Source organism: Pantoea rodasii (assembly GCF_002095465.1).
Classification (GTDB): Bacteria; Pseudomonadota; Gammaproteobacteria; order Enterobacterales; family Enterobacteriaceae; genus Pantoea; species Pantoea rodasii.
This window is the reverse complement of the sequence record NZ_MLFP01000016.1, coordinates 1-57,671: the sequence shown is the minus strand read 5'-3', so window position 1 is coordinate 57,671 and position 57,671 is coordinate 1. Positions and strand designations below refer to the sequence as shown.

General features: G+C 55.1%; 42 protein-coding genes, 4 tRNA genes and 9 pseudogenes (1 of these 55 running past the window's edge). 41 read left to right on the top strand and 14 right to left on the bottom strand.

Annotation, left to right across the window (positions count from 1 at the left end; genetic code table 11):
* The 8 genes and pseudogenes from wzxE to HA45_RS17925 all read left to right on the top strand — a co-directional run.
* Window positions 1-1,222, top strand: the 3' portion of a protein-coding gene (gene wzxE / locus HA45_RS17960; protein ID WP_100701475.1) for a lipid III flippase WzxE. It extends 32 nt beyond the left edge of the window; the window shows 1,222 of its 1,254 coding nt (coding positions 33-1,254); its start codon lies off the left edge, out of view; it ends in the stop codon at window positions 1,220-1,222.
* Window positions 1,219-2,288 (top strand): annotated as a pseudogene (wecF, locus tag HA45_RS17955) (TDP-N-acetylfucosamine:lipid II N-acetylfucosaminyltransferase). The gene wzxE and the pseudogene wecF overlap by 4 nt, the downstream one beginning before the upstream one ends.
* On the top strand, window positions 2,285-3,628 hold the full coding sequence (wzyE, locus tag HA45_RS17950; RefSeq protein ID WP_100701473.1) for an ECA oligosaccharide polymerase: 1,344 nt from the start codon (window positions 2,285-2,287) through the stop codon (window positions 3,626-3,628). The pseudogene wecF and the gene wzyE overlap by 4 nt, the downstream one beginning before the upstream one ends.
* Before the next feature lie 18 nt (window positions 3,629-3,646).
* The gene (wecG, locus tag HA45_RS17945; RefSeq protein ID WP_100701472.1) at window positions 3,647-4,381 is read left to right on the top strand and encodes a lipopolysaccharide N-acetylmannosaminouronosyltransferase; all 735 of its coding nucleotides are present in this window, start codon (window positions 3,647-3,649) and stop codon (window positions 4,379-4,381) included.
* A gap of 158 nt (window positions 4,382-4,539) precedes the next feature.
* Window positions 4,540-4,616, top strand: a tRNA-Arg gene (locus tag HA45_RS17940).
* A 90-nt stretch (window positions 4,617-4,706) separates the two neighbouring features.
* Window positions 4,707-4,782, top strand: a tRNA-His gene (locus tag HA45_RS17935).
* 15 nt (window positions 4,783-4,797) lie between these two features.
* Window positions 4,798-4,884 (top strand) — tRNA-Leu (locus HA45_RS17930).
* Window positions 4,885-4,929: 45 nt separating this feature from the next.
* Window positions 4,930-5,006, top strand: a tRNA-Pro gene (locus tag HA45_RS17925).
* Window positions 5,007-5,721: 715 nt separating this feature from the next.
* On the opposite strand, the gene hemY is transcribed toward HA45_RS17925, so the two are convergent.
* From hemY to hemC, 4 genes are read right to left on the bottom strand one after another with little or no spacing between them, the layout of a single operon-like run.
* Window positions 5,722-6,918 carry a protoheme IX biogenesis protein HemY gene (gene hemY / locus HA45_RS17920; protein WP_100701471.1) on the bottom strand — a complete coding sequence of 399 codons (1,197 nt, stop codon included), beginning with the start codon at window positions 6,916-6,918 and terminating at the stop codon, window positions 5,722-5,724.
* Between the two features lie 2 nt (window positions 6,919-6,920).
* Entirely contained in the window at window positions 6,921-8,051 is a 1,131-nt protein-coding gene (gene hemX, locus HA45_RS17915; RefSeq protein ID WP_100701470.1) for a uroporphyrinogen-III C-methyltransferase, read from the bottom strand.
* Between the two features lie 23 nt (window positions 8,052-8,074).
* Window positions 8,075-8,815 carry a uroporphyrinogen-III synthase gene (hemD, locus tag HA45_RS17910; protein WP_100701469.1) on the bottom strand — a complete coding sequence of 247 codons (741 nt, stop codon included), beginning with the start codon at window positions 8,813-8,815 and terminating at the stop codon, window positions 8,075-8,077.
* Window positions 8,812-9,753 (bottom strand): hydroxymethylbilane synthase, encoded by a 942-nt coding sequence (gene hemC, locus HA45_RS17905; RefSeq protein ID WP_100701651.1) that lies wholly within the window; start codon window positions 9,751-9,753, stop codon window positions 8,812-8,814. Before hemC ends, hemD begins: the two co-directional genes overlap by 4 nt.
* A gap of 301 nt (window positions 9,754-10,054) precedes the next feature.
* Here hemC and HA45_RS17900 point away from each other — a divergent pair, with 301 nt between their 5' ends.
* The 9 genes and pseudogenes from HA45_RS17900 (at window position 10,055) to HA45_RS17860 (ending at window position 20,886) form a co-directional block, all read left to right on the top strand.
* Window positions 10,055-12,616 carry a class I adenylate cyclase gene (locus HA45_RS17900; RefSeq protein WP_100701468.1) on the top strand — a complete coding sequence of 854 codons (2,562 nt, stop codon included), beginning with the start codon at window positions 10,055-10,057 and terminating at the stop codon, window positions 12,614-12,616.
* Between the two features lie 135 nt (window positions 12,617-12,751).
* The gene (lptM, locus tag HA45_RS17895) at window positions 12,752-12,955 is read left to right on the top strand and encodes an LPS translocon maturation chaperone LptM (protein WP_100701467.1); all 204 of its coding nucleotides are present in this window, start codon (window positions 12,752-12,754) and stop codon (window positions 12,953-12,955) included.
* Window positions 12,956-12,984: 29 nt separating this feature from the next.
* Window positions 12,985-13,809 carry a diaminopimelate epimerase gene (dapF, locus tag HA45_RS17890; RefSeq protein WP_100701650.1) on the top strand — a complete coding sequence of 275 codons (825 nt, stop codon included), beginning with the start codon at window positions 12,985-12,987 and terminating at the stop codon, window positions 13,807-13,809.
* Entirely contained in the window at window positions 13,806-14,510 is a 705-nt protein-coding gene (locus HA45_RS17885; protein WP_100701466.1) for a DUF484 domain-containing protein, read from the top strand. The genes dapF and HA45_RS17885 overlap by 4 nt, the downstream gene beginning before the upstream one ends.
* Window positions 14,507-15,417: pseudogene (gene xerC, locus HA45_RS17880) on the top strand (tyrosine recombinase XerC). Before HA45_RS17885 ends, xerC begins: the two are co-directional and overlap by 4 nt.
* Entirely contained in the window at window positions 15,414-16,130 is a 717-nt protein-coding gene (yigB, locus tag HA45_RS17875) for a 5-amino-6-(5-phospho-D-ribitylamino)uracil phosphatase YigB (RefSeq protein WP_100701464.1), read from the top strand. The pseudogene xerC and the gene yigB overlap by 4 nt, the downstream one beginning before the upstream one ends.
* Window positions 16,131-16,305: 175 nt before the next feature.
* Window positions 16,306-18,467 (top strand): annotated as a pseudogene (gene uvrD / locus HA45_RS17870) (DNA helicase II).
* A gap of 319 nt (window positions 18,468-18,786) precedes the next feature.
* A complete protein-coding gene (gene corA / locus HA45_RS17865; RefSeq protein WP_100701463.1) occupies window positions 18,787-19,740 on the top strand; it encodes a magnesium/cobalt transporter CorA in 954 nt (317 codons plus the stop codon).
* A gap of 94 nt (window positions 19,741-19,834) precedes the next feature.
* Window positions 19,835-20,886: pseudogene (locus HA45_RS17860) on the top strand (AbrB family transcriptional regulator).
* Here the strand turns inward: HA45_RS17860 and rarD are convergent.
* Together rarD and HA45_RS17850 are read right to left on the bottom strand one after the other, a co-directional pair.
* On the bottom strand, window positions 20,857-21,756 hold the full coding sequence (gene rarD, locus HA45_RS17855; protein ID WP_100701461.1) for an EamA family transporter RarD: 900 nt from the start codon (window positions 21,754-21,756) through the stop codon (window positions 20,857-20,859). The pseudogene HA45_RS17860 and the gene rarD overlap by 30 nt on opposite strands.
* Before the next feature lie 21 nt (window positions 21,757-21,777).
* The gene (locus HA45_RS17850) at window positions 21,778-22,248 is read right to left on the bottom strand and encodes a thioesterase family protein (RefSeq protein WP_100701460.1); all 471 of its coding nucleotides are present in this window, start codon (window positions 22,246-22,248) and stop codon (window positions 21,778-21,780) included.
* 165 nt (window positions 22,249-22,413) lie between these two features.
* On the opposite strand from HA45_RS17850, the gene pldA reads away from it, so the two are divergent.
* Genes pldA through rhtC form a run of 3 tightly spaced genes read left to right on the top strand, consistent with a single transcriptional unit; the run spans window position 22,414 to window position 25,775 of the window.
* Window positions 22,414-23,292, top strand: a complete 879-nt coding sequence (pldA, locus tag HA45_RS17845; protein ID WP_100701459.1) for a phospholipase A — start codon at window positions 22,414-22,416, stop codon at window positions 23,290-23,292.
* Between the two features lie 23 nt (window positions 23,293-23,315).
* Window positions 23,316-25,139, top strand: coding sequence for an ATP-dependent DNA helicase RecQ (gene recQ / locus HA45_RS17840; RefSeq protein ID WP_100701458.1), 1,824 nt, complete (start codon window positions 23,316-23,318; stop codon window positions 25,137-25,139).
* Between the two features lie 12 nt (window positions 25,140-25,151).
* Window positions 25,152-25,775, top strand: coding sequence for a threonine export protein RhtC (gene rhtC / locus HA45_RS17835; RefSeq protein ID WP_100701457.1), 624 nt, complete (start codon window positions 25,152-25,154; stop codon window positions 25,773-25,775).
* Between the two features lie 144 nt (window positions 25,776-25,919).
* On the opposite strand, the gene rhtB is transcribed toward rhtC, so the two are convergent.
* A complete protein-coding gene (gene rhtB, locus HA45_RS17830; protein ID WP_100701456.1) occupies window positions 25,920-26,543 on the bottom strand; it encodes a homoserine/homoserine lactone efflux protein in 624 nt (207 codons plus the stop codon).
* 104 nt (window positions 26,544-26,647) lie between these two features.
* Here rhtB and pldB point away from each other — a divergent pair.
* Window positions 26,648-27,639, top strand: a pseudogene (gene pldB, locus HA45_RS17825) (lysophospholipase L2).
* Between the two features lie 32 nt (window positions 27,640-27,671).
* Window positions 27,672-28,472, top strand: a complete 801-nt coding sequence (gene yigL, locus HA45_RS17820; RefSeq protein ID WP_100701454.1) for a sugar/pyridoxal phosphate phosphatase YigL — start codon at window positions 27,672-27,674, stop codon at window positions 28,470-28,472.
* A 32-nt stretch (window positions 28,473-28,504) separates the two neighbouring features.
* Here yigL and glpT read toward each other — a convergent pair whose 3' ends face one another.
* Entirely contained in the window at window positions 28,505-29,845 is a 1,341-nt protein-coding gene (gene glpT, locus HA45_RS17815) for a glycerol-3-phosphate transporter (protein ID WP_100701453.1), read from the bottom strand.
* A gap of 434 nt (window positions 29,846-30,279) precedes the next feature.
* Here glpT and HA45_RS17810 point away from each other — a divergent pair, with 434 nt between their 5' ends.
* Entirely contained in the window at window positions 30,280-31,152 is an 873-nt protein-coding gene (locus tag HA45_RS17810) for a carboxylate/amino acid/amine transporter (RefSeq protein ID WP_100701452.1), read from the top strand.
* Between the two features lie 329 nt (window positions 31,153-31,481).
* Here the strand turns inward: HA45_RS17810 and HA45_RS17805 are convergent, their stop codons facing one another.
* Together HA45_RS17805 and metR are read right to left on the bottom strand one after the other, a co-directional pair.
* Window positions 31,482-31,961 carry a YehS family protein gene (locus tag HA45_RS17805; protein ID WP_100701451.1) on the bottom strand — a complete coding sequence of 160 codons (480 nt, stop codon included), beginning with the start codon at window positions 31,959-31,961 and terminating at the stop codon, window positions 31,482-31,484.
* Between the two features lie 95 nt (window positions 31,962-32,056).
* Window positions 32,057-32,986: an HTH-type transcriptional regulator MetR gene (gene metR, locus HA45_RS17800; RefSeq protein WP_100701450.1), complete on the bottom strand. Its 930-nt coding sequence runs from the start codon at window positions 32,984-32,986 to the stop codon at window positions 32,057-32,059.
* Between the two features lie 206 nt (window positions 32,987-33,192).
* On the opposite strand from metR, the gene metE reads away from it, so the two are divergent.
* Window positions 33,193-35,463 (top strand): 5-methyltetrahydropteroyltriglutamate--homocysteine S-methyltransferase, encoded by a 2,271-nt coding sequence (gene metE, locus HA45_RS17795; protein ID WP_100701449.1) that lies wholly within the window; start codon window positions 33,193-33,195, stop codon window positions 35,461-35,463.
* Window positions 35,464-35,508: 45 nt separating this feature from the next.
* Here metE and HA45_RS17790 read toward each other — a convergent pair.
* Window positions 35,509-36,343 (bottom strand): annotated as a pseudogene (locus HA45_RS17790) (dienelactone hydrolase family protein).
* A 300-nt stretch (window positions 36,344-36,643) separates the two neighbouring features.
* Here HA45_RS17790 and udp point away from each other — a divergent pair.
* The 10 genes and pseudogenes from udp to tatD all read left to right on the top strand — a co-directional run bounded on the left by udp (window position 36,644) and on the right by tatD (window position 46,225).
* Window positions 36,644-37,405 (top strand): uridine phosphorylase, encoded by a 762-nt coding sequence (gene udp / locus HA45_RS17785; RefSeq protein WP_084933275.1) that lies wholly within the window; start codon window positions 36,644-36,646, stop codon window positions 37,403-37,405.
* 89 nt (window positions 37,406-37,494) lie between these two features.
* Window positions 37,495-38,763, top strand: coding sequence for a tetratricopeptide repeat protein (locus HA45_RS17780; RefSeq protein ID WP_100701447.1), 1,269 nt, complete (start codon window positions 37,495-37,497; stop codon window positions 38,761-38,763).
* A 65-nt stretch (window positions 38,764-38,828) separates the two neighbouring features.
* Window positions 38,829-40,338 (top strand): annotated as a pseudogene (gene rmuC / locus HA45_RS17775) (DNA recombination protein RmuC).
* Window positions 40,339-40,413: 75 nt separating this feature from the next.
* Window positions 40,414-41,172 carry a bifunctional demethylmenaquinone methyltransferase/2-methoxy-6-polyprenyl-1,4-benzoquinol methylase UbiE gene (gene ubiE / locus HA45_RS17770; protein ID WP_100701445.1) on the top strand — a complete coding sequence of 253 codons (759 nt, stop codon included), beginning with the start codon at window positions 40,414-40,416 and terminating at the stop codon, window positions 41,170-41,172.
* Between the two features lie 6 nt (window positions 41,173-41,178).
* A complete protein-coding gene (gene ubiJ / locus HA45_RS17765) occupies window positions 41,179-41,784 on the top strand; it encodes a ubiquinone biosynthesis protein UbiJ (protein ID WP_100701444.1) in 606 nt (201 codons plus the stop codon).
* Window positions 41,781-43,418 carry a ubiquinone biosynthesis regulatory protein kinase UbiB gene (gene ubiB / locus HA45_RS17760; protein ID WP_100701443.1) on the top strand — a complete coding sequence of 546 codons (1,638 nt, stop codon included), beginning with the start codon at window positions 41,781-41,783 and terminating at the stop codon, window positions 43,416-43,418. The genes ubiJ and ubiB overlap by 4 nt, the downstream gene beginning before the upstream one ends.
* Window positions 43,419-43,528: 110 nt before the next feature.
* The gene (gene tatA, locus HA45_RS17755) at window positions 43,529-43,774 is read left to right on the top strand and encodes a twin-arginine translocase TatA/TatE family subunit (RefSeq protein ID WP_100701442.1); all 246 of its coding nucleotides are present in this window, start codon (window positions 43,529-43,531) and stop codon (window positions 43,772-43,774) included.
* Between the two features lie 9 nt (window positions 43,775-43,783).
* On the top strand, window positions 43,784-44,458 hold the full coding sequence (gene tatB, locus HA45_RS17750) for a Sec-independent protein translocase protein TatB (protein ID WP_169718927.1): 675 nt from the start codon (window positions 43,784-43,786) through the stop codon (window positions 44,456-44,458).
* 2 nt (window positions 44,459-44,460) lie between these two features.
* Entirely contained in the window at window positions 44,461-45,228 is a 768-nt protein-coding gene (tatC, locus tag HA45_RS17745; RefSeq protein ID WP_100701441.1) for a Sec-independent protein translocase subunit TatC, read from the top strand.
* Between the two features lie 214 nt (window positions 45,229-45,442).
* Window positions 45,443-46,225, top strand: coding sequence for a 3'-5' ssDNA/RNA exonuclease TatD (gene tatD / locus HA45_RS17740; protein WP_100701440.1), 783 nt, complete (start codon window positions 45,443-45,445; stop codon window positions 46,223-46,225).
* Here the strand turns inward: tatD and rfaH are convergent.
* Entirely contained in the window at window positions 46,222-46,710 is a 489-nt protein-coding gene (rfaH, locus tag HA45_RS17735; RefSeq protein WP_100701439.1) for a transcription/translation regulatory transformer protein RfaH, read from the bottom strand. The two genes, tatD and rfaH, sit on opposite strands and share 4 nt — an antisense overlap.
* Window positions 46,711-46,925: 215 nt before the next feature.
* Here rfaH and pepE point away from each other — a divergent pair, with 215 nt between their 5' ends.
* From pepE to fre, 3 genes and pseudogenes are all read left to right on the top strand, one after another.
* Complete coding sequence (gene pepE, locus HA45_RS17730; RefSeq protein WP_100701438.1) at window positions 46,926-47,657, top strand: dipeptidase PepE; 732 nt, start codon at window positions 46,926-46,928, stop codon at window positions 47,655-47,657.
* 74 nt (window positions 47,658-47,731) lie between these two features.
* A pseudogene (gene ubiD, locus HA45_RS17725) lies at window positions 47,732-49,215 on the top strand (4-hydroxy-3-polyprenylbenzoate decarboxylase).
* 30 nt (window positions 49,216-49,245) lie between these two features.
* Window positions 49,246-49,947: an NAD(P)H-flavin reductase gene (gene fre / locus HA45_RS17720; protein WP_100701436.1), complete on the top strand. Its 702-nt coding sequence runs from the start codon at window positions 49,246-49,248 to the stop codon at window positions 49,945-49,947.
* 43 nt (window positions 49,948-49,990) lie between these two features.
* Here the strand turns inward: fre and fadA are convergent, their stop codons facing one another.
* Both fadA and fadB read right to left on the bottom strand, forming a co-directional pair.
* Complete coding sequence (gene fadA / locus HA45_RS17715; protein ID WP_100701435.1) at window positions 49,991-51,154, bottom strand: acetyl-CoA C-acyltransferase FadA; 1,164 nt, start codon at window positions 51,152-51,154, stop codon at window positions 49,991-49,993.
* A gap of 10 nt (window positions 51,155-51,164) precedes the next feature.
* Window positions 51,165-53,346 (bottom strand): annotated as a pseudogene (gene fadB, locus HA45_RS17710) (fatty acid oxidation complex subunit alpha FadB).
* Between the two features lie 186 nt (window positions 53,347-53,532).
* Here fadB and pepQ point away from each other — a divergent pair.
* The 4 genes from pepQ to hemG are packed head-to-tail and all read left to right on the top strand — an operon-like array spanning window position 53,533 to window position 57,514.
* Window positions 53,533-54,864: a Xaa-Pro dipeptidase gene (pepQ, locus tag HA45_RS17705; RefSeq protein ID WP_100701433.1), complete on the top strand. Its 1,332-nt coding sequence runs from the start codon at window positions 53,533-53,535 to the stop codon at window positions 54,862-54,864.
* A complete protein-coding gene (locus tag HA45_RS17700; RefSeq protein ID WP_100701432.1) occupies window positions 54,864-55,481 on the top strand; it encodes an IMPACT family protein in 618 nt (205 codons plus the stop codon). Before pepQ ends, HA45_RS17700 begins: the two co-directional genes overlap by 1 nt.
* A gap of 26 nt (window positions 55,482-55,507) precedes the next feature.
* Entirely contained in the window at window positions 55,508-56,959 is a 1,452-nt protein-coding gene (trkH, locus tag HA45_RS17695; protein ID WP_100701431.1) for a Trk system potassium transporter TrkH, read from the top strand.
* An 18-nt stretch (window positions 56,960-56,977) separates the two neighbouring features.
* On the top strand, window positions 56,978-57,514 hold the full coding sequence (gene hemG, locus HA45_RS17690; protein WP_100701430.1) for a menaquinone-dependent protoporphyrinogen IX dehydrogenase: 537 nt from the start codon (window positions 56,978-56,980) through the stop codon (window positions 57,512-57,514).
* Window positions 57,515-57,671: the final 157 nt, after the last annotated feature.

Below are 57,671 nucleotides of genomic sequence, written 5' to 3'. Positions count from 1 at the left end.
CTCATCAACGCTGGTAAAAATCATCGCCGGTTTACTGGTGGTGAAACTGCTGGCAGTAAGCTTCGGGCCCGAGGGCGTTGGGCAAGCCGGTAACTTTCGTCAGCTGATTACCGTATTGGGTGTATTGGCCGGCGCGGGCATTTTCAACGGCGTCACTACCTACATCGCCCAGTTCCAGCAACAGCCGGAGCAGCTTCGTGCGGTAACCGGCACGGCATCGAGCATGGTGATCGGCTTTTCCACGCTGGTGGCGCTGGTGTTCTTGCTGGCAGCAGGGCCGATCAGCCAGGCGCTGTTTGGTCATGACGACTATGCCAATGTGGTGAGGATCGTGGCCTTTTTGCAGTTCGGCATTGCCTGGGCCAATCTGACGCTGGCATTGCTCAAGGGCTTTCGCGATGCGCGCGGCAATGCGCTGGCGCTGATTAGCGGCAGCCTCGTGGGCGTTGTAGGCTATGTGCTGTGCTGGTGGCTGGGCGGCTATGCCGGAGCGTTAGTCGGTTTAGCGCTGGTGCCTGCACTGTTAGTGTTCCCGGCATTGCTGATGCTGCGTCATCATCGTCAGGTACTGCCACTGCGCTGGTTAAAACCGACGTGGCATCCTGAGTTAGCGCGCAATCTGGCGAAGTTTACTCTGATGGCGTTAATCACCTCCGTCACGTTGCCGGTGGCGTGGGTGATGATGCGAAATCTGCTGGCTGAGCAGCAGGGTTGGGCGCAGGTGGGATTGTGGCAAGCCGTCACCAGTATTTCTGATGCCTACCTGCAGTTTATCACCGCTACCTTTAGCGTCTGGTTATTGCCGACGCTGGCACGACTGGAAAGCAAACCGCAAATCGCGCGTGAAATAGGGCGTGCCCTGCGTTTTGTTCTGCCCGCCGTGGCGGCAGCCAGCTTTTGCGTGTGGTTACTGCGTGATGTGGCGATCTGGTTACTGTTTTCCCCGCAGTTTACCGCGATGCGTGACCTGTTTGTCTGGCAGTTATGCGGTGACGTCTTTAAAGTGGGCGCCTATGTTTTTGGCTACCTGGTGATCGCTAAGGCGTCGCTGCGTTTCTATATTCTGATGGAAATCAGCCAGTTCACGCTGCTGACGGCGTTCTCTCATTGGCTGATCCCTTTGCATGGTACTGCCGGAGCCGCACAAGCCTATATGGCGACCTACGTGCTTTACTTCGCCCTTTGCTGTGGCGCTTTCATGATTTATTGCCGGAAAAAATGACTCTATTTCACGTGCTGGGATCGGATATCCCACATCACAACCACACGGTGTTGCGCTTCTTTAATGAAGTGATGCCTGCCGAACTGCCGGGTGATGCCCCGCGTCAGTTCATGGTGGTGACCTCTGCGCCAGCGTCTCTGCAGGCCTACACCGCATTGCATATCGAAACTTTTAGCAGCAAGCGCGATCTGGCACAGGCGGTGGTGGCCCGTGCCGCCAATCGTTCGCAACGTTTCTTCTTTCATGGCCAGTTCAATCCGCACATCTGGTTAGCGCTGCTGAGCGGCAAACTGCAGCGTCAGCAGGCGTTCTGGCATGTGTGGGGCGCGGATTTGTACGAAGAGGGACGCGGCCTGAAGTATCAGCTTTTTTATTTGCTGCGCCGCATGGCACAACGTCGCCTTGCTCACGTATTCGCTACGCGCGGAGATCTGCATCACTACCAGCAGCGTCATTCACGTGTGCCGACGTCGCTGCTCTATTTCCCCACCCGCATGCCCGAAGCTGCGGTACCAGCCGCAGCGGCAGGAGAGGAATTGACGCTATTGCTGGGCAATTCTGGCGATCGCAGTAACCGCCACCTGGAAGGCTTGCAGGCGATTCGTACCCAGTTTGGCGAAAACGTGAAAGTGCTGGTGCCGCTCGGTTACCCGGAAAATAATCACGCCTATCTCGACGAGATCGCCGCCGCTGCGCTACATCTGTTCCCGCAGGGGCAAGTCACGTTATTGCGCAACAAGATAGATTTTGACACCTATCTGCGATTGCTCAGTGGCTGCCAGCTCGGCTATTTTATGTTCGAACGTCAACAGGGTATTGGAACGCTGTGTTTGTTAATCCAGGCCAATATTCCTTTTGTACTGAACCGAAAGAATCCATTCTGGCGCGATCTCAGTGAGCAGGGTTTACCGGTTTTATTCAGCGAGGATGCACTGGATGCGTCCAGCGTTGCCGAAGCGCAGCGCCAGTTGGCGCACTGTGATAAATCCGCGATTGCTTTTTTGCTCCTGGCTATCTGGCAGGCTGGCGCAACGCATTGACCCTGAGCGAAAGGGAGAGAACATGAGCCTGATGCAGTTTAGTGGTCTGCTGGTGGTTTATCTGTTCTCGCTGGGTTTCATTTTGACTTTGACCTGGCGGGAATTTAAACGGGTGCGTTTTAACTTCCACCTGTTCTTTACCATTCTGTATTTATTGACGTTTTACTTTGGCTTCCCCCTGACTAGTGTGCTGGTTTTCCGCTTCAATGTGGAAGTGGTGCCAGTGGCATTCTTGCTACAGGCGCTGCTGGCCGCCACCAGTTTCTACGCCATCTATTACGTCAGCTATAAAGTCCGTTTAAGGCCGATTAACGCCACGCCGCGCAAACCCTGGCTGCAGATGAACCGTGTCGAAACCCATCTGACGTGCTTGTTGTTGGCGCTGGTGGCGATTGGCACGGTGACGGTGTTCTTTATGCATAACGGCCTGCTGCTGTTCCGACTCTCTGCCTATAACCAGATCTTCTCCAGCGAAGTGTCGGGTGTGGCGCTCAAACGTTTCTTCTACTTCTTTATTCCGGCGATGCTGATCCGCTATTTCCTCAACCCCACGCAGCGCCAGTGGCTGTGGTTTTTGCTGGTGTCGGTGGCGTTTGGTTTACTGACCTATGCGCTGGTGGGCGGGACGCGTGCCAACATCATTATCGCTTTCGCTCTGTTCCTGTTCATTGGTATTACGCGCGGTTGGATCACTTTATGGATGCTGGTGGGGGCAGGCGTGATGGCGATTGCGGGCATGTTCTGGCTGGCGCTACGGCGTTATAACCTTGATGTGGTGGGTGACGAGGCGTTTTATACTTTCCTGTATTTAACACGTGATACCTTCTCACCCTGGGAAAACCTCGCGCTGTTATTGCAGAATTACGACAAGATTGATTTCCAGGGGCTGGCACCGATTTGGCGTGACTTTTATGTCTTTATTCCGAGCTGGCTATGGCCAGGACGCCCATCGATTGTGCTCAACAGCGCCAACTACTTTACCTGGGAAGTGCTGAACAACCATTCAGGACTGGCGATTTCACCGACTCTACTGGGCTCGCTATTGGTGATGGGGGGCGTCTGGTTTATCCCGCTCGGCGCGATTGCCGTGGGTTGGCTGATGAAAGGGTTCGATAGCCTCTATCAGCAGGGCCGTGATGCTTCCAATCGCTATAGCGGGGCGATCCTGCAAAGTTTCTGCTTTGGCGCGGTGTTCAACATGATCGTGCTGGCGCGTGAAGGGCTGGATGCTTTCGGATCGCGCGTGGTGTTCTTTTGTCTTATTTTTGCTGCCTGCATGGCGGTGGCTAAATTGTTGTACTGGCTGTTAGCGCGCGCGGGGTTGATTCGCGCTCGCAGCGAGCCGGTGGTTCATAGCCTGTCTTAACCTTTGGGAAAATGATTCATGAAAACCGATATGTCGCGCTATAACCTGCGCGGTGTCGATCTTCACGCCTTTAACGATATGGATAGCTTCCTGCACTTCCTGCTGCCGAATGGCCAGCCGCGTTGCGGCACGCTGGTGGCAATGAATGCTGAGAAGATGCTGACGCTGGAAGAAGATGCTCAGCTGCGCGCGCTGATTGCCGAGGCGGAATTTAAATATCCGGATGGTATTAGCGTGGTACGTTCATTACGTAAAAAGTATCCGCAGCTGCAGGTTAACCGCATCGCTGGCGCCGATTTGTGGGAAGCCTTGATGGAGCGTGCGGGTCGCAGCGCTATTCCGGTGTTTCTGATTGGCGGTCGTCAGGCCATGTTAGATGAGACCTGCGCTAAACTGCGTCGCCAGTGGAATGTAAATATCGTCGGCAGTCAGGATGGTTATTTCGCGCCCGCCGAACGCGATGCGCTGTTTGCGCGCATTGCGGCCAGCGGCGCGAAGATCGTCACGGTGGCCCAGGGGTCACCGCGCCAGGAGTTGCTGATGCGTGATTGCCGCGCGTACTGGCCGCATGCACTGTATATGGGCGTGGGCGGCACCTACGATGTGTTTACCGGCCATGTCGCTCGCGCACCGCGTATCTGGCAGAGATTAGGGCTGGAATGGCTCTATCGTCTGATTCGTCAGCCCTCACGTCTGCGTCGGCAATTAAAACTGCTGAAATATTTGCGCTATCATTGGCGTGGCGATCTCTGATATCGCTGTTTTTTTCAGCAATATCATCACTGCAACCAGCAAAACTGCATTAATTATCGACGGAATGCACAAAGCGTAATCAAACGCGTTTTTTTTATAAAAAAGCGCTGGACAGTATGAGGTCAAGCCCGTAGTATGCCCATCCGCAACGGCGCTACGCGCCCGTAGCTCAGCTGGATAGAGCGCTGCCCTCCGGAGGCAGAGGTCTCAGGTTCGAATCCTGTCGGGCGCGCCATTTAGTTTGTGCGCAAGAGCTTCGGTGGTTGGTCTAACCGCGTTATGCAGTGAAAATAGTAAGCAGAGATGCTTACGCACCAGAATTATGGTGGCTATAGCTCAGTTGGTAGAGCCCTGGATTGTGATTCCAGTTGTCGTGGGTTCGAGTCCCATTAGCCACCCCAAATTTTGCTGGGCACGCGATGGTGGCGGAATTGGTAGACGCGCTAGCTTCAGGTGTTAGTGTTCTTACGGACGTGAGGGTTCAAGTCCCTCCCTTCGCACCAGGCAAAATTACGCGGTAGCGTGAAGAAATAAGATACAGAAAAAATCGGCGAGTAGCGCAGCTTGGTAGCGCAACTGGTTTGGGACCAGTGGGTCGGAGGTTCGAATCCTCTCTCGCCGACCATATTCGAAAAGCCTGCTAGAAATAGCAGGCTTTTTTCGTTTCTGCTTTCCCTCTGTTTGACTCAAACCTCAAACCTCAAACCTCAAACCTCAAACCTCAAACCTCAAACCTCACAGCTCACAATTCGTAACTTACAGCCGTAGCTCACAGCCACAGCTCAAACCTCGCAGTTCATATCTCACAGCCCACAGCCTCATTAACCACGCTTCCTGACATTGTCGTCAGAATGAGACTTATAACCCATTGATTTAAAAGTGACTGACAGTTCCTTGCATTGCTTGTCGTTGAGAGGAGACAGCTGAGGGGGGGAAGTGTAGCGATATCACGACGCACCATTAAGCCAGAGATGACGGAACAAAATATCTGACTGATTTTAAATGACTTATCTTGATGAATGCAGTTTTGGCACGAGTTATGCAATAATAACGCTGTAGATGCTCATTCCACCTCTTATGTTTGCTGATGCTACATAAACCTGGGAATGATGCAGAGCCCCTTACGGTATCCGTTGTCCAGCCTGGCAGTATTTGCGCACGCTTTACTGCAGTAAGAAGGACATTACGTTGAGTCGGATACCATCAGTTGTCTGAACGACCTGATCTTACACCTGCTTATGGCAGGTGTTTTTTTATCTGCAATTTGCCAGCTCCTCCTATCCTTCAGGCAAAAAAAAGCCGGGACAAGCCCGGCGTGCACAAAAGTAACAATCGTTAAATCAAGCGTTTGGATTAGTCTTTAAGGTGAGAAGCAGGCCTTCACGGCGCATGTTGGCCGCGTCTTCAGGGCGATGCAGACGATCGTAAACATCGGCCAGCCAGGCATAATCATAGGCATCTGGGCGTTGTGCCAGCGCTTGCTGGAAGGCTTCTGCCGCCTGCTGCCATTCGCCGTGGCGCATCAGCATCTGGCCTAGTGTGCTGTGCAGCAGAGGCGTAGCGCCATGTTGTTTAATCTGCTGGCGCAACGCTTTCTCCAGCGCTTGCGGGTCGCCACTTTTAATACGTGGCATCAGCAATACCAGGCGATCGTCATACTGGCGCTTTAACCCTTCCAGCACGATGCTTTGCGCGGTATCAGGGTCGTCACACTCAATCAGATGTTCAACCATTGCCACCTGCAGCGCCGTTTCCTGACGGGTTTTGCGGCTCTGATTTTGCCACCATTTCTTCAGGCCTTCGCTGCCCTGATCGGCCATCGCCTGATTCATCAGACCCAGCCAGGCCTGCTGCTGCAGCGCATCACGATAGGCTTCATCATTGATCTGTGATTTTTGCATGGATGGCAGAATATCGAGCAGTGCGCCCCATGCGCCAGTGCGAACATAAGCCTGCTCAGCTAAGCGCAGCACTTCCGGATGGCGCGGCGCGACTTCCAGCAAGCGATCGATACCGTGGCGCGCGGCGTGGTCTTCATTGCGTGCCAGCTGCAAGCGCACGCGGGTGATCTCCACCGGAATAGTGTCATTCTCGGACAGCTCAGACGCACGTTCCAGATGTTGATTGGCCCGTACTTCATCTCCGCGCTGTTGCGCCGCTTCGGCTGCCAGCAAATAGTTGGCGACCGGTTGATCGGCGTGATCGGCATTCTTCGAGAGCAGCTTTTCAGCCTGCTTATAGTCGCCTTCAGCCAGCTTCATCAACGCGCTTTGCGTATGACGTTGCGCGCTGCGGCGCTTACGACCAACAAACCAGCCACGGGTGCGCGCGCCAGTGCGTAACACGCGGCGCAGTATCCATTCAATCAGTAAAATGACCAGCAGGCTGAGGATCAAGATGATCGCCAGACCAGTTACGCTGGTTTCCACGTTCCAGTTATCGGTTTGAATCAGTACGTAGCCTTGATGGCCAGCAACCATTGGCCCCAACACCACGCCCGCAATCAACAGCAGGAAAAGCACCAATACTTTAAGCATGCTTAGCCTCCCTGTTGAGCTGCCGGAGCCGAAGGCTGCGCCAGCAGGTTTCGCACACGAGTCTGCATCAGTTTTTCCAACAGCGCCTGGCTTTCCAGCGTATCGGGCACATCCATCGTGATGTTTTGCTGACTCAGTTCATCCAGTTGGGCGAGGAACGCTTTGGTCGCGGCATCATTGGTGTCATACCAGGCGCGTACCCATGTTGATACCGCATCAATCGACTGTTTGTAGATTTCATCCTGATGGCGAGGAACGGCCTGAGCGGCAATCAACAGACGCGAGCGAATGTTTTCGCGCAAATACACGTCCTGATTCGGTGCCAGCAACGGCTGTGCGGTGTTATCACGGCGGCGGATGGTAATGAAATCATCCATGAAGTTGTGCCAGCTCTTCACCAGGTTTTGACGCCATTCGTGCAGCGAGCTGGAAAGCTCTCCGCCATCGGCATCCATCGGCGAATCATCACTGTCATTATCGGCCAGACGCAGATTATCTACGCCGTTCGACAGCTGATTGAGTTTGAGGATGATGCCATCGTAATCGACCTGGCTCACCGTTGAGAGTGAACTGATATCCTGAGTCAGCGCACGACGTACATTCATTACGCTCGGATCGTTCATATCCGCCAGGCTGGTATCGGCGCTTTTCAGCAGTGTAGCCGCGGTGGTGACATCCTGATCGCTCCACAGCTTACGACCCGCCAGTTTCACCAGGTAATCGGCTTGCGCCAACAGCCAGGTGCGGGTGTCGTTGCCGGAAATGGTCGCGACTTTGTCACGCAGGGTTTCCAGCTCTTTAGCGCTGTTATCCTGCTGGGTGCGCGCTTCCTGCAATGCGGTGTTGGCCGCATCAAGCTGTTGCGTCAGCTGTTGTTTGTCGCTGCCCAGTTGCTGCTGCAACGCGCTGAGTTGTTCACTCAGATTCTGGTTAGTCTGAGCCTGTAAATCGGCCTGGTGTTTCCCATTGAGGTAAAGTCCTGCGCCAATCGCCAGCGCAATCACAATCGCCACCGCACTCAGTACTTTGCCATCGCTTTTTTTATCGCGAGGCTTTTTACCGGCTGGCGTGGGCGAAGTATCCGCTGGGGTGGTTTCTTCAACCATGGCGGAGGAGGCTTTTTGTTCCGTCATTATGGCTCATCCCATTGTTAAGTTCAGCGTAACGCGCGCAGCAACGCATCGTTATCGGCACCATCGGCTACATCAATGTCCTGCCAGCCTAATTCGGCGGCTTGTGTAGCCAAACGCTCACTGACGACTACCAGCCGACAGTGCAATAGCCATTCCCGACGGTCAATTGGCGGAAACAGCGCAAACAGTTGTTGTAACATCTCACCACTGGTGACCACCAGCGTAGTAATACCGCGATCGCGCCAGCGGCGCCCTTCAATGGCACCTTCGTATTGTTTTTCACAGCGCTGGTAGCATTCGCAATATTCAACTTGCGCACCGCGCGCCAGCAGCGTTTCTGCCAGCAGCTCACGGCCTGGGCTTCCGCGCAGGATCAGCGCACGTTTGCCTTCAACGCGCTGTAAACGGTTGAGACGCACCAGCTCTTCGCTGGTCTCCCGCGCATGAGGATAGTCTACTTTCAGGTGACTGACGGTATGCAGTGCCAAAGCGGTGCTGCGACCAATGGCATAGTAGTCGAGTTTTTCTGGCCAGGAGAGGCTATTGCGCGCAAGGGCAGGATGGGCAAAAAGCACCACCTGCTGCGACAGTAAAAACACCAAGTCGCCGGGCTGCAGTGACGCCAGCTGTTGCGGCAGATGTTGGAGATCGCGACCCGGTGTGAATTCAATCAGCGGTAAGGTCCACGCCAGTTTGCCCTGGGTTCGCAGGCGCGAAACCAATTCACTGGCGGCGGGTTCCGGTCGGGTCACGAGGATGGTCATGCCGGAGGTTGTCCCTGATAGACGTCACGCAAAATGTCACGCGCGCCGCCATCGAGCAGTTCTTCCGCCAGTGAAATGCCCATCTGTTCAGCCTGTTCACGTGGACCGCGACGTTCACCGACCACCATGTGATGGCCATCTGGCGAGCCCACCAAACCACGCAGCCACAGCTGATCGTCGGTTAGCACCGCAAAGCTGCCGATCGGCACCTGACAGCCTCCTTCGAGCCGCGTATTCATCGCGCGTTCCGCACGCACGCACACATCGGTATCTGCGTGATTGAGTGCCTGAAGTAACGTCATTAATTCGTGATCGTCCAGACGGCATTCAATACCAACGGCGCCCTGGCCAACTGCAGGCAGGGAGATCTCAGCAGGCATAGCCTGGCGAATGCGATCGTTAAGGCCTAAACGCTTGAGGCCGGCCGCCGCAAGAATAATCGCGTCATATTCGCCCGCATCCAGTTTGCCTAAACGGGTGCCCACATTGCCGCGCAGCGAGCGAATGATCAAATCGGGACGACGTGCACTGAGCTGACACTGACGACGCAGACTGGACGTTCCCACAATCGCGCCCTGCGGCAGTTCATCAATGCTGTTATAAAGGTTGGAGACGAAAGCATCGCGCGGATCTTCGCGCTCGCAGATGGTCACCAGCCCTAAACCTTCAGGGAAATCCACTGGGACATCTTTCATGGAATGCACGGCAAGGTCAGCACGGTTTTCCAGCATGGCCAGTTCGAGTTCTTTGACAAACAGGCCTTTGCCTCCGACTTTAGCCAGCGGCGTGTCGAGGATGATGTCACCTTTCGTCACCATCGGCACCAGTTCGACTTGCAGGCCCGGATGCGCCGCCATCAAACGCTGTTGGACATATTGTGCCTGCCACAGAGCAAGGGGACTTTGTCTGGTAGCAATTCTGAAAATTTTGTTTAACATGCTGTTAACCATTTTGATCGTTCATCGATTATCCTATCATTGATAGGGGAATGCTGTCAGTTTCAACGGATTGAAAAGGCCGCGATGTCAGATGTTACGCATTATCTGACGTCTAAGTCCGAAAAAGCAGGGCTACATGGGGAACGTGCTAAACTGTCATGTAGCGCAACTTTCTTTACGGTCAATCCTCCAGGTGTTAGATTGATCACGTTTCCAGCAATAATTTGCCCAATATCTCTATTATTAAGCGGCAGATTTTGGAAACAGGGTGCTTAACACTGGGACAATCAGGCGAAACGTCTTGTACCTCTACATTGAGACACTGAAACAGAGACTGGATGCAATTAACCAGCTGCGCGTCGATCGCGCACTGGCTGCAATGGGACCTGCCTTCCAGCAAGTCTACAGTCTGCTGCCAACATTACTGCACTATCATCATCCGCTGATGCCGGGATACGTTGAAGGTAGCGTTCCGCATGGCGTCTGCATCTTCACGCCTGATGAAAATCAACAGCAACTTCTGCAACAACTGGCTGGCGATCAACCTCTGGATTTCAGCGCGGCGGTCAAAGGCGAACGTCCCATCACCGGCATCTATTCCATGGGCAGTACCTCGTCCGTGGGCCAGAACAGCGTATCCGATCTCGACATCTGGGTGTGTCACCAATCCTGGTTAGATAATGAAGAGCGCCTCAATCTGCAACGCAAGTGTACGCTGTTGCAGAAATGGTGTGTGTCGATGGGTGTGGAAGTCAGTTTCTTCCTGATCGATGAGAACCGCTTCCGCCATAACGAAAGTGGCAGCCTGGGTGGCGAAGACTGCGGTTCAACCCAACATATTTTGCTGCTGGATGAGTTTTACCGTACTGCCGTGCGTATGGCGGGCAAACGCATCCTGTGGAACATGGTGCCAGGTGAAGAAGAGCACCATTATGACGATTACGTCATGTCACTTTATTCTCAGGGCGTGTTGACGCCGAATGAGTGGCTGGATCTCGGCGGCCTCGGCACGCTATCGGCTGAAGAGTATTTTGGTGCCAGCCTGTGGCAGCTGTATAAAAGTATCGATTCACCGTACAAAGCGGTGCTGAAAACCCTGCTGCTGGAAGCGTACAGCTGGGAATATCCGAACACGCAGCTGCTGGCGATGGATATCAAACAGCGCCTACACGATGGCGAAATTGTCTGCTTCGGCCTCGACCCCTACTGCATGATGCTGGAACGCGTCACGCGCTATCTGACCAGCGTTGATGACATGGCGCGCCTCGATCTGGTGCGTCGATGTTTCTATTTAAAAGTGTGTGAAAAGCTCTCGAGCGACGATCACCACCATCATCGCTCAGGCTGGCGTCGCGAGATTCTTTCGCAGCTGGTGAAAGAGTGGGGTTGGGATGAAGAGAAATTAGCGGTACTGGATAACCGTGCGCAGTGGAAAATTGAGCGCGTACGTGAAGCGCACAACGAGCTGCTGGATGCGATGATGCAGAGCTATCGCAACCTGATCCGTTTTGCCCGTCGTAACAATTTAAGCGTCAGTGCCAGCCCGCAGGATATCGGCGTGCTGACGCGTAAACTGTATGCCGCGTTTGAAGCGCTGCCGGGTAAAGTGACGTTGGTTAACCCGCAAATCTCCCCCGATCTGTCAGAAGACAATCTGACCTTTATTCATGTGCCGGAAGGCCGTGCCAATCGTGCGGGCTGGTATCTGTACAACCAGTCGCCGGACATGAGTTCGATCATCAGCCATCAGCCACTGGAATATAATCGCTATCTCAACAAGTTAGTGGCGTGGGCATGGTTCAACGGTTTGCTGACCAGCAAAACCCGCCTGCACATGAAAGGCAATGAGTTCTGCGATCTGCCGCGTTTGCAGGAACTGGTGAACGATGTATCGAGCCACTTCCCGCTGCGTGTACCTGCACCGACGCCGAAAGCGCTCTACAGCCCGTGCGAAATTCGTCATCTGGCGATTATCGTTAACCTCGAGCACGATCCGACCTCCGCGTTCCGTAATCAGGTGGTGCACTTTGATTTCCGTAAGCTGGACGTGTTCAGCTTCGGTCAGCAGCAACAGTGCCTGATTGGCAGCATCGATCTGCTGTATCGCAACTCATGGAATGAAGTGCGCACGCTGCACTTCAATGGCGAGCAGGCGATGATTGAAGCGCTGAAAACCATTCTCGGCAAAATGCATCAGGATGCCGCGCCGCCAGATACAGTGGAAGTGTTCTGCTACAGCCAGCATCTGCGCGGATTGATCCGTACCCGCGTACAGCAGCTGGTTTCTGAGTGCGTTGAGCTGCGTCTGTCGAGCACCCGTCAGGAGCCAGGCCGCTTTAAAGCGCTGCGAATGGCGGGCCAGACGTGGGGCTTGTTCTTTGAGCGTATGAGCGTGTCCGTGCAGAAACTGGAAAATGCGGTGGAGTTTTACGGCGCGATTTCTAACAACAAGCTGCATGGTTTGTCGATCAAGGTTGAATCGAACCAAACGCCATTGCCGCCGGTGGTCAATGGCTACGCCAGCGAAGGCATTATTCAGTTCTTCTTTGAAGACACCAATGACGATCGCGGCTTCAATATTTATATCCTCGACGAAAGCAATCGCGTTGAGGTGTATCACCATTGCGAAGGCAGTAAAGAAGAACTGGTGCGCGACGTCAGCCGTTTCTATTCGTCGTCGCACGACCGTTTTACCTACGGCTCCAGCTTTATCAACTTCAACCTGCCGCAGTTCTATCAAATTGTGCACGCAGGCGATCGCTTCCAGGTGATCCCATTCCGCAGCCAGACGCTGACTCAGCTCTGCGCCACGCAGCCCGACAACGACAACGGCGATTTCCAGCCGCGCTATCAAATGCACTGATCCCGCCAGCGTTCGCGCGGTGGGATTGGCTTTTCCTCTGACCTGCACCCGGATTTGCGGGTATTTCCTGTTGCTTTTACAACGTCAACTGCGATGATAAGCAGCCAAGGCTTAAGGACATGAAGAGCAGACAGAATGAGACGATTGATAAGTCAGCTGGGTATGGCGCTGGCGCTGGTCAGCCTGGTAGGCTGTGGCCTAAAAGGACCGCTGTATTTCCCGCCTAAAGATCAGCCGACCAAACAAAATCAACAGGTCACTGAACAGCAGCAAAAAGCGGCGCAGAATGCTGACGTCAATGGTTTGGTCACCAGCAAACCGGGTACACAGGCGAACTAATCTCTATGAGTAATCCGGCGGAGCAGAAAATGCAGTTCTCGAAAATGCACGGTCTCGGCAACGACTTTATGGTTGTGGATGCTGTGACGCAAAACGTCTTTTTTTCGCCGGAACTGATTCGCCGCCTGGCGGATCGGCATCTGGGGATCGGTTTCGATCAGTTGCTGATCGTCGAACCACCTTACGATCCGGATCTCGATTTCCACTATCGAATTTTCAACGCCGATGGCAGTGAAGTGGCACAGTGTGGCAACGGTGCGCGCTGTTTCGCCCGCTTCGTGCGCCTGAAAGGGCTGACCAATAAAAGTGACATCCGCGTGAGTACGCAAACCGGTCGCATGGTGCTGAGCGTGACCAGCGATGAGCTGGTGCGCGTCAACATGGGTGAACCCAACTTCGATCCGCAGCAGGTGCCACTGCGCGCCAATAAAGCCGAGAGCCTTTACCTGCAGCGCGTGGCGGAACAAACCGTGATGTTTGGCGCGGTATCAATGGGCAATCCGCACTGTGTGATTCAGGTTGAGAGTGTGAAAACGGCTGCCGTGGAAACACTGGGCCCGTTACTGGAAAGCCATGAGCGCTTCCCGGAGCGCGTCAACGTTGGCTTTATGGAAGTGGTCAATCCTGAACATATTCGTCTGCGCGTGTATGAACGCGGTGCGGGCGAAACCCAGGCTTGTGGCAGCGGCGCCTGTGCGGCCGTTGCCTGTGGTATCCAGCAGGGCATTTTGGCGGAGAAAGTCCGTGTCGATTTACCCGGCGGAACCTTGCATATCGCCTGGAAAGGGACGGGTCAGCCGCTGCATATGACCGGCCCAGCCACACACGTCTACGATGGGTTTATTCATCTATGAAAAATGTCGAAGAGCAAACCGACAGTGCGGTTTTGCTGGACGATCAGTCGGTTAGCGACTTTCTGCGCCAGAACCCCGATTTCTTTATCCGCAATGCGCGGCAGGTCGAACAGATGATGGTGCCGCATCCGGTGCGCGGCAGCGTGTCGCTGGTGGAGTGGCATATGGCGCGTCAGCGCAACCACATCCAGCAACTGGAAGAAGAAATCACCCTGTTGATGGAGCAGGCCACGGCTAACCATCAGCTGTTCGATCGCCTGCTGGGGCTGCAAGGCCATCTGGCTGCGGCGGACAGTCTGCAAGAGATGCTCACACGCCTGCATCGCTGGGCGCGCGAACTGGGGCTTGCCGGCGCCAATGTGCGGGTATTCAACGACCAATGGCATATCGGTGCACCCTCTGATTTCACGCAGCTTGGCCTATCGCGTCAGGCATTTGAGCCGCTGCGCATTCAACGCTTTGGTGATGAGCATCATTACCTTGGCAGCCTGAACGGCCCCGAATTGCTGCTGCTGTTACCACAAGCCAAAGCCATTGGCTCTGTCGCGATGTCTCTAATGGGGGAACGCGGCGAGCTTGGCGTCCTGATCTTCAGCAGCCGCGACAATCAACACTATCAAGCGGGCATGGGCACCTTGCTACTGCAGCATCTGGCGCAAATGTTGCCGGATCTGCTTTCACGCTGGGTCGAACGTGCATGAGCAGCGACAGCCCGCTGCTGCCTGCCGTTGAGGGCTTTCTGCGTTATCTGAAAGTCGAACGCCAGCTCAGCCCGCTTACGCAAAAAATTATACTCGTCAGCTGCAGGCGATCATTGCCATGGCTGATGAGATGAAAATCGTCGGCTGGTCGCAGCTGGAACCGGCGCAGGTTCGTCAACTGGCGGCACGCAGTCGTCGTGGCGGGTTAGGGCCGAGCAGTCTGGCATTACGCATGTCGGCGCTGCGCAGTTTTCTCGACTGGCAGGTTAGCCAGGGCATGTTGAGCGCCAATCCGGCCAAGGGTATTTCCACGCCGCGCAACGCCCGCCATCTGCCAAAAAATATGGATGTTGACGAGGTTAACCAACTGCTGGAGATCGACCTGAACGATCCGCTGGCGGTGCGTGACCGTGCGATGCTGGAAACCATGTACGGCGGCGGTTTACGTCTGTCGGAGCTGGTGGGCATGGATTGTCGTCATGTCGATCTCGACGCCGGTGAAGTGTGGGTGTTGGGTAAAGGCAGTAAAGAGCGTCGTGTACCGATTGGTGGAACGGCCGTGACCTGGCTGCAGCACTGGTTGCCGCTGCGTGCGAGTTTCGCACCGCAGGATGACGCCATGTTTGTCTCCAGCCGCGGCACGCGTATTTCGGCGCGTAACGTGCAAAAACGCTTTGCCGAGTGGGGCGTCAAACAGGGCGTGGCCAGCCATATTCATCCCCATAAACTGCGCCACTCATTTGCGACCCATCTGTTGGAGTCGAGCGGCGATCTGCGCGCGGTACAGGAACTCCTCGGCCACGCCAATCTGTCGACCACGCAAATTTATACCCATCTCGATTTCCAGCATCTGGCGACCGTGTACGACGCGGCGCATCCACGTGCTAAACGAGGAAAGTCTGAATGAAGTTCTACCGCCCGCTGGGCCCGATCAAAGCGATCACTTTCGATCTCGACGACACGCTGTATGACAACCATCCGGTGATTCGTAAAACCACCGCCGAATCCCATGCTGCTTTGCAGGCTTTCCATCCGGCACTACGTGAATTCACACCGGCTGATTATCAGGCGCTGCGTGACGAATTGCTGGCGCGCGAGCCGGAGATTTATCACGACGTGTCGGAATGGCGCCGCCGCTCGGTCGAGTTAGCGATGATCAATATTGGCCTGTCCGTTGCGGAAGCCAGCGCCGGTGCCAGTGAAGTGATGAGCGTGTTCCATCAGTGGCGCAGCGAAGTTGACATGCCAGACGAGACGCATCAAACGCTGACGTGGTTGGGTGAGCGCGTGCCGCTGGTCGCGATCACCAACGGCAACGCCTGCCCGGAAAAGCTGGGGATTGATCACTACTTCCAGTTTGCCCTGCGCGCCGGTCCGCATGGCCGCGCTAAGCCGTGGCAGGATATGTATCAACTGGCGGCTGAGCGTTTAAACCTCGCACCTGAGCATATTCTCCACGTGGGCGACGATCTCACCACGGACGTGGTCGGTTCACTGCGCGCGGGTATGCAAGCCTGCTGGATCAACCTGCGTGATGGCAACCTGATGAAGATTGACGATGCGCGTTTACTGCCGCATGTAGAAATTCATCAGTTGGCATCGCTGACCTCGCTGCTATAATGCTGTATGTTCATCCAGCTAATGGCTGGATGATGGCAGGCATGTCCTGACGCACAAATCGTAGCGGCACCCTTCATTTTGCGATGAACAGCGCCGCTACAAATGGTGCGTTGCCTGAATGCTGAGAAACCGCATTTCTCAATACTCCTTTTATTATTTTGGCAAAACGGTGCTTATGGACGTTTCTGAACTGCTTAACGGCTTGAATGACAAACAGCGCGAGGCGGTCGCCGCACCGCGCAGCAACCTGTTGGTGCTGGCCGGAGCAGGCAGTGGCAAAACCCGTGTGCTGGTGCACCGCATTGCCTGGCTGCTATCGGTAGAAAATTGCTCGCCCTATTCGATTATGGCAGTGACCTTTACCAATAAAGCGGCGGCGGAAATGCGCCATCGTATCGATCAACTGATCGGTACCACTCAGGGCGGCATGTGGATCGGCACCTTCCATGGCCTGGCGCACCGTTTGCTGCGTGCACATCATCTTGATGCCAATTTGCCGCAGGATTTCCAGATTCTTGATAGCGACGATCAATTGCGCCTGCTCAAGCGTCTGATCAAAGCCATGAACCTTGATGAGAAACAGTGGCCTGCACGTCAGGGCATGTGGTACATCAACGGCAAAAAAGATGAAGGGCTGCGTCCTAAGCACATCGAAAGTTATGGTAATCCGGTGGAGCAAACCTGGCTGCGCATCTATCAGGCGTATCAGGAAGCCTGCGATCGGGCTGGGCTGGTGGATTTCGCCGAGTTGTTACTCCGCGCCCATGAGCTGTGGCTGAACAAACCGCATATCCTTAACCATTATCGCGAGCGCTTCAGCAATATTCTGGTGGACGAATTCCAGGACACCAACAACATCCAATACGCCTGGATCCGCATGCTGGCGGGCGATACCGGTCGCGTGATTATCGTCGGTGATGACGATCAGTCGATTTATGGCTGGCGCGGCGCGCAGGTGGAGAACATCCAGCGCTTCCTGCAAGATTTCCCCGGCGCGGAAACCATCCGTCTGGAGCAGAACTACCGCTCAACTAATAACATCCTGAAAGCCGCCAATACCCTGATCGCCAATAACAATGGCCGTCTCGGTAAAGAGTTGTGGACCGACGGCAGCGACGGCGAAAAAATCTCCCTGTACTGCGCGTTTAACGAATTAGACGAATCGCGCTTTGTGGTTAATCGCATCAAAACCTGGCATGAGAACGGCAACGCGTTGCAGGATTGCGCCATTCTCTATCGCAGTAACGCCCAATCGCGCGTGCTGGAAGAAGCGTTATTACAAGCCAGCATGCCGTACCGGATTTACGGTGGCATGCGCTTCTTCGAACGTCAGGAAATCAAAGATGCGCTGGCGTATCTGCGCCTGATGGCAAATCGCAATGACGATGCGGCGTTTGAGCGTGTGGTGAACACGCCGGTGCGCGGCGTGGGCGATCGCACGTTGGATGTGGTACGTCAGACCGCGCGCGATCAGCAGCTCACCTTGTGGCAAGCCACGCGGGAACTGCTGCAAATAAAGCCCTGGCGGGACGCGCTGCCTCAGCATTACAACGCTTCTGCGAGCTGGTGGATTCACTGGCCGCGGAAACCTCCGACATGCCGCTGCACGTGCAGACCGATCGCGTGATTAAAGATTCCGGCTTGTGGATCATGTACGAGCAGGAAAAGGGCGAGAAAGGCCAGGCGCGTATCGAAAACTTAGAGGAACTGGTAACGGCGACGCGCCAGTTCAGCTATCAGGACGAAGACGAAGATCTGATGCCGCTACAGGCCTTCCTCTCCCATGCGGCGCTGGAAGCCGGTGAAGGTCAGGCTGATAAATGGCAGGACGCGGTGCAACTGATGACCATGCACTCAGCCAAAGGGCTGGAGTTCACCCAGGTGTTCATCGTTGGTATGGAAGAGGGTATGTTCCCCAGCCAGATGTCGCTGGATGAAGGCGGCCGTCTCGAAGAAGAACGTCGTCTTGCCTATGTTGGCGTGACGCGTGCGATGGAAAAGCTGACGCTGACCTACGCCGAAACCCGTCGTCTTTATGGTAAAGAAGTGTATCACCGTCCCTCGCGCTTCATCGGCGAATTGCCGGAAGAGTGCGTAGAAGAAGTACGTCTGCGCGCCAGCGTCAGCCGTCCAGTGAGCCATCAACGCATGGGCACACCGATCGCGCAGAATGACAGTGGTTTCGCGCTCGGCCAGCGTGTGCGCCATGCCAAGTTCGGCGAAGGCACCATTATCAATCTCGAAGGCAGCGGTGAGCACAGCCGTTTACAAGTGGCGTTTCAGGGCCAGGGCATCAAGTGGCTGGTCGCGGCGTACGCGCGTCTGGAAACGGTGTAGCGCCGTTGCGTTACCTTGACGACTTTTTCGTCTCAGCGTAACATGCGCGCACTATTATCATGAGAGGACAATGCCTTGGACGCGCCCAGTCGATGCTGGCTCAACCCCTGTTTAACAGGAATAACATCTAAGGCTTCCTCTTTACGCGGGTAGCCTTAGCGGTTATCAGCGACCTCCCTTACCACTCTCGTCGCGCGAGTCAGCACTGATTTACCCTTGAAGCGAAAGTTTCCGCGTTCAGGCTTTGCCGTGCCCGTTTTGCCTTAGGCAATTCGGTGTGCCGCCTTGTCCCATTAAGTCTGCAATGGGGAGTATTGCTATGCTGAGCGCCTTTAAACTCGAACGCGATCGCTTGACGCGTATTGAGCTGGAAGACAACAACGACACACTGAACACCTCGGTATGGGTCGATTTAATCGAGCCTGATGACAGCGAGCGTGATCGTGTGCAAACCGAGCTGGGTCAAAGCCTGGCGACGCGTCCGGAGCTGGAAGACATCGAGGCCTCCGCGCGTTTCTTCGAAGATGAAGATGGCCTGCACATCCACTCCTTCTTCTTCTTTGAAGATGCGGAAGATCACGCCGGGAACTCCACCGTGGCGTTCACCATCCGTGAAGATCGCCTTTACACATTGCGTGAGCGCGAGCTGCCGGCTTTCCGTCTGTATCGTATGCGTGCGCGCAACCAGACGTTGACTGATGGCAACGCTTACGAGCTGCTGCTGGATCTGTTTGAAACTAAAATCGAACAGCTGGCGGATGAGATCGAGAACATCTACAGCGCGCTGGAAAAACTCAGTCGCGTGATCATGGAAGGCCAGCAGGGCGAAGAGTACGATCAGGCGCTGTCGCGTTTGGCGGAGCTGGAAGATATCGGCTGGAAAGTCCGCCTGTGTCTGATGGATACCCAACGTGCGCTGAACTTCCTGGTGCGTAAAGCCCGCTTGCCGGGCAACCAGCTGGAGCAGGCGCGTGAAATTCTGCGCGATATCGAATCCCTGCTGCCGCACAACGAATCGCTGTTCCAGAAGGTTAACTTCCTGATGCAGGCGGCGATGGGCTTTATCAACATCGAGCAGAACCGCATCATCAAAATCTTCTCGGTGGTGTCGGTGGTGTTCCTGCCGCCTACGCTGGTGGCATCCAGTTACGGCATGAACTTCGAATTTATGCCGGAGCTGAAGTGGAGCTTTGGTTATCCTGGCGCAATCTCCCTGATGATCCTTGCCGGTTTGGCACCGTATCTCTACTTCAAACGTAAAAACTGGTTGTAACGATTTTGGGGCCGCATTCGCGGCCCTTTAAACTGGCGCTGTTTCACAATTCTGCGTAGGCTGTTGTCACTTCTCACTTTCTGATTTCCACCTTATGGCGCGTTTTTCTTTGCGACAGCAGTGGGCCATTCTGCTGATTGCTTCATTAGTACTGGGGATTATCCTCCAGCTGTTTCACCTTCCCGCAGCACTGTTGTTAGGACCGATGATCGTGGGCACCGTGATGGGCTTGTCTGGCGCGACGGTGCGTATCGATAAGCGTTTTTTCGTGCTGGCACAGGCGGTGCTGGGCTGCATGATTGGCCAAACGCTTTCTCCTGCCATCCTCTCGCCGTTACTCAATGACTGGCCGGTGGTGCTAGCCGTGCTGGTGCTGACGCTGGCGGCCAGCGGCTTATCGGGCTTTCTGCTGGTGCGATTCAGTCACTTGCCGGGGCCAACGGGCGCATGGGGATCGTCGCCGGGCGGCGCGTCTGCGATGGTGGCGATGGCCGGTGACTTCGGTGCGGACGTGCGCTTAGTGGCGTTTATGCAGTATCTGCGCGTGCTGTTCGTGGCCACTGCCGCCGCGGTGGTGGCGCGCATTGGGCTGGGCAGCAGCGGCGGCGCGGTTGAACTGGTGTGGTTTCCGCCGTTGCAAAGCAGCTTTCTCTTAACGCTGGTTGTGATGTTTGCCGGGGCCTGGCTAGGGCAGAAATTGCGCATACCTTCCGGTGCGTTGCTGTTGCCCGCGCTGATAGGCGCGACGCTGCACGGCACCGATGTCGCCACTTTACAGGTGCCGGAATGGTTGCTGGCCTTGGCTTATGCGCTGATTGGCTGGAGCGTAGGTTTACGTTTTACGCGGCCTATCTTCCTGCTGGCGCTGCGCACCTTGCCGCAAATGCTGGTGTCGATTTTCGGCTTGATGCTGCTGTGTGGCGGATTAGCGTGGATGCTGACGCGCGTGCTGCACGTTGATCTAATGACGGCGTATCTGGCAACCAGCCTGGCGGGCTGGATACCGTGGCGATTATTGCGGCGGGCAGCCGGGTCGATATCGCATTTGTGATGGCGCTGCAGACCTTACGTCTCTTCACCATCTTACTGACCGGCCCGGCTATCGCGCGCTTTATCTCACGCTATGCGCATGCGAGTGCGAGCTGAAAATGCGACGGCATCGACGATAAAGACGGCGAGCGCCAGCCAGATAAAGCCAAAGGTCACCATCTTGTCCGGCGTCAGGCTCTCGCCATAGAACAGCACGGCCAGCAGGAACATCAGCGTGGGACCGAGGTACTGGAAGAAGCCGACCGTTGACAGGCGCAAACGCGCGCAGGCGGCGGCAAACAGCATCAGCGGAATGGTGGTGATAATGCCGGCGGCGATCAGTTTCAGGTTGAGGCTGAGCGGGTTAGCGCTGAGATGACTGGTGGCGCTGTCGGCAAAACCAAACAGATAGAGGGCCGCCAGCGGGAACAGCCATGCGGTCTCGATCAGCATGCCACTTTGCGCATCCACCTGGATTTTCTTTCTGATCAGCCCATAAACGGAAAAACTCAGCGCCAGGCCCAGGCCAATAATCGGCAGCGAGCCAAATTGCCACAGCTGCACCAGCACGCCAATCGTTGCCAGTAAGACCGCCAGCCACTGCAAGCGGCGGAAGCGCTCGCGCAGGAACAGCATGCCAAACACCACGTTGATCAGCGGGTTAATAAAGTAGCCGAGGCTGGCTTCGAGCATGTGCTGATTGTTCACGGCCCAGATAAACAGCAGCCAGTTGCCGCCAATGGTCACCGCCGTGAGCGCCAGCAACAGCACTTTCTTCGGTTGAGCGAGCACCGTGCGCACCTGTTTCCAGCTGCGGCTCAGAGTGATCAGCACCAGCATAAACAGCGCGGACCAAATCACGCGATGCGTCATGATTTCCGTTGGCGGCACTTCTTTCACCAGCTTGAAGTAAGCCGGTGCGATGCCCCAGATAAAGTAAGCGCCGAGCGCATAGCCAATGCCCTGACGCGTTTGTTGCGTATCCATCATGCTTTCCAAAAACGGTCATTAGCCAATCAAATAGGTGGCGGTGGCGGTAGCGATGTAATCGCCCTGTTGGTTGTGCAGTTCGACGCGCGCGACCGCCACTTTGTTGCCGGCACGCAGCAGGCTGCTGGTGGCGATAAAGCGTTCGCCACGTCCGGGGCGCAGATAATCGACGCGCATATCAATGGTGCCCATGCGCGACAAACGCTGACGCAGTTCCTCTTCGCTGATGCTCTCGTGACGTGACAGCGCCTGACTGACGCACACCAACCCGGCGGCGACATCCAGCACGGAGGCAATCACGCCTCCGTGCAAGATCTGCTGGGCGGCATTGCCGACCAGCATGGTTTTGTTGGCAAAGCTCAACTCGGCGTAATCTGCTTCGAGTCGATCCAGCTCCAAACCGAGCGCCTGATTGAAGGGCATATGATAAACAAAAATTTCGCCAATCAGACGGCGAGCTTCCTGCTGTGACAGCAACGGGGATGACATGTTTCCTGCCTTAAGATGTTAAAGAATTGTGTATATTATGCCGCGTTCGCGCTGCTTTCCAGTTTCAGCAATCGACACTGATCAACCCGTGCCTTTGCGTGTAGAATGGCCTGCTTTTTGCACATAGCCCTAATAATGACAACACCCCGCTCTCTGGAGAATTTTATGCGTAAGCTATACGCGTTGCTGGCCGCAGCCTTGATGATTCCTGCGCTGGCACAGGCTGATGAAGCCACAATAAAAGAGGTGCATGACGCCCCGGCAGTAAAGGGCAGTATTATTGCGAACCTGTTGGAGAAACACGATAACCCGTTCGTGCTTTATCCCTACGAAAACAATTATTTGCTTTACACCTACACCACTGACATGAACAAAGAGGCGATCTCTTCGTACAACTGGGCTGACAAAGCAAAAAATGATGAAGTAAAATTCCAGCTCAGCCTGGCGTTTCCGCTGTGGCGCGGTATTTTGGGTGATAACTCGGTGTTGGCCGCGTCCTACACGCAGCGTTCCTGGTGGCAGTTGTCCAACCGTGGCGCTTCATCACCGTTCCGTGAAACCAACTATGAGCCGCAGATTTTCCTTGGCTGGGCAACGGATTACACGTTTGCGGGCTGGACCCTGCGCGATATTGAAACCGGTCTGAACCACGAGTCGAACGGGCGCAGCGATCCAACATCACGCAGCTGGAACCGCGTTTACGCACGCTTGATGGCGCAGAACGGTAACTTCCTTGCGGAAATCAAACCCTGGTATCGCATTCCAGAAAATGAAAATAACGATGATAACCCTGATATCACCAAATACATGGGCTACTATCGCGCCAAGCTCGGTTATGAAGTGGGCGAAAGTATTTTCAGCGTGGAAGGCAACTACAACTGGAACAGCGGCTTCGGTGGCGCGACATTCGCCTGGAGCTATCCTATCTCTGAGCATGTGCGCTTTTACACCCAGCTGTTCAGCGGGTATGGTGAATCGCTCATCGACTATAACCACCGTCAGACCCGTTTCGGCGTGGGTGTAACACTTAACGATCTGTTCTAACCAGTCAGAAAAACAGGATTACCGTGGCAACATCGGCAGTGCTTAATCAGGAAATGCTGGCGCAGCAGGTATTACAAGATACCTTCGGCTACCAGCAATTTCGTCCCGGTCAGCAGACCATCATCGAAACCGCGCTAGCAGGGCGTGATTGTTTGGTGGTGATGCCAACCGGCGGCGGAAAATCGCTGTGCTATCAGATCCCGGCGCTGGTGCGCGAAGGGTTGACGCTGGTGGTTTCACCGCTGATATCACTGATGAAAGATCAGGTCGATCAACTGCTGGCCAACGGCGTGGCAGCGGCGTGTCTCAATTCTACCCAGACGCGCGAGCAGCAGCAGCAGGTGTTTGCAGACTGTCGTACCGGCAAGCTGAAGCTGCTGTATATCGCGCCTGAACGTCTGATGATGGATAACTTCCTCGACAGCCTGCGCCAATGGAATCCGGTGATGCTGGCGGTGGATGAGGCGCACTGTATCTCACAGTGGGGCCATGATTTCCGTCCGGAATATGGCTCGATTGGTCAGCTGCGTCAGCACTTCCCGGAATTGCCGGTGATGGCGCTGACCGCCACCGCCGATGAAACCACGCGTAATGACATCGCCCATCTGCTGCAGATGGACGATCCGCTGATTCAAATCAGCAGCTTTGACCGTCCTAACATCCGCTACACGCTGGTAGAAAAATTCAAACCGACGGATCAGCTGTTGCGCTATGTGCAAGAGCAGCGTGGTAAAAGCGGCATCATTTACTGTAACAGCCGTGCCAAGGTGGAAGACACCGCCGCTCGCCTGCAAAGCCGTGGACTGAGTGTCGGCGCTTATCACGCCGGAATCGAGAGTGGCCAGCGTGCTCATGTGCAGGAAGCCTTCCAGCGCGATGACCTGCAAATTGTGGTCGCCACCGTGGCATTTGGTATGGGCATCAACAAGCCTAACGTGCGTTTCGTGGTGCACTTCGATATTCCGCGCAATATCGAATCCTACTATCAGGAAACCGGTCGTGCCGGACGTGATGGCCTGCCCGCAGAAGCGATGATGCTTTACGACCCGGCAGATATGGCATGGTTACGTAAGTGCCTGGAAGAGAAAGCGCCCGGTCCATTGCAGGATATTGAGCGCCATAAGCTCAACGCCATGGGCGCGTTTGCTGAAGCACAAACCTGTCGTCGTCTGGTGCTGCTTAACTACTTTGGTGAAGGGCGCCAGCAGCAGTGCGGTAACTGCGATATCTGTCTCGATCCCCCGCGTCGCTATGATGGTTTGGTGGAGGCGCAGAAGGCGCTTTCCAGCATCTATCGTACCGGCCAGCGCTTTGGCATGGGCTATATTGTCGATGTGTTGCGCGGTTCCACCAACCACCGCATCCGCGATAACGGTCACGATAAATTGCCGGTGTACGGCATCGGTCGTGAACAGAGTCAGGAGCATTGGGTCAGCGTGCTGCGTCAGCTGATTCACCTCGGCATGGTGACGCAAAACATCGCCATGCACTCCGCCTTACAGCTGACGGAAGCGGCGCGTCCGGTGCTGCGTGCCGAAGTGCCGCTGATGCTGGCAGTTCCGCGTATCGTCACGGTGAAAAGCCGCAGCAGCTCGCCGAAAGTGCACAGCGGCAACTACGATCGCACGCTGTTTGGCAAACTGCGCAAATTGCGCAAGGCGATTGCCGACGAATCCAATATTCCGCCGTACGTGGTGTTTAACGATGCCACGCTGATTGAGATGGCGGAGCAAATGCCGATTACCGCGTCAGAAATGCTCAGCGTGAACGGTGTCGGTCATCGCAAGCTGGAACGTTTTGGTAAGCCGTTCCTGGTGATGATCAAAGAACATGTCGATGAAGAGTAAAGGAAAGAAACCATGTTGATGTTATTCGCCACCGTCGCGCTGGTGCATCTGGTTGCGCTGATGAGTCCGGGCCCGGACTTCTTCTTTGTGTCGCAAACGGCGGCCAGCCGCTCGCGTAAAGAGGCGATGATGGGTGTGTTTGGCATTACGCTGGGGATTGTGATTTGGGCCGGTGTGGCACTGATGGGCCTGCATCTGATCCTGCAAAAAATGGCCTGGCTGCATGAAATCATCATGGTGGGCGGAGGTTTGTACCTGCTGTGGATGGGCTGGCAGCTGCTGCGCTCGGCACGTCAGCAACATAAAGCCCCGCAGGTTGCTGCTCCGGTGGTAGAACTGCCAAAGAGAGGCATGAGCTTCCTGAAAGGTTTTCTGACTAATCTGTCGAACCCGAAAGCGATCATTTATTTCGGTAGCGTGTTCTCGCTGTTTGTGGGTAATGATGTGGGCGCGATGGAGCGTTGGGGTTTATTCCTGCTGATTATCGGTGAGACTTTTGCCTGGTTTACGCTGGTGGCGGCTATTTTCGCGCTGCCGTGGATGCGAGATAAGTATCAGCGTATGGCGAAGTGGGTCGATGGGATGGCTGGCGTACTGTTTGCCGGATTCGGCATTCACCTGATTATCTCGCGCTAAATCGGGCTACTTGCCATTTTGGCATCGGGCCGTGCACGCGCGCTTTACGTTCAGCATCTGTGCTTCGGAACTTGCGCGCTGACCACTTCGAAAAAACGGCGGCACTGACGGTTATCACCTCAGTGCCGCGGTTTTTAAAACGTCTTAGGCGATTCTGCGGGCACTCGCCAGCAACGCGCCGACGGCCATAAACAGCCCACCAAAGGTGCGGTTCATCAGCTTCATCTGCTTCGGCCCTTTGATCCATCCGGCAATGCGGGTCGCCAGCGTGGCATAACCAATCATCACGATAATATCGACCACGATGGTGGTGACACCGAGCACCAGATACTGCATCAACTGCGGCTGGTGTGGCTGAATAAACTGCGGAAACAGCGCGGCGAGAAACACGATGCTTTTCGGATTGGTGAGATTCACCAGAATGGCGCGCTTGAACAAACGACGACGCGGCATCGCTTTCGCCACAGCATTTAAATCAATCCCGCCTGCGGAACGCCACTGCTGTATACCGAGCCAGACCAGATAGGCAGCGCCTGCCCATTTCAGCACTTCAAAGGCCATGATCGACTGCGAAAACAGTGCACCCAAACCCGCACCAACCAGCACGATGTGAATCGCCAGGCCAAGCTGTAAACCGGTGATGGAAGCCGCTGCACCGCGATAGCCATGGCTGATACCGGTGCTCATGGTGTTAATCGCGCCGGAACCGGGTGAAAGGCTGAGGATAGTTGTGGTCAACAGGTAGGTTAACCACCATTCAATGGTCATGCGTGACATTCCCTGAAGTGAACGAAGTGTGACACAATACGCCAGAATATCGCGGCACGCTACGGAGCACAGGTGCACGATGAGGCTTTTTTTCAGGGGGACGGATGCAGCATCACAAACAGAGTTGGCTCGGGCGTGAGAAAGGCTTTTCCGCCTTTGCTACCGGTCCGCTGCTCGACTTCTGGCGGCGTCGTGAGGAGTGTGAATTCACCGGCGTCGGTAACCTGAATATTCGCTATGTTCGTTTCACCTCACCGCAACATCGCCGTGTCATCCTGATTGTTCCTGGCCGCATCGAAAGCTATATCAAGTATCCAGAACTGGCTTACGATCTGTTCCACTGCGGCTACGATGTGGTGATTCTCGACCATCGTGGACAAGGGCGATCCGAGCGCTTGCTGGCGGATTCCCACCGTGGCCATGTGGTGGAGTTCAGCGATTACGTCGACGACTTAGAAACGCTGTATCTGAAAGAGGTCGTCAGCAACCATTATCAGCAACGCTACGTGCTGGCGCATTCGATGGGCGGGGCGATTTTAGCGCTGTTCCTGGCGCGTCAACCGCAGGCGTTTCATGCGGCGGTATTCTCGGCACCGATGTTTGGCATTGTGCTGCCGCTGCCTGACTGGGTGGCGCACCCGATTCTGGACTGGGCGGAGAAACTGCCCGCCATTCGCGAACGCTACGCGTTGGGCACCGGCCGCTGGCGTGCCAGTCCGTTTGGCATTAATCGCCTGACGCACAGCCGGGAGCGCTATCGGCGCAACCTGCGGTTTTACGCTGATGACCCGGGATTGCGCGTTGGTGGCCCAACGTATCATTGGGTGCGCGAAGGCGTTTATGCCGGGCGCAGCATCATCAGCCAGGCGGCGAAAATCACTACGCCGTCTCTGGTGCTGCAGGCCAGTGAAGACGACGTGGTAGATAACCGCTCGCAAGAAATTTTTGTGCGGCGATGGCTGACGCGGGCCATCCCTGCGAAGGCACCGTGCCGTATGTGATTCAAGGCGCGCGTCACGAGATTTTGTTTGAAACAGACGCCATGCGCGCTGAAGCGCTCAACCTGGTTATCGATTTTTTCGAGCGCCACGTTTAATTCATTTTCCGATATCAATACCAGAGGTTTACATGTACCACATCGTCGCATCCGACCTGGATGGCACGCTGCTCTCACCGGAACATCGGCTGACACCTTTTGCCCGTACCACGCTGCAGGAGCTGGTGGCGCAAGATGTCCACTTCGTTTTCGCCACCGGCCGTCACTATATTGACGTGGGCCAGATGCGCGATAACCTCGGTATTCCGGCGTACATGATCACGTCTAACGGCGCCCGCGTGCACAATGCAGAAGGGGAATTGGTGTTTAGCCATAACCTCGACGCTGATATCGCTAAGGAACTTTACGGCCTGCAGTATCACGATGAGCATATCCTGACGCACGTCTATCGCGACGATGAGTGGTATATGAGCCGCCACCGTCCGGAGGAGCAGGACTATTTCCGCGAGTCAGTGTTCAACTATCAGGTTTACCAGCCGGGTATGCTGGAAACCGACGGTATCAGTAAGGTGTTCTTTACCTGCGAGGATCCGGAACGTCTGGCACCGCTGGAACTGGCAATCGAAGCCCGCTGGGGCGATCGCGTTAACGTCAGCTTCTCACTGCCCACCTGTCTGGAAGTGATGGCGGGCGGCGTGTCCAAAGGTCACGCGCTGGAAGCCGTGGCTAAACAACTTGGATACTCACTGAAAGAGTGCATCGCCTTTGGTGACGGCATGAATGACGTGGAAATGCTGAGTATGGCAGGCAAAGGTTGCATCATGCGCAATGCGCAGCAGCGTTTGAAAGATACCTTGCCGACGCTGGAAGTGATTGGCAGCAACGCAGAGGATGCGGTGCCACACACGCTGCGTAAGTTGTTCCTCGCTTAAAAAAATGGGCCGGTTAATCCGGCCCATTTTTGTTATGCCATCTGTTTCTTGTGCTTGTGCTCGCTGACCATAGTGAGCAGCAAGAGAATCACCGCTAGCACTGACCCTGCAATCATCACCATGAAACCACCATCCCAGCCGAAATAATCCACGGTATAACCAACAATCGCGCTGGCTGCCACGGAACCGCCAAGATAGCCGAACAGACCGGTAAAGCCCGCTGCGGTGCCTGCGGCTTTTTTCGGTGCCAGCTCCAGCGCGTGCAAACCAATTAACATCACCGGGCCGTAAATCAGGAAACCGATGACGATCATGCACAGCATATCGATGCCGGGATTGCCTGGCGGGTTAAGCCAGTACACCACCGTTGCGATGGTCACCAGCGTCATAAAGAACACGCCGGTTGCACCACGATTGCCCCTAAACACTTTGTCCGACATCCAACCGCACAGCAAGGTGCCGGGAATGCCCGCATATTCGTAGAAGAAGTAAGCCCACGAAGACTTATCCAGCGTGAAGTGCTTCACCTCTTTTAAGTAGGTAGGGGACCAGTCGAGAATGCCGTAACGCAGCAGGTAAACAAACACGTTGGCCAGCGCGATATACCACAGCAGCTTATTAGGCAGGATGTACTGCATGAAAATCTGCTTCGCCGTCAGCTCCTGCTCGTGATTGTCGTTGTAGTCTGGCGGATAATCATTCTTGTACGCCTCAATCGGTGGCAGGCCACAAGACTGCGGCGTATCGCGCATCAGGGCAAAGGCAATAATCGCGATGAGGATGGCACCAAACGCCGGCATATAGAGCGCGGCTTTCCAGTCGTTAAACCACGCCATACCCAGCAGAAACAGCAGTGGTGGAATCCCGCCGCCGACGTTATGCGCGCAGTTCCACACCGAGACAATCCCGCCTCGCTCCTTCTGCGACCACCAGTGCACCATGGTGCGCCCGCACGGCGGCCAGCCCATGCCCTGGAACCAACCACACAGGAACAGCAGGACAAACATCACCATGATGCTGGAGGTGGCCCAGGGTACAAAGCCCATAAACAGCATCACCGCAGCGGCAAGGATCAAGCCAGCAGGTAAAAACACGCGCGGATTTGAGCGGTCAGAAACGGAACCCATGATGAACTTGGAGAAACCGTACGCGATGGAAATCCCGGACAGTGCAAAGCCCAGGTCGCCGCGCGAGAAACCCTGTTCAATTAAATAGGGCATCGCCAACGCAAAGTTTTTACGCACCAGGTAGTAAGCGGCATAGCCGAAGAAAATGCCGATGAAAATTTGCCAGCGCAACTTACGATAGAGCGGATCAACACGATCGTCCGCCACTTGCGGCCGATGCGGTGCCGGTTTAAAGATACTCAACATGAGTGTGGCCCTCCAGGGCGCAATATTGTTATGAATTCCCAGCAGGATGGGTCAAACGCCAACTGGCGCTAAAACAGACAGTAAAGTTCCATTTCGCGCAAAGAATAGTGATGGTTTCATTAGGTTGCTGTGATGTGTGACACAATTGTTACAATTTTATGACATAAGAGAGCGATTTAAACCATAAAATGTTGGAATTCGCGCATGAATAGTCGGGATGTTCACCTCTAAAAGGTTAATCCATTGCACGGTAGAAATAAGTTCACGTCATTAGCCATAATCAGCATCGCTTTGACACCGCGTCTCATGATGTTGAGTTATGGAATCCTAACGATCTGTTTGGTTTTATTTTGACCAATCGTCAACCAAATATTTAAGCCCACACACGACAGTTTGATTACACTAGCGCCACTGTTCATTTTGGGATCAATACTGTGCCGTTACTGATCGTTACCACCATTTTGTGGGCTTTTTCCTTCAGTTTGATAGGGGAATACCTCGCAGGCCAGGTCGATTCCTGGTTCTCGGTGCTGATGCGCCTCTCGCTCGCCGCCATCGTTTTCCTGCCGTTCCTGCGCTGGAAGGGTTATCGCGCGTCGACCATCCTGTTGTACATGCTGGTGGGGATGCTGCAACTCGGCATCATGTATCTGTTGAGCTTCGAGGCTTACACCTATCTCAGCGTGTCTGAGTTCCTGCTGTTTACGGTGATGACACCGCTGTACGTCACGCTAATCTACGACTTGCTGAGCAAACGTCCGCTGCGCATTGGCTATGCCTTCAGTGCGCTGCTGGCAGTGGGCGGAGCAGCGATCATCCGCTACGACAAAGTCAGCGACCATTTCTGGTTCGGTTTGATGCTGGTACAGGCGGCAAACATCTGTTTTGCCATCGGTATGGTCGGCTACAAACGTCTGCAGGAAACCCGCCCAATGCCGCAACACACGGCATTCTCATGGTTTTATCTTGGCGCGGTGATCATCGCCATCATTGCCTGGAGCCTGTGGGGTAACCCGAACAAGCTGCCGACCACTTCACTACAGTGGGGCATTCTGGTCTGGCTGGGTGTGGCAGCATCGGGATTGGGCTACTTTATGTGGAACTACGGTGCGACACAGGTCGATGCGGGCACGCTGGGCATCATGAACAACATGCACGTACCGGCGGGCTTACTGGTGAACCTGGCTATCTGGCAGGAAAAACCGCACTGGCCGAGCTTTATTGCTGGGGCGATCGTGATTTTTGCTTCGCTGTATGTACATAAGCGCTGGGTGTTGGGGCATGGTTCCAAAAGTAGTGCCGTATAGCTGAGAAGCTCGTTGCTCCAGTTTGCACAAAAATACTATGTTGGGAAAAAGCAGCACCTAAGCTAGCGGGAAGGTACAGGCCGCTACGAAGAGCGAAGCGTCCGAGCCATGGATGGCGAGGCCGATCCACAGGGATGTGAGATTCCTTCGTGATCGGAGCGGCCTGTATCTGACCTGGTCTCAAAGCGACGCTTAAAGTTCTAAGGAAGGGATAGCGTGGCAGAGGAGCAAAGCATCCGAGCCAAGGATGGCGAGGCTGATCCACAGGGATGTGGGCTTCCTTTGCGATCTGCCACGCTATCCCTGACTGAGCACAAAACCCGCAGCAATTACGCCTTTTTAACCGGCCCCGGACGATGAATCATCGTCAATCCCTTTAGGAAGTTACGCAGAATCTGGTCACCGCACTCACGGAAATTCTTATGCTCTGGATTGCGGAAAATCGCACCGACTTCAGCCTGTGAAATCTTAAAGTTTGCCTTCTCCAGTACCACTGGAATATCCGTGGTCTTCAGCGCAAACGCGATACGCAGCTTCTTAATGAAAATATTGTTATTCATACGGCGTTCAACCGAAGGTGCTGGCGCATCTTCACTCTTACCGCGACGGAAGAAAATCAAACCGTTGAGGAAATAGCCCATCAGCACGTCCGGCAACTTACGAAACGCTGCATCCTCATCCTTCTTCATCCACGCCTGCACATCCTCCAGCGGAACTTCACTGCCCGCTAAGGCAAAAATCTCCACCACTTTGCTATCGCTCAAATCAAGCATATAGCGCACGCTGCGCAGAACATCGTTACTCGTCATGGTGAAACTCTCTTGGTCGCGGATTGAGGCGGCGCATTATAGAGCAGGCCGGGCAGGGATAACAGCACGGGCGATGCAGGTCTCCCGTGGAATCATCAAGAAATGGACTGCAGCGAGCCTGGACGCGCCGCATCACGCACAAACGGCAGATGGTCACAGGCGTGTTGACGGGCGAAGCGCACAAAGGCTTCCAGCACCGGCTGGCGCTGCTCACCATCGCGCACGGCGGCATATAAACGGCTCCACAAACCGTCACCCAATGTCTTGGTCACCACCAGGCCCTGCTTTTCAAAACTCTCAACCACCCAATGCGGTAGTGCGGCAATGCCCATTTGTGCCGACACCATCTGAATCAACAACAGGGTATTATCCACATTCTTCAATGCCGGGCTCACACCCGCCGGCTGCAGGAAATGACGCCAGATATCCAGGCGCTGGCGCTGCACCGGATAAATCATCAGCACCTCATCGGCTAAATCTTCCGGCGAAATATGCTCCAGTTTCGCCAGCGGATGATCCGGGGCCAACACCAGTCGCACCTCATAATCAAACATCGGCGTATAGAACAAACCGCTGCGCGGCAGAATATCGGAGGTCAACACCACATCCAGCTCGCCCTGCTGCAAGGCGGGCTGAGGATCGAATGTCACCCCCGATTTAAAATCGACCACCACTTGTGGCCAGCTCTGGCGGAAATTATTCAGTGCCGGCGTCAGCCATTGAATGCAGCTGTGACACTCAATCGCAATGCGCAGCGTGGTCTGATGCGGCTCGTGGCACGCCTGCAGCGCCTGTTGAATCTGCGGCAAAATCTGCTCGGCCAACTGCAGCATGATTTCCCCCTGCGGCGTAAACCGCAACGGCTGGCTCTTGCGCACAAACAGGCGAAAGCCCAGTCGCTGTTCCAGATCGCTGAACTGATGAGATAACGCCGATTGTGTCTGATGAAGCTGAGCGGCGGCAGCGGCCAACGAGCCGGTATTCTGCAACGCCTGCAGCGTTCTCAGGTGTTTGAGTTCGATCATGAGAGTCCTTCACATCGAGATTGAACAAATTGCGCTTGAGCAACATACAGTACCCGCAGATTATGGCGGTGTAAACATCTGGACGGCTAAACATCTCAGCTAAACGTCACGGCCACGTTACGTTTGTCCAGTGAATGGGTTCAGCGGTCACTCGCAAGATGAACGTCAATGGGTTCGTACAGCTAAGAATATCGGGAGAACAGCAAATGACCATTTTGAACCACACACTCGGTTTTCCTCGCATCGGTCTGCGTCGTGAACTGAAAAAAGCACAGGAAAGCTACTGGGCAGGCAACAGCTCACAGGAAGAACTTCAAGCCGTGGGTCGTGAACTGCGTGCTCGTCACTGGCAACAGCAAAAAGACGCCGGAGTGGATCTGCTGCCAGTGGGCGATTTCGCCTGGTACGATCACGTCCTGAGCACCAGCCTGATGCTCGGCAATGTCCCGGCGCGCCATCAAAATACCGATGGCTCAGTAGATCTTGATACGCTATTCCGCCTTGGTCGCGGTCGGGCGCCCAGTGGTGAACCCGCAGCAGCGGCTGAAATGACCAAATGGTTCAACACCAACTATCACTACATGGTGCCGGAATTCTGCCAAGGCCAGCAGTTTGCGCTCAGCTGGACACAGCTGCTGGAAGAAGTGGATGAAGCCCTGGCGTTAGGACACCCCATCAAACCGGTGTTGCTGGGGCCCGTTACCTATCTATGGTTGGGGAAAGTAAAAGGCGAGCCATTTGACCGACTGTCATTACTGAAAGACATCCTGCCGGTGTACCAGCAAGTGTTGATCGAGCTGAAAAAGCGCAACATCGAATGGGTACAAATCGATGAGCCTGCGCTGGCGCTGGAACTGCCACCGCAATGGCGCGATGCCTATAAAACGGCTTACGCTGGACTTCAGGGTGAGGTCAAACTGCTGCTCACCACTTATTTCGACAGCATTGGTCAAAACCTTGATGTGATTAAAGCGCTGCCCGTTCAGGGTCTGCATGTTGACCTGGTGCACGGTAAAGATGACATCCAGCACATCCACCAACAGATCCCCGCCGAGTGGCTGCTGTCGCTGGGCGTGATCAACGGTCGTAACGTGTGGCGAGCCGATCTCAGCCGCTGGTTTGAACGCCTGCAACCGCTGGTGAGCCAGCGTAAGCAGCTGTGGATTGGCTCCTCATGCTCGCTGCTGCACAGCCCGATCGACCTCAGTGTGGAAACCCGGCTGGATGCCGAAGTGAAAAGCTGGTTTGCCTTTGCATTGCAAAAGTGTGCGGAACTGGCGCTGCTCAGTACCGCACTCAACAATAACGATGATGCTGCGCTGGTGGCGTGGAGTGCACCCATTCGCGCCCGTTCCCGCTCAACCCGGGTACACAATGCGGCGGTCACTGAGCGGCTGGCAAACATTCAGGCTAAAGATGTCGAACGTCCCAGCCATTACATCGAACGCGCTAAAGCCCAGCGCCATCGCTTCAACCTGCCTGCCTGGCCAACCACCACCATCGGATCTTTCCCGCAAACCACGGAGATTCGCGGCCTGCGCCTCGACTTCAAAAAAGGCAACATCGATGGCGGACACTATCGCCTCGGGATTGCCGAACACATCAAACAGGCGATTGCCGAACAGGAACGTCTGGGGCTCGACGTGCTGGTGCACGGTGAGGCAGAGCGTAACGACATGGTCGAATACTTCGGTGAAAACCTCGACGGCTTCGTATTTACGCAAAATGGCTGGGTACAAAGCTACGGTTCCCGCTGTGTCAAACCACCGGTGATAATCGGCGATATCAGCCGCCCTCAACCCATCACCGTCGAGTGGGCGAAGTATGCGCAATCTCTGACTGACAAACCGGTTAAAGGCATGCTCACTGGCCCAGTCACTATTCTGTGCTGGTCATTCCCGCGTGAAGACGTGACGCGGGAAACTATCGCCAGGCAGATTGCGTTGGCGCTGCGAGATGAAGTCGAGGATCTGGAAAAAGCCGGCATTGGGATCATCCAGATTGACGAACCCGCGCTGCGGGAAGGCTTACCGCTGCATCAATCTGACTGGGCGGCGTATTTAAGCTGGGCGGTGGGTGCCTTCCGTCTCAACGCTGCGGTGGCGCGCGACGAAACGCAGATCCACACCCACATGTGTTATTGCGAGTTCAATGACATTATGGACTCCATTGCGGCGCTGGATGCGGACGTCATCACCATTGAAACCTCGCGTTCTGATATGGATTTGCTGGAGGCGTTCAAAGCTTTTGAGTATCCCAACGAAATCGGACCGGGCGTGTATGACATCCACTCACCGAACGTGCCTGACGTAGAATGGATGGAAAATCTGCTGCGTAAAGCGGCGCAGAGTATTCCGCAAGAACGTCTGTGGGTTAACCCGGATTGTGGCCTGAAAACCCGTGGCTGGAGTGAAACCCGCCAGGCTTTGGCGAACATGGTTAAAGCGGCGCAAAAACTGCGGAGTGAATCGGCATAATCGCGGAGAAACAGGGTGGGGCGTAGATCAACGCCCCACTCTTCATTAACTATTTGGCGCAACGCCATACTGTTTAAACCAGGCCAGCATGCGCGCCCAGCCGTCAGCGGCAGAATCCGCATGATAGCTCGGACGATAATCAGCGTTAAACGCGTGACCGGCTTCCGGATAGACCACGATTTCCGCTTTGGCATTAGCGGCATGCAGCGCCTGGCGCATTTTATCAATGCTTTCTAACGGGATGCTCTGATCCTGACCGCCGTACAAACCCAGCACCGGTGCGTTGAGATCCACCGCAACATCAATCGGATGCTTCTGCTGCTTCAGCGTTTTTTCACCGTCTAAGCGGCCGTACCAGGCTGCGGCGGCACGCACCTGAGGGTTGTGCGCAGCAAACAGCCAGCTGATGCGTCCCCCCAGCAGAAACCAGTGATCGCCATACGACGAATATCGCCATCGTGGCGTGCTGCCCAGTTGGCAACATGATCAAGATCCGACAGGACCTGTGAATCGGGCACTTTACTCACCAACTCTTTAAACAGGGTAGGGATATCACTGTAATCAGAGGGATCGCCTTCACGGAAGTAGAGTTCAGGTGCCACCGCCAGATACCCTTCCAGCGCCAGACGGCGACAGATATCTTTAATGTGCTCGTGAACGCCAAAAATTTCCTGCACCACCAAAACCACCGGCAATTTGCTTCGTAATCTTTCGGACGCGCGAAATACGCAGGTAAATTTTCGCCCTGGCTGGGAACGGAAGTCTCACCGGTATGGATCGCGTCGCTGGATGTGGTGATAGTGCTGTCTGCGATGGGCTGAACGGCCGGGGCAAAGCCGCCGGTGGGTGATTTATGTGCCATATTGTCTTCGGTTTTCATTATTCTCTCCGTGCTAGCAAGTGCGCAATCACGTAACTATAGCCTGGCTCAGAAGCAAGGCTGATGTAGGGTTCAGAGGGATAAGTACTTATGTTCTTCTTCTCTATTAACATTGCCGCCCGGACTAGCACAGTACCGCTTGTAGCAATTCAGAATTGCCGAGCCTCAATGTGTGATGTAAGTCGCATAATGTTTTTCTGATAATGTAAGTTTCATTATCGATAGTGAAACTAGTCACATATTTATGCCGCTCTCTGACGTAGAGTGACGCGCACATCCCTTATCTATCAGGAGTCTGTTATGGCCCAGTCTGACGTTTTCCACCTTGGTATCACCAAAGCCGATTTAAAAGGCGCCACGTTGGCTATCGTTCCCGGCGATCCGGAGCGGGTGAAAAAAATCGCTGCGCTGATGGATAACCCACAACATCTCGCCTCGCATCGTGAATTCACCACTTATCTGGCGGAAGTGGATGGCAAGCCGGTGGTGGTGTGTTCAACCGGTATCGGTGGCCCATCAACCTCTATTGCGGTGGAAGAGCTGGCTCAACTCGGCGTGCGTACTTTCCTGCGTGTGGGCACCACCGGCGCGATCCAACCCAATATCAATGTAGGTGATGTGCTGGTGACCACCGCTTCGGTGCGTCTTGACGGTGCCAGCCTGCACTTTGCGCCGATGGAATTCCCGGCGGTGGCAGATTTCACCTGCACCACCGCGCTGGTGGCCGCAGCAGAAGCCTGTGGCGCCAAAACCCACATCGGAATTACCGCGTCTTCTGACACCTTCTACCCAGGCCAGGAACGTTACGATACTTTCTCAGGACGGGTGGTGAATCGCTTCCAGGGCTCAATGCAAGAGTGGCAGCAAATGGGGGTCCTTAACTATGAGATGGAATCCGCTACACTGTTAACCATGTGCGCCAGTCAGGGGCTGAGAGCGGGTATGGTGGCGGGCGTTATCGTTAACCGTACGCAGAAAGAAATCCCGGATGCGGTGACCATGAAACAGACCGAAAGCGATGCGGTGAAGATTGTCGTAGAAGCCGCGCGTCGCTTAATTTAGTGCGCAAGGCAGCGGGCATTTACAGATAGGAAATCACCCTGCTGCCGTCACATTGCGCACGTTTTTCAGCTGATACTGAGAAAACAACTATGCGCAAAATGGTTTCTGCTCCTCGTCCTGTCCTTAACAATGCTCCCGCAGCGGCCCAATCTCGTATAGAGAACGTGGCAGCACGTTTTCGTCAGGCGATGGCGGCCTCTGACTTTCCTGTTGCTCGCCAGTGCTGTGAAGAGGTGCTGCGTGTGATGCCCCACAATATGCAGGTGCTCAGCGATTATGCGCTGACGCTGATGCGCGTGGGCGAGTACAAAAAATCCTATAAAACCTACTTAAAGATCTATCAGGCACCGGCGGCACAGCGTGCGCAGGCATCTGAAACCTGGCTGGATGGCTTAACCGAAGTGTGTGGCTGGCTGGGCAAGTCCGACGAAGTGGCGCGTTATGGCCGCGAGTCGCTGGAACAGTCTGACGCGATTTTTCGTCAGGGTCACGCCGTCGCCTATCCAGCTGATGCACCGCCGCCTTTCAATCCTTCGAATCCAACTGAAAACATCATCTCCTTCAGCCTGTACGGTGGCCAGCCGCGCTACTGTGAAACGCTGATCAAAAATATCGAGGTCGCACGCGAGCTTTATCCCAACTGGATCTGCCGTATCTATCTTGACGACAGCGTGCCGCAACATGTCTGGCAGCGTCTCAAGCAGCCGAATACCCAGCTGGTGGATATGTCGCATGAGAAGACCATTTTCCCCACGCTGTGGCGCTTTTTGGTGATGGATGACCCGAGCGTAAAACGTTACATCGTGCGTGATGCCGATTCGTTGCTATCGGAACGAGAAGTGGGCGCGGTGGAAGCCTGGCTCCAGTCGCCATGCTGGTTCCATCATATGCGCGACTACTTTACCCATACCGAACTGCTGCTGGCGGGCATGTGGGGCGGCTGTCATGGCGTGTTTCACAATGTTGAGCAGCAGATGCGTGATTTCATCGCCCAATACAGCGGCAGTGAGCGCTTTACTGATCAGTACTTCCTCAAAGTGGCGCTATGGCCGACAGTGCGCGAAAGCCTGCTAAATCATGACCACATCTTCCAGTTCCATCATGCCCAGCCGTGGCCCGCACATCCGCCAATTCGCTGGCAAACCGATCGTTTCCACGTCGGCAGTAACGCCGGTTACTCCAGCATGGCGGGAAAAGTGGAAAATGCGGATAACGGCTGGCAGCAGGTTGAACTGACGCACGACGGACAAAGCTGGTGCTATCCCGCCAGAGTAAAAGACAGCGAATGGCTGTTACCGATGCCGTTTTTCCTGATCGATGCCTGGAAGGCAGGGGATTTGACGGTGAAAGCGCTATAACCCTCTGGACATTTATACAGTAGGGACTTACCTTTTCCCTCAGCGAAACGATCCGCGGGGGGATTATGGATCAGCAACTTATCATTAGCGGCGCGCTGGCGTTGGCCGGATTGGCCATTGGCTGGATAGTGGCTCAGCTGCGTGCCGGGCACCAGCACGCCAGCTTCACCACCGAACGCCGCCTGCTGGAAGAGGCGCAACAGCGCCAACAGCAGCAGCTCGAACACCTTCAACAGCAAATTCAGCAGCGCGAGCAGGAACTGCGTCAGTTGCATGGCGCGCTCAGCGGTGCCCAGGAAAAACTGCAACAGCTGGATTACTGGCGTGGCGAGAGTGAACAGCTCAATCGAGAACTGCGTAACCAATTGGAAGTGAATAGCGCTCAGGAAGCCGAGTTGCGTGAAGTCACTATTCGTCTGGAAGAAACGCGTTTCGGGGCGGAAGAGAAGCAGCGCCTGCTCACCAACAGCGAGCAGCGACTCAGCGCGCAGTTTGAGAATCTGGCCAATCGCATCTTTGAAAACAGCGGACGCCGCGTGGATGAGCAGAACCGTCAAAGCCTGAATGGTTTAATCGGCCCTTTGCGAGAACAGCTGGATGGTTTTCGCCGTCAGGTGACCGACAGCTTTGGCCAGGAAGCCCGTGAGCGGCATACCCTGGCACATGAAATCCGCCAGCTGCAGCAGCTGAATGCGCAGATGGCGCAGGAAGCGGTCAATCTCACCAAAGCGCTCAAGGGCGACAACAAAATCCAGGGTAACTGGGGCGAAGTGGTGTTGGCGCGGGTGCTGGAAGCGTCTGGCTTGCGCGAAGGCTACGAATATCAAACCCAGGTCAGCGTGCAGTTGGAACAGCAAGGCAGGATGCAACCGGATGTGATCGTGCGGCTGCCGCAGGGCAAAGATGTGGTGATTGATGCCAAAATGACGCTGGTGGCTTACGAACGCTATTTCAATGCGGAAGATGAAGCCACGCGCGAGCAGGCGATTCAGGAGCACGTGAATGCCATGCGCGGCCATATTCGGCTGCTGGGGCGAAAAGATTATCAACAATTGCCCGGTTTACGCTCTCTGGATTATGTGTTGATGTTTATCCCGGTCGAACCGGCGTTTTACTGGCGATCGATCGCAACCGGAGTTGATCAGCGAAGCGCTGCAGCAGAACATCATGCTGGTGAGCCCGACGACACTGCTGGTGGCGCTGCGCACTATCAACAACCTTTGGCGCTACGAGCACCAGAGCCGCAACGCGCAGCGCATCGCCGATCGCGCCACCCGGCTGTATGACAAAATGCGGCTGTTTGTGGATGACATGAGCGGCATCGGTCATAGCCTCGACAAGGCGCAGCACAGTTATCATCAGGCAATGAAAAAGCTGTCAGAAGGGCGCGGCAATCTGATTGCACAAAGCGAATCCTTCCGTGCGCTGGGCGTGGAGATCAAACGACCGATCAATCCGCAACTGGTAGAGCAAGCGCAGCCGGAAGAGGCGGATGAAGATTGGGCGGACGATCCCAAGCCTGATGAAAATGCGGCAGATTCCTCCAGCGCTTCGCTGCGCCGCATCAACGAATAGCACGGTGGTCACGTGCTCGCGTAGCGCGACTCTGATACACTTCGGCAAGAATTGTTTGTGGAACAGGTAAAACCGATGGCAGATGAATCACAGCAGGAAACTACCCATTTTGGCTTTCAGACCGTCGCGAAAAGCGAAAAGGTTGATAAGGTCGCGGACGTGTTTCATTCCGTCGCGGCAAAATATGACCTGATGAACGATTTGATGTCGTTTGGCATCCATCGTGTCTGGAAGCGTTTTACCATCGACAGCAGCGGTGTGCGTCGTGGGCAGCGCGTGCTGGATCTGGCCGGGGGAACCGGTGATCTCACCGCGAAATTCTCCCGCTTAGTGGGCGAAACGGGTCAGGTGGTACTGGCGGACATTAACAGCTCAATGCTGAAAATGGGTCGCGAGAAGCTGCGCAATATGGGCGTGTCAGGCAACGTCAGCTATGTGCAGGCCAACGCCGAAGCACTGCCGTTCCCGGATAACTATTTCGATTGCATCACCATCTCATTCGGCCTGCGTAACGTCACCGAAAAAGAGAAGGCGCTGGCCTCAATGTTCCGCGTGCTCAAGCCAGGTGGACGTCTGCTGGTGCTGGAATTCTCCAAACCGCTGCTTGAACCGCTGAGCAAAGCGTACGACACCTATTCATTCCACATTTTGCCGCGCATTGGGCAACTGGTGGCGCAGGATGCGGAAAGCTATCGCTATCTGGCGGAATCCATTCGTATGCATCCCGATCAGGAAACCCTGAAGGCGATGATGAACGATGCCGGATTTGAAAATACCACCTACTTCAACATGACTGGCGGTATTGTGGCACTGCATCGCGGCTTTAAGTTCTGATTCATCATGACTTTTACCCCGCTTATTACCGGCGGTCTTGAGACCGCCCTCAATCGTGTTCTCTATCGCGACCGCAGCCTCAAAGCCGCGCGTCAGCGCCTGGTGGGCAAAGTGCTGAAGCTGCGCCTGCAGGAGCTGGATTTCCCGCTGGTGCTGGTGTTCAGTGAATCGCAGTTGGACGTGTTGAGTGACTGGCAAGACAGCGGCGATTGCAGCGTCAGTTTGCGTCTTAGCACCTTGCCAAAACTGCGCGATCGCCAGCAGTTGACCCACTTAATCCGCAGCGGTGAACTGGACGTCGAAGGTGATCTGCAGGTTGTTCAACAGTTCTCCGCGCTGATGGATCTTGCCGAGCTTGATCCGGCCGAGTATCTCGCACCGTGGATAGGCGACATTGCGGCACAAGGCGTTAGCCAGGCGGCACAGCAGGCACTGAAATTTGTGCAGCAACAGGTCACTCGCCGCCAGGATTACCTGGGCCAGGTGTTGACTGAAGAGTGGCGTGTCGCGCCCGGTGCGTTGGAACTGGCGTGGTTCTGCGAGGAAGTAGAAGCGATGGAACGTTCGCTTAATGCGTTTGAAACGCGTTTAGCACAGCTGGAGGCGAAATGACGCTGGGAGAAATTCGGCGCTTATACTTCATCATCAAGATCTTTCTCACCTACGGGCTTGATGAACTGATTCCCCATATGCGCATTACGTTGCCGATTCGAATCTGGCGACGCTGCATTTTCTGGATCCCCAACAAGCACAAAAACGAATCAACCGGTGTACGTATCCGTCTGGCGATGGAGCAGCTTGGCCCGGTTTGGATCAAATTTGGGCAAATGCTTTCCACGCGCCGCGATCTCTTCCCACCGGCCATCGCGGATGAGCTGGCGGTTTTACAGGATCGCGTCGCCCCGTTTGATGGTCTTAAAGCCCAGCAGCAGATTGAGAAAGCCATCGGTGGCCCGGTAGAGACCTGGTTCGATGATTTTGATATCAAACCGCTGGCTTCTGCTTCGATTGCGCAGGTCCACACTGCCACGCTGAAATCCAACGGCCGTGACGTGGTGATTAAAGTGATTCGTCCGGACATCCTGCCGGTGATCAAAGCTGACATGAAGCTGATCTACCGCATGGCGCGCTGGGTCCCGCGGTTACTGCCGGATGGTCGTCGTCTGCGCCCAGTTGAAGTGGTGCGCGACTACGAAAAAACCTTGATTGATGAACTCAATCTGCTGCGTGAATCGGCGAATGCGATTCAGCTGCGCCGTAACTTCGAACAGAGCCCGATGCTGTATGTGCCGGAAGTGTTCTCGGATTACTGCAGCGAGTCGATGATGGTGATGGAGCGCATTTACGGCATTCCGATTTCCGATGTGGCGACGCTGGAGAAACATGGCGTCAACATGAAGCTGCTGGCGGAACGCGGTGTGCAGGTGTTCTTCACCCAGGTGTTCCGCGATAGCTTCTTCCACGCTGATATGCATCCCGGCAACATCTTCGTGAGCTATGACCATCCTGAAGATCCGCAATATATTGCCATCGACTGCGGCATTGTCGGCTCGCTGAATAAAGAAGATAAGCGCTATCTGGCAGAGAACTTCATTGCCTTCTTTAATCGTGATTACCGCAAAGTGGCCGAGCTGCACGTGGACTCAGGTTGGGTGCCGGCGGACACCAATGTGGAAGATTTTGAGTTCGCCATTCGTACCGTTTGCGAACCCATCTTTGAAAAACCGCTGGCCGAGATCTCGTTTGGTCACGTGCTATTGAACCTGTTCAACACCGCGCGTCGCTTCAATATGGAAGTGCAGCCGCAGTTGGTATTACTGCAGAAAACGCTGCTCTACATCGAAGGCATTGGCCGCCAGCTTTATCCGCAGCTTGACCTGTGGAAAACCGCGAAGCCGTTCCTCGAGGATTGGATCAAAGATCAAATCGGCATTCCTGCAATCCTGCGTGCGGTGAAAGAGAAGGCACCGTTCTGGGCGGAGAAGCTGCCGGAGTTGCCAGAACTGTTCTACGACAGCATGCGCCAGCACAAACGGTTGCAGCACAGTGTCGACAAGCTGGTTACTGACATGAGCGCGCAGCGCACGCGCCATCACAAGGCGCGTTATCTGTTTGGCGTAGGGGCTACACTGTTATTAAGTGGCACCGCGGTGCTGTTAAGTCGCCCTGACTGGGATTTCTTCCCGGCACTATTAATGGCGGCTGGCATCGTCACCTGGCTGATAGGTTGGCGCAAGACAAACTGATTGTTTGCCTGGTGCAAATCGCGTAATGTCGCAAGCTAAAGCCCGAATTCATACGGGCTTTCTGTGCGTTACAATCAAGAGTTTTTCACAGAATATTAGAGGCATATCTCATGGGCGGTATCAGTATTTGGCAATTGTTAATCATTGCCGTCATTGTTGTACTTCTGTTCGGTACCAACAAACTTCGCAACCTGGGTTCGGATTTGGGTTCTTCCATTCGTGGCTTCAAAAAAGCCATGGGCGATGAAGACGATAAAAAGGATCAGCCTAAAGACCAGGATGCTGACTTCAACGCCAAAACTCTGGCAGACAAACAGCAAACCTCGGCGAGCAAAGACGACGCCCGGGATAAGTAAGGGTTAACTGTGTTCGATATTGGTTTTAGTGAACTGGTATTGGTGTTCGTTATCGGGCTGATTGTTCTTGGCCCGCAACGATTACCGGTTGCGGTGAAAACTGTCGTGGGCTGGATTCGGGCAATTCGCTCACTGGCAGCAAATGTGCAAAACGAACTGGCGCAGGAACTGAAACTGCAGGAATTGCAGGACAGCCTGAAAAAGGTCGAAGAGGCGGGTCGTGGCTCGCTATCGCCGGAGCTGAAAGAGTCGATGGAAGAGCTGCGTAAAACTGCCGATTCCATGAAGCGTTCTGTGCAGCAGAGTATCGATATCGAGAAAGCGGAAGATGAAGCTAACACCATTCATCAGCCGCAGCCTGCAGGTGCACCTTCTGCGCCGGTAAGCCAGCCTCCGGTAACGCCAGCGGCGGCGGAGCATCAGGCCAGCGCTCCAGCTCAGGCACCTCAGCCCGTGACGTCAGAGCATCAGGCCAGCGCTCCAGCTCAGGCACCTCAGCCCGTGACGTCCGTGCATCAAGCCAGCGCACCAGCTCAGGCGCCTCAGTCCGTGACGTCCGTGCATCAAGCCAGCGCACCGGCACAGGCACCTCAGCTCGTGACCACCGCCACGGCGGAAACGGCGACACCCGCCCGCACCTCGCAAGAGACGATGCCCACTCCCACCGTAAAAGATGAACGATAAACATGGCCGTTGAAGATACCCAACCGCTCATCAGCCACCTGATTGAGCTGCGTAAGCGTCTGCTGAACTGCATTATTGCGGTGTTTGCTATCTTTTTGTGCCTGGTCTATTTCGCCAACGACATCTATCACTTGGTGGCCTCGCCGCTGATTAGCCAGATGCCGGCCGGTGCCAGCATGATCGCCACCGATGTTGCATCGCCGTTCTTTACACCGATCAAACTCACCATCATTGTGTCGGTGTTTTTGGCGGTGCCGGTGATTCTGTATCAGGTCTGGGCATTTGTGGCACCCGCGCTGTATCGCCATGAACGTAAGCTGGTGATGCCGCTGCTGTTCTCCAGTACGCTGCTGTTCTACGTCGGCGTCGCGTTTGCTTACTTCATTGTGTTCCCGCTGGCGTTTGGCTTCTTTGCCAAAACCGCGCCACAGGGCGTCACCATCGCCACCGATATCACCAACTACCTCGACTTCGTGATGACCATCTTCATGGCGTTTGGCGTGGCGTTTGAGGTGCCGATTGCGATTGTACTGCTGTGCTGGACCGGGATTACCTCGCCAGATGATTTGCGTAAGAAACGTCCTTATATGCTGGTTGGCGCGTTCGTTGTTGGGATGTTGCTCACACCGCCGGATGTTTTCTCGCAAACTTTGCTCGCTATTCCGATGTACTGCCTGTTTGAAGTCGGCGTATTCTTCTCTCGCTATTATGTGGGTAAAGGGCGCAAAGCGTCAGATTCAGAGGATGAGGAACAGAACACCGAATCCTGATGTCCTTTAAGCAGGGCATCCCGCAAGCGAGCGGGATGATGATGAATCTAAGCCGCCCGTTATGGGCGGTTTTTTTATCCGTCATACTTTGAGCAGCTGGTGTGTTGGCTACACTCGTTCGCCCGAATCACTTACTTGAGTAAGTTCATCGGGCCTCTCTCGTTTGCCGCCTTCCTGCTGCTCAAATTATTTAGGATATTGTCTGGAGAGAGCTATGTTTGATATCGGTGTAAACCTGACCAGCACGCAATTCGCAAAAGACCGCGAGCAGGTTGTGAAACGTGCGCGCGCAGCAGGCGTCACCGGCCTGCTGATTACCGGCACCAATGCGCTCGAGAGCCAGCAGGCGCGTCAGTTGGCGGCACAACATGCCGGCTACTGCTGGTCAACTGCGGGTGTGCATCCGCATCACGCCAGTGAATGGTCGGCGGAGACGGCGAGTACGCTGCGTCGTCTGGCGGAGAGTGAACAGGTGGTGGCGATTGGCGAATGCGGGCTCGATTTTAACCGCAACCTCTCCGCACACGATCAGCAGGAATACGCCTTCGATGCGCAGCTGGCGCTGGCGGCCGAGCTGCAGCTGCCGGTGTTTCTGCACTGCCGCGAAGCCCACGAGCGCTTTATCGCGGTGCTGGAGCCCTGGCTGCCGAAATTAACGGGGGCGGTGGCGCACTGTTTTACCGGCACGCGTGAGGAGCTGGAAGCGTGTCTGGCGCTGGGCTTATCGGTGGGAATTACCGGTTGGGTGTGCGATGAGCGACGTGGTCTGGAACTGCGTGAGTTATTGCCGCTGATTCCAGCCGACCGGCTGTTGCTGGAAACCGATGCACCTTATTTGCTGCCGCGTGATATGCATCCGCGTCCGCCGTCGCGCCGCAATGAGCCGTGTTTCTTGCCGCATATCGTGCAGCAGGTGGCGAACTGGCGTGGGGAAGAGGCGGAAACGCTGGGCGCGCAGGTTAATCACAATGCGCGTCAGCTGTTTAAGCTGGCTTAGAGCTTGCGGAACTGCTTGTTATCCACGCTGCGCATCACTTGTTTATTCAGCAGGTTGAGCAGCAGAACCGAGCGGGTTTCGCCATCGGGCTCGGCAAAGATAGCGCGCAGCCCTTCGAAGGTCCCTTCGGTGATGATCACTTCATCACCGCTTTGGGGCGTTTCCGGGTCCAGCATAATTTGCGGCGCATCGGTTTGCAGCGCTTCAATCACTACGCTGGAGACCGTGGCAGGCTGAGTGCCAAAGCGCACAAAGTGGCTGACGCCGCGCGTGCTGCTGATGGTGGTGGTGTGAATCGCTTCCGGATCGAATTCGATAAACAGATAGTTGGGAAACAGCGGCTCACTCACGGTGGTGCGTTTACCGCGCACAATCTTTTCCAGAGCGATCATTGGGCTGAGGCAATTCACCTCTTGCCGCTCAAGATGCTCTTTCGCGCGCAACAGCTGTCCACGTTTGCAATAGAGTAAGTACCAGGATTCCATAACTGCTCCCAAATAATGGACGCTAAGAATAACAAACCTGCTGTCAGAGTTATAGCGCATCGGCCAGCGGAATCGCGGCTGTGAAATAAAAATCACTACGATTTTCCGATTGGTGCGGCTTATTAACGCTTTCTTGCAAGAAAATTGACGGCTGATGACCATCTGTATCAGACTCCTTCTCCATCTTTCGCTTGAATTTGAAAAAGGACTGGCTGATGGAACTGTTCTTATTAAGCAACGGCAAAGTGGCCGATGATGCGCCACTGCTGAGCTACGCTCACCCGCAACTGCATGCGATGATTGCTCAGCGCGGCATCACATCGGCCGTGCTGGTGCCCTATGCCATTATTCGTGGCGATCATGCACAGCGCGCGCAAGACTTGTCTGACTCACTCGGTATCGAAGTGAAAACCGTGCACGAGTTCGCCTCTCCGGTCGCCGCGATTGAACAGGCCGAAATGATTTTGGTGAGTGGCGGCAACACCTGGTTCCTTAACCAGATGCTGCATGAACACGGACTGATCGTGGCGATTCAGCGTGCCGTGCGCGAGCGCGGTGTGCCTTACGTCGGCTGGAGCGCCGGTTGCAACGTAGCCACGCCATCGATTCGTACCACCAACGATATGCCGGTCCGCAGCAGTGTGGTGTTACCCGCGCTGGGTCTGTTCCCGGTGCAGATTAATCCACACTACCTGGATGCGCACGTCAGCGGGCATATGGGAGAAACGCGTGATGAGCGTCTGGCTGAGTTCTGCGCGGTCAATCCGCATGAGTCAGTGATCGCCTTGCGCGAAGCCAGTTTCCTGCACGTCAGTGAAAACCGCCTGCGCTATTACAGCGCGCGTGGTGAGGATTTCAAGGTGTTCCGCCATGGTGAGCCGATTGCGGCACATCACGATGTGCTGGCTATTCAGTCGCTGGTGCCTTTCTCCTGCCAGCCAGCTTGAACCACAAACCACAACACGCCAGCGTCAATCAGACCTATAATGGCCGATTCACTCTGGCTGGAAGCTAACGCCGCATGAAATATCAGGATTTACGAGACTTCCTCGCGTTGCTGGAGCAGCGCGGCGAGTTAAAGCGCATCACTCAGGAAATCGATCCTGAGTTAGAGATGACCGAAATTGCCGATCGCACCCTGCGTGCGGGCGGTCCGGCGCTGCTGTTTGAGAACCCGAAAGGGTATGACATGCCGGTTTTGTGCAACCTGTTCGGCACACCAAAGCGTGTGGCGATGGGCATGGGGCAGGAAGAGGTCAGTGCGCTGCGTGAAGTGGGCAAGCTGCTGGCGTTTCTGAAAGAACCCGAGCCGCCAAAAGGGTTTCGCGATCTGTTCGATAAGATGCCGCAGTTCAAACAAGTGCTGAACATGCCGACCAAGCGCCTGCGCAATGCGCCGTGCCAGGAAGAGGTGTTCAGCGGTGATGATGTTGATCTGTCGCGCATTCCGGTGATGAAGTGTTGGCCGGGCGATGCCGCGCCATTGATTACCTGGGGTTTGACCGTCACGCGTGGCCCGCATAAAGAACGCCAGAATTTGGGCATTTATCGTCAGCAGGTGATTGGCAAAAACCGCCTCATCATGCGCTGGCTGTCACATCGCGGTGGCGCGCTGGATTTCCAGGAGTGGTGTAAAGCCCATCCGGGTGAGCGTTTCCCGGTGTCCGTGGCGCTGGGCGCGGATCCGGCCACCATTCTAGGTGCGGTAACGCCCGTGCCGGATACCTTGTCAGAGTATGCGTTTGCCGGTTTGCTGCGCGGTAACAAACCGAAGTGGTGAAGTGCCTGTCGAACGAGCTTGAAGTGCCCGCCAGCGCAGAAATCGTGCTGGAAGGCTACATCGAACCGGGCGATTTGGCGCCAGAAGGCCCTTACGGTGATCACACAGGCTACTACAATGAAGTAGATAGTTTCCCGGTGTTTACCGTGACGCACGTAACGCAACGCCGCAACCCGATTTATCATTCAACCTATACCGGTCGTCCGCCAGATGAACCTGCGGTGTTGGGCGTAGCGCTGAATGAAGTGCTGGTGCCGATTCTGATCAAGCAGTTCCCGGAGATTGTTGATTTCTATCTGCCGCCGGAAGGCTGCTCTTATCGCCTCGCGGTGGTGACGATCAAGAAGCAATATGCCGGGCATGCCAAGCGCGTGATGTTTGGCGTCTGGTCTTTCCTGCGCCAGTTTATGTACACCAAGTTTGTGATTGTGTGCGATGACGATGTTAATGCACGCGACTGGAACGATGTGATTTGGGCGATCACCACGCGCATGGATCCGGCGCGCGATACGGTGATGGTGGAAAACACGCCAATCGATTACCTCGACTTCGCCTCGCCGGTTTCCGGGCTGGGCTCAAAGATGGGTCTCGATGCCACCAATAAGTGGCCAGGTGAAACCACACGCGAATGGGGCACGCCGATTGTGAAAGATCCGGCGGTGACTGCGCGCATTGACGCAATTTGGGATGAGTTAGCTATCTTTGCCGAGCCGCCGCAGCGCTAATGGCGGCAGAAAACCAAAAAAAGGGCATGTATGACGACGTTAAACTGCAAAGTCACTTCGGTTGAAGCCATTACGGATACCGTGTACCGCGTCCGTTTGATTCCGGCGGCGGATTTTAGCTTCCGTGCGGGTCAGTATCTGATGGTGGTGATGGATGAGCGTGATAAGCGCCCGTTCTCACTGGCTTCTACGCCAATGGAAAAGGACATCATTGAGCTGCACATTGGTGCATCAGACCTGAACCTCTATGCGATGGCGGTGATGGATCGCATCAAGAACGATCGTCAAATTACCGTGGATATGCCGCACGGTGACGCCTGGCTGCGTGAGGACAGCGATCGCCCGATCATTCTGATCGCCGGCGGCACCGGTTTCTCCTATGCACGCTCAATTCTGCTGACGGCGCTGGCGCAGCAGCCCGATCGCGATATCGCCATTTACTGGGGCGGCCGTGAACTGATGCATTTGTACGATCTGGATGAGCTCAATGCATTGGCGGTGAAGCATCCTAATCTGAAGGTCATTCCGGTGGTGGAACAGCCGGCAGACGATTGGACCGGACGCAGTGGCACCGTATTAACGGCGGTGATGCAGGATTACGCGACACTCAGCGATCATGACATCTATATCGCGGGTCGTTTTGAGATGGCGAAGATTGCACGTGAGCGTTTCTGTGCGGAACGCGGTGCGGTTGAAGCGCAGATGTTTGGCGATGCGTTTGCCTTCATTTGAGTAAAAACCCGCCCGAAAGGGCGGGAACACGTGCTTCAACGTATTAAACGCGTTCGAACACCGTCGCGATGCCCTGGCCCAAGCCAATGCACATGGTCGCCAGACCAAACTGCGCATCACGACGTTCCATCAGGTTGAGCAGCGTAGTACTGATTCGTGCCCCCGAACATCCCAGCGGATGCCCCAGCGCAATCGCGCCACCATTCAAATTCACTTTTTCATCGAGCTGATCCAGCAATCCCAAATCCTTAATGCACGGCAGCGTCTGCGCAGCAAAGGCTTCGTTCAGCTCGAACAGATCGATATCCTGTACGCTTAATCCGGCCCGTTTCAGTGCCAGTTTGCTGGCCGGCACCGGACCGTAACCCATGATGGAAGGATCACAACCGACCACCGCCATGCTGCGAATACGTGCACGTGCGGTCAGGCCGAGTTCACGGGCACGGCTTTCGCTCATGATCAGCATCGCTGCTGCGCCGTCAGAGAGCGCGGATGAGGTACCGGCGGTGACGGTGCCGTTAACCGGGTCAAACGCGGGACGCAGCGCAGCCAATCCCTCCAACGTCGTTTCTTCACGAATCACTTCGTCCGTTTCATAACGTTTCAACACGCCGTCCGCATCGTGGCCATACGTCGGCACAATTTCGCGTTTAAAATCGCCGCGCTGTGTCGCGGCCCAGGCGCGTTGATGTGAACGCAGCGCGAAAGCATCCTGCTGCTCACGAGTAATGTGATGCATGCGCGCCAGCATTTCGGCGGTTAAGCCCATCATGCCGGCGGCTTTGGCGACGGTGCGACCCAGACCAGGGTGGAAATCAACGCCGTGGCTCATCGGCACATGCCCCATATGTTCAACGCCGCCAATCAGGCAACTCTGCGCATCGCCTACCATAATGGCGCGTGCCGCATCGTGCAGCGCCTGCATCGACGAACCACACAGGCGATTCACCGTGCTGGCCGGTACGCGGTGCGGAATTTCTGCCAGCAGTGCCGCGTTACGCGCAATGTTGAAGCCCTGCTCCAGCGTCTGCTGCACGCAACCCCAAATGATGTCATCCAGAGACGCGGGATCAACGCCCGGATTACGGCTCAGCAGTTCTCGCATCAGATGCGCCGACAAATCTTCCGCGCGTACCTGACGAAACGCGCCACCTTTTGAACGGCCCATCGGTGTGCGCACGGCATCAACAATGACTACTTTTTCCATTTTCTCCACCTCAGGCACTTTGCAGTGTCGCTTCGTCAATCGGTTGGGCTGCGGGATACCAGCTTTGATGCTGGTGGGCTTTCTGCATTAACAGTTCTGGTAACGCATACAGCGGACCCAGCGCGGTGTAACGTTTGGCCTGATCGACCACATTGCTGATGCCAAGCGTGTCCATATAGCGGAAGGCGCCGCCACGGAACGGTGGGAAACCGAGGCCGTACACCAGCGCCATATCGGCTTCAGCCGGTGAGGCGATAATTTTCTCTTCGAGGCAACGCACCACTTCGTTAAGCATCGGCAACATCATGCGGTTGGCAATGTCTTCATCGCTGAACACGCGTTTCAGCTCGCAAATCGGTTCCAGCAGCGCATCAACAGCCGGATCGGCTCTCTTCTGGGCTTTGCCCTTTTTATCTTGCTCCCACTGATAAAAGCCCTGGCCGTTTTTCTGGCCGTAACGTTTGGCTTCAAACAGGACATCAATCGCGTCGCGGTAATCTTTCTGCATGCGAGAAGGGAAGCCCTGCGCCATCACCTGTTGTGCATGATGAGCGGTATCAATGCCCACCACATCCAGCAACCACGCTGGGCCCATCGGCCAGCCGAACTGTTTCTCCATCACCTTATCGATCTGACGGAAATCGGCGCCATCGCGCAGCAGCAGGCTGAAAGCGGCGAAGTAGGGGAATAGCACACGGTTCACAAAGAAGCCGGGGCAGTCATTCACTACAATCGGCGTTTTGCCCATCTTGCTGGCCCAGGCCACCACTTTGCTGATGGTCGCTTCGGCGGTCTGCTCGCCACGAATGACCTCAACCAGCGGCATGCGCGGCACTGGATTGAAGAAGTGCATGCCACAGAAGTTTTCAGGACGCTGCAACGATTGCGCCAGTTGGCTAATTGGGATGGTGGAAGTATTAGAGGCGAGAATGGCGTCGTCACGCAGGTGCTGCTCGGTCTCAGCCAGCACTTTGGCTTTGATCTGCGGATTTTCGACCACGGCTTCGACCACCACATCGGTGCGCTCGAAACCGGCGTAATCCAGCGTGGGCTGAATCGTCGTCAGGACGCTCGCCAGTTTGGCTCCGTCGATTTTTCCGCGTTCCAGCTGCTTATTCAGCAAGTTACTGGCTTCCGTCATCCCCAGCGTCAATGCCTGCGGATTAATATCTTTCATTTTTACCGGCACGCCTTTCCACGCCGATTGATAGGCAATGCCGCCGCCCATGATGCCCGCGCCCAACACCGCGGCTTGCTGTGGTGCACCGGCTGCGCTGCTGTGTTTCTTCGCCAGGCCTTTGACATACTGATCGTTCAGGAAGATACCGACCAGCGCGCGCGCCACATCGCTTTGCGCCAATGGCACGAACGCAGCGGTTTCCAGTTTCAATGCATCGTCACGACTTAAACCGGCTGCCGCTTCAATGGTCTTCACTGCGGTGATGGGCGCGGGGTAGTGTTTACCTGCGGTTTGCATCACCATGCTTTTGGCAATGGTGAAGCTCATCGCCGCTTCAATCGGGCTGAGTTTCAGGGCGCGAGCTTAGGCGCACGGCGCGCCTGCCAGCTGCCTTGCGCGATGGCATCCTGCAGCATAGTCAGCGCTGCCGCGCGCAGTTTTCACTGCTCACCACAGCATCGACCAAACCGAGTTGTAAGGCGCTGCTGCCATCAACATCTTTTCCGGCGGCGATGATCTCCAGTGCGCTATCGGCACCGAGCAACCGTGGCAAGCGCACGCTGCCGCCAAAGCCTGGCATGATACCGAGTTTGGTTTCCGGTAAACCGATACGAGCCGTCGCTGTGGCGACGCGGAAATCCGTTGCCAGCACGCACTCACAGCCGCCGCCCAGCGCGTAGCCGTCAATCGCGGCTATCGTCGGTACCGGTAAATCTTCCAGGCGATTAAAGATGCTGTTAGCGAATGTAAGCCACTGGCTTAACTTCTCTTCTGGCGCATCAAACAGCGACAGGAATTCGGTGATGTCGGCACCAACGATAAACGCCGATTTGGCTGACGTCAGCAATAAGCCACGGAGTTCGGGCTGTTGCTCCAGCACGCTGAGGGCTTCGCCCAATGAGGCGACTGTTTTGGTATCGAGTTTGTTCACTGAGCCGGGGGCATTGAAAACCAGCTCGGCAATGCCATCGTCAAGCCAGTGAACTGAAAGGGTATCGCCTTGGTAGAGCATGTCCGTCTCCTGAAACCGCGAAAGGTGATCTGGTCATACCAGATGAGTTGGAGTGTGGGCGGCATGTTAATTTTTTGCAAACGAGTCTTTGCTTATTTGATACGCCGATCACAGCGCGTGCAGCACGGCAACGGACTTGAGGCTGTGCTACACTGCGGCCAATTTCGCGATATTGGAGACAAGTCCATGGATTCACTGAAAACCCTGTATCACGCGCATATCAATACGCTGCAACAGCGAGCGCAACAGGTGCTGGCACGGTACAAACTGGATGCCATGTTGATTCATTCCGGCGAGCTGTTGACCGTTTTTCTCGACGATCACGACTACCCGTTTAAGGTGAATCCGCAGTTCAAAGCCTGGGTGCCAGTGACGCAGGTGCCAAACTGCTGGCTGTGGATCGATGGCGTCAACAAGCCAAAACTGTGGTTCTACTCACCGGTGGATTACTGGCACAACGTTGAACCGCTGCCCAACAGCTTCTGGACACATGATGTCGAGGTTGTAGGACTGAAAGATGCCGATGATATTGCGCAGTTGTTGCCTGCTCAGCGCGACAATGTGGCTTATATCGGACCCGTGCCATCTCGCGCTACGCAGCTCGGTATTAACAGCGAGCGCGTGAATCCTAAAGGTGTCATCGACTTCCTTCATTATCATCGCAGCATCAAAACCGACTACGAGCTGGCCTGTATGCGCGAAGCGCAGAAGCTGGCGGTCGCGGGGCATCGCGCGGCAAAAGAAGCCTTCTTCTCCGGAATGAGCGAGTTCGATATCAACCAGGCGTATCTGACCGCAACGGGCCATCGTGATACGGATGTGCCGTACGGCAATATCATCGCGCTCAATGAACATGCTGCGGTGCTGCACTACACCAAGCTCGATCATCAGCCACCGGCAAAGCGCCATAGTTTCCTGATTGATGCCGGTGCGGAGTACCTTGGCTATGCCGCCGACCTGACGCGCAGCTATGCAGCACAAAGCAAATCGCGTTATGCCGAAATGGTAGAGGCGATGAATAAAGAAGAGCTGGCGCTGATTGCGACGCTGAAAGCGGGCGTGCGTTACACCGATTACCACCTGCAAATGCATCAGCGTATTGCCCGTCTATTATTGAAGTTCGATCTGGTGAAGGGTCTGACTGAAGAAACGCTGGTGGCCGAAGACCTGACCGGCCCATTCATGCCGCACGGTTTGGGACATCCACTCGGCTTGCAGGTGCACGATGTAGCCGGCTTTATGCAGGATGACAGCGGCACGCACTTGGCCGCACCGTCACAATATCCTTATCTGCGCTGTACCCGTGTGCTGGAACCGGGCATGGTGCTGACCATCGAACCAGGCTTCTACATCATTGATTCACTGCTGGCGAAACTGCGCGGTGGTAAGTACAGCCAGTACTTTGACTGGCAGGCGATCGACGCATTGAAACCGTACGGTGGTATTCGTATCGAGGATAATGTGGTGATTCACGCCAATCGCGTTGAAAACATGACGCGCGATCTGCATCTGGCCTGATGAATGCGTACGATATTCCCGCTGAGGCCGTGAGCCTCAGCGAGGAAACCATCAAGAAAAGCCGCTTTATCACCTATTTGGCGCATACCGATGGCGCTGATGCTGCACGTGCCTTTGTTCAGCAGGTGAGACAGGAGCATCCTGCTGCCCGTCATCATTGCTGGGCGTGGGTCGCGGGTGAGCCGGATGATTCGCAGCAGCTGGGCTTTTCCGATGATGGAGAGCCTTCAGGCACGGCGGGCAAACCGATGCTGGCGCAGCTTATGGGCAGTGGCGTGGGAGAAATTACCGCCGTGGTGGTGCGTTATTATGGCGGCATCATGCTGGGGACCGGCGGATTAGTGAAAGCCTACGGCGGCGGTGTGCAGCAGGGGCTGAAGCAACTGGCGCGCGGGCGTAAAGTGCCGATGCAATCTTTTACTCTGCAATGTGACTATGCCCAGTTAAGTGATATTGAGCGTCTGTTGCAACGCTTTGACGGCATCATCGAAGAGAGCCATTATCAGGATCGTATCGCGCTACGTCTGGCGTTGCCGCATCCGCAGATTGATGGCTTTCGGCAAAACCTTTCTGATTACAGCCGGGGCGCGCTGACGCTCATCCCGCTGGATAACTAAAAGCATCTGTTTAAAGGAACGGCTGAATGCATTTTCGCGCCATTACCCGCATCGTGGGCCTGTTGGTGATTTTATTCTCGGTAACCATGATCCTGCCGGGGCTGGTGGCCTTAATTTATCGCGATGGTGCCGGACGCGCCTTTAGCCAGACATTTATGATGGCGATTGTGATTGGATCGCTGCTGTGGTGGCCGAATCGCAAAAAGAAAACGGAGCTTAAACCGCGCGAAGGCTTTCTCATCGTCGTGCTGTTCTGGACCGTGTTGGGCAGTGTCGGTGCGATGCCCTTTATCTTTGCTGAACAGCCGCATCTCTCGATCACTGATGCTTTCTTTGAATCCTTCTCCGGGCTGACCACCACCGGTGCGACCACCTTAGTCGGCCTCGATACGCTACCGAAGGCGATTCTGTTTTATCGTCAGATGCTGCAATGGCTGGGCGGTATGGGGATCATTGTCCTGGCGGTGGCCATCTTGCCAATTCTTGGCGTGGGCGGCATGCAGCTTTATCGCGCTGAAATGCCGGGACCGCTGAAAGATAACAAAATGCGCCCGCGTATTGCGGAAACGGCTAAAACGCTGTGGCTGATTTACGTGTTGCTCACCGTGGCCTGTGCCGTGGCACTGTGGCTGGCGGGCATGCCGGTGTTTGATGCGATTGGCCATAGCTTCTCAACCATCGCGATTGGCGGCTTCTCCACTCATGATGCAAGTATTGGCTACTTCAACAGTCCTACCATCAATACCATTGTGGCGGTGTTCCTGCTGATCTCGGGTTGTAACTATGGTCTGCATTTCTCTTTATTAAGCGGTCGTAGCCTCAAAGTTTACTGGCGCGATCCCGAATTTCGCATGTTTATTGGCGTACAGCTGACGTTAGTGCTGATCTGTACGGTAGTGCTGTGGTTTCACAACGTTTATGCCAGTGGCTGGCAGACATTGAATCAAGCCTTTTTCCAGGTGGTCTCGATGGCGACTACCGCAGGCTTTACCACCGATAGCATTGCGCGCTGGCCATTGTTCTTGCCGGTGCTGCTGTTGTGCTCTGCTTTTATCGGCGGTATGGCCGGATCGACCGGCGGTGGCTTGAAGGTGATTCGTATTCTGCTGCTGTTTAAGCAGGGATCGCGTGAGCTGAAGCGTTTAGTGCACCCTAATGCGGTTTACACCATTAAGTTGGGCAATCGCGCACTGCCGGAACGTATCCTCGAAGCGGTGTGGGGTTTCTTCTCTGCTTATGCACTGGTGTTCTTGCTCAGCATGCTGGCGATTATCGCGACCGGCGTGGATGACTTCTCCGCTTTTGCTGCAGTGGCTGCCACGCTGAACAACCTTGGGCCAGGCCTGGGCGTTGTGGCGGACAACTTCACTTCAATGAATGATGTCGCTAAGTGGATTTTGATTTTAACCATGCTGTTTGGGCGTCTTGAGGTGTTCACACTGCTGGTTCTGTTCACTCCGACCTTCTGGCGTGAATAAGGGAAACAGGATTATCTAATGAAAGCATTGATTCTTTATTCCAGCCGCGATGGGCAAACCCGTGAGATCGCGGCGCGTATTGCGCAGACGTTAGCGCCGCACCAGCTGTGTGACGTGATTGATTTACTGGCGGCTCAGCGTGTTGATTGGGCGCAGTACGATCGTGTGCTGATTGGTGCCTCTATTCGCTACGGGCGTTTCCATCCTGCATTAATGAAGTTTGTGACTTTACATAAGGCACAGCTGCAACAACGTGTCAGCGGTTTCTTCAGCGTTAATCTGACCGCGCGTAAAGCGGATAAGTGTTCCCCTGCGACGAATGCCTATACAAGCAAGTTTCTGACACTCTCTCCCTGGCAGCCCGATTGCTGTGCGGTGTTTGCCGGCGCGTTGCGTTATCCCCGCTATCGCTGGTTTGATCGCGTCATGATTCAACTGATTATGCGCATGACAGACGGTGAGACCGATACGTCTAAAGAAGTTGAGTACACCGATTGGAATAAAGTGGCGGTTTTTGCCCAGGATTTTGTGCAGTTACCAGGCAAATCGTTGTGAAATAGAGCGTTGTGGCTAAATTTAGGTCGAACGATCATTTTTTTGCAATAATCCCTTGTCAGCCAGAATCAACTCCCTATAATGCGCATCCACTGAGACGGCAAAGCGGCAACGCAGACGACTCAGCAGGGCGTGAAGAGATTCACCCCGCCGGAGA

Bases quoted from the DNA above. Each gene is read 5' to 3' on its own strand.
- dapF (WP_100701650.1), top strand. From the start codon at position 12,985: ATGCAGTTCTCGAAAATGCACGGTCTCGGCAACGACTTTATGGTTGTG.
- ubiJ (WP_100701444.1), top strand. From the start codon at position 41,179: ATGACTTTTACCCCGCTTATTACCGGCGGTCTTGAGACCGCCCTCAAT.
- rfaH (WP_100701439.1), bottom strand. From the start codon at position 46,710: ATGGAATCCTGGTACTTACTCTATTGCAAACGTGGACAGCTGTTGCGC.
- HA45_RS17850 (WP_100701460.1), bottom strand. From the start codon at position 22,248: ATGTCATCCCCGTTGCTGTCACAGCAGGAAGCTCGCCGTCTGATTGGC.
- trkH (WP_100701431.1), top strand. From the start codon at position 55,508: ATGCATTTTCGCGCCATTACCCGCATCGTGGGCCTGTTGGTGATTTTA.
- rhtB (WP_100701456.1), bottom strand. From the start codon at position 26,543: ATGACCATTGAATGGTGGTTAACCTACCTGTTGACCACAACTATCCTC.
- HA45_RS17780 (WP_100701447.1), top strand. From the start codon at position 37,495: ATGCGCAAAATGGTTTCTGCTCCTCGTCCTGTCCTTAACAATGCTCCC.
- fadA (WP_100701435.1), bottom strand. From the start codon at position 51,154: ATGGAAAAAGTAGTCATTGTTGATGCCGTGCGCACACCGATGGGCCGT.
- yigB (WP_100701464.1), top strand. From the start codon at position 15,414: ATGAAGTTCTACCGCCCGCTGGGCCCGATCAAAGCGATCACTTTCGAT.
- glpT (WP_100701453.1), bottom strand. From the start codon at position 29,845: ATGTTGAGTATCTTTAAACCGGCACCGCATCGGCCGCAAGTGGCGGAC.
- hemX (WP_100701470.1), bottom strand. From the start codon at position 8,051: ATGACGGAACAAAAAGCCTCCTCCGCCATGGTTGAAGAAACCACCCCA.
- rhtC (WP_100701457.1), top strand. From the start codon at position 25,152: ATGTTGATGTTATTCGCCACCGTCGCGCTGGTGCATCTGGTTGCGCTG.
- hemG (WP_100701430.1), top strand. From the start codon at position 56,978: ATGAAAGCATTGATTCTTTATTCCAGCCGCGATGGGCAAACCCGTGAG.
- pldA (WP_100701459.1), top strand. From the start codon at position 22,414: ATGCGTAAGCTATACGCGTTGCTGGCCGCAGCCTTGATGATTCCTGCG.
- ubiE (WP_100701445.1), top strand. From the start codon at position 40,414: ATGGCAGATGAATCACAGCAGGAAACTACCCATTTTGGCTTTCAGACC.
- corA (WP_100701463.1), top strand. From the start codon at position 18,787: ATGCTGAGCGCCTTTAAACTCGAACGCGATCGCTTGACGCGTATTGAG.
- udp (WP_084933275.1), top strand. From the start codon at position 36,644: ATGGCCCAGTCTGACGTTTTCCACCTTGGTATCACCAAAGCCGATTTA.
- HA45_RS17700 (WP_100701432.1), top strand. From the start codon at position 54,864: ATGAATGCGTACGATATTCCCGCTGAGGCCGTGAGCCTCAGCGAGGAA.
- hemC (WP_100701651.1), bottom strand. From the start codon at position 9,753: ATGTTAAACAAAATTTTCAGAATTGCTACCAGACAAAGTCCCCTTGCT.
- hemY (WP_100701471.1), bottom strand. From the start codon at position 6,918: ATGCTTAAAGTATTGGTGCTTTTCCTGCTGTTGATTGCGGGCGTGGTG.
- HA45_RS17885 (WP_100701466.1), top strand. From the start codon at position 13,806: ATGAAAAATGTCGAAGAGCAAACCGACAGTGCGGTTTTGCTGGACGAT.
- HA45_RS17805 (WP_100701451.1), bottom strand. From the start codon at position 31,961: ATGACGAGTAACGATGTTCTGCGCAGCGTGCGCTATATGCTTGATTTG.
- rarD (WP_100701461.1), bottom strand. From the start codon at position 21,756: ATGGATACGCAACAAACGCGTCAGGGCATTGGCTATGCGCTCGGCGCT.
- pepE (WP_100701438.1), top strand. From the start codon at position 46,926: ATGGAACTGTTCTTATTAAGCAACGGCAAAGTGGCCGATGATGCGCCA.
- hemD (WP_100701469.1), bottom strand. From the start codon at position 8,815: ATGACCATCCTCGTGACCCGACCGGAACCCGCCGCCAGTGAATTGGTT.
- tatC (WP_100701441.1), top strand. From the start codon at position 44,461: ATGGCCGTTGAAGATACCCAACCGCTCATCAGCCACCTGATTGAGCTG.
- tatD (WP_100701440.1), top strand. From the start codon at position 45,443: ATGTTTGATATCGGTGTAAACCTGACCAGCACGCAATTCGCAAAAGAC.
- ubiB (WP_100701443.1), top strand. From the start codon at position 41,781: ATGACGCTGGGAGAAATTCGGCGCTTATACTTCATCATCAAGATCTTT.
- metR (WP_100701450.1), bottom strand. From the start codon at position 32,986: ATGATCGAACTCAAACACCTGAGAACGCTGCAGGCGTTGCAGAATACC.
- yigL (WP_100701454.1), top strand. From the start codon at position 27,672: ATGTACCACATCGTCGCATCCGACCTGGATGGCACGCTGCTCTCACCG.
- wzyE (WP_100701473.1), top strand. From the start codon at position 2,285: ATGAGCCTGATGCAGTTTAGTGGTCTGCTGGTGGTTTATCTGTTCTCG.
- wecG (WP_100701472.1), top strand. From the start codon at position 3,647: ATGAAAACCGATATGTCGCGCTATAACCTGCGCGGTGTCGATCTTCAC.
- lptM (WP_100701467.1), top strand. From the start codon at position 12,752: ATGAGACGATTGATAAGTCAGCTGGGTATGGCGCTGGCGCTGGTCAGC.
- pepQ (WP_100701433.1), top strand. From the start codon at position 53,533: ATGGATTCACTGAAAACCCTGTATCACGCGCATATCAATACGCTGCAA.
- fre (WP_100701436.1), top strand. From the start codon at position 49,246: ATGACGACGTTAAACTGCAAAGTCACTTCGGTTGAAGCCATTACGGAT.
- tatA (WP_100701442.1), top strand. From the start codon at position 43,529: ATGGGCGGTATCAGTATTTGGCAATTGTTAATCATTGCCGTCATTGTT.
- metE (WP_100701449.1), top strand. From the start codon at position 33,193: ATGACCATTTTGAACCACACACTCGGTTTTCCTCGCATCGGTCTGCGT.